The organism is Hyphomonas sp. UBA4494 (assembly GCF_002388935.1).
Lineage (GTDB): Bacteria > Pseudomonadota > Alphaproteobacteria > Caulobacterales > Hyphomonadaceae > Hyphomonas.
The window spans coordinates 25,525-83,195 of the sequence record NZ_DGNK01000024.1; the positions used below are offsets into that span (position 1 = coordinate 25,525).

Annotated in this window: 53 protein-coding genes and 1 tRNA gene (1 of these 54 running past the window's edge); 38 read left to right on the plus strand and 16 right to left on the minus strand. The window is 57.9% G+C overall.

Annotated features, from left to right (window positions below):
• Positions 1-808, minus strand: an 808-nt coding sequence (locus B2P82_RS09125; RefSeq protein ID WP_524537549.1) for an alpha-L-arabinofuranosidase family protein, incomplete at its 3' end; no start/stop codon positions are given.
• 136 nt (positions 809-944) lie between these two features.
• On the opposite strand from B2P82_RS09125, the gene crcB reads away from it, so the two are divergent.
• From crcB to B2P82_RS09160, 7 genes are all read left to right on the plus strand, one after another.
• Positions 945-1,328, plus strand: coding sequence for a fluoride efflux transporter CrcB (crcB, locus tag B2P82_RS09130; RefSeq protein WP_290496708.1), 384 nt, complete (start codon positions 945-947; stop codon positions 1,326-1,328).
• On the plus strand, positions 1,325-2,371 hold the full coding sequence (locus B2P82_RS09135) for an RluA family pseudouridine synthase (protein ID WP_290496712.1): 1,047 nt from the start codon (positions 1,325-1,327) through the stop codon (positions 2,369-2,371). The genes crcB and B2P82_RS09135 overlap by 4 nt, the downstream gene beginning before the upstream one ends.
• The gene (locus tag B2P82_RS09140; protein WP_290496714.1) at positions 2,371-3,045 is read left to right on the plus strand and encodes an HAD-IA family hydrolase; all 675 of its coding nucleotides are present in this window, start codon (positions 2,371-2,373) and stop codon (positions 3,043-3,045) included. Before B2P82_RS09135 ends, B2P82_RS09140 begins: the two co-directional genes overlap by 1 nt.
• 47 nt (positions 3,046-3,092) lie before the next feature.
• A complete protein-coding gene (locus tag B2P82_RS09145) occupies positions 3,093-3,821 on the plus strand; it encodes an ATP12 family chaperone protein (protein ID WP_290496716.1) in 729 nt (242 codons plus the stop codon).
• Positions 3,822-3,933: 112 nt separating this feature from the next.
• Complete coding sequence (locus tag B2P82_RS09150; RefSeq protein WP_206990807.1) at positions 3,934-4,449, plus strand: hypothetical protein; 516 nt, start codon at positions 3,934-3,936, stop codon at positions 4,447-4,449.
• Positions 4,450-4,620: 171 nt separating this feature from the next.
• Complete coding sequence (locus B2P82_RS09155) at positions 4,621-6,153, plus strand: acyl-CoA carboxylase subunit beta (protein ID WP_290496718.1); 1,533 nt, start codon at positions 4,621-4,623, stop codon at positions 6,151-6,153.
• 520 nt (positions 6,154-6,673) lie between these two features.
• A complete protein-coding gene (locus B2P82_RS09160) occupies positions 6,674-7,099 on the plus strand; it encodes a VOC family protein (RefSeq protein ID WP_290496720.1) in 426 nt (141 codons plus the stop codon).
• A gap of 72 nt (positions 7,100-7,171) precedes the next feature.
• Here B2P82_RS09160 and B2P82_RS09165 read toward each other — a convergent pair whose 3' ends face one another.
• A complete protein-coding gene (locus B2P82_RS09165) occupies positions 7,172-7,300 on the minus strand; it encodes a hypothetical protein (protein WP_255341991.1) in 129 nt (42 codons plus the stop codon).
• Between the two features lie 483 nt (positions 7,301-7,783).
• On the opposite strand from B2P82_RS09165, the gene B2P82_RS09170 reads away from it, so the two are divergent.
• The 3 genes from B2P82_RS09170 (at position 7,784) to B2P82_RS09180 (ending at position 10,660) form a co-directional block, all read left to right on the plus strand.
• Entirely contained in the window at positions 7,784-8,179 is a 396-nt protein-coding gene (locus tag B2P82_RS09170) for a hypothetical protein (protein ID WP_290496723.1), read from the plus strand.
• A 179-nt stretch (positions 8,180-8,358) separates the two neighbouring features.
• On the plus strand, positions 8,359-9,453 hold the full coding sequence (locus B2P82_RS09175) for a histidine kinase dimerization/phosphoacceptor domain -containing protein (RefSeq protein ID WP_290496725.1): 1,095 nt from the start codon (positions 8,359-8,361) through the stop codon (positions 9,451-9,453).
• A gap of 430 nt (positions 9,454-9,883) precedes the next feature.
• A complete protein-coding gene (locus B2P82_RS09180) occupies positions 9,884-10,660 on the plus strand; it encodes a PhyR family response regulator anti-anti-sigma factor (protein WP_206990802.1) in 777 nt (258 codons plus the stop codon).
• 33 nt (positions 10,661-10,693) lie between these two features.
• Here B2P82_RS09180 and B2P82_RS09185 read toward each other — a convergent pair whose 3' ends face one another.
• A complete protein-coding gene (locus B2P82_RS09185) occupies positions 10,694-12,832 on the minus strand; it encodes a TonB-dependent receptor (protein ID WP_290496727.1) in 2,139 nt (712 codons plus the stop codon).
• Positions 12,833-13,354: 522 nt separating this feature from the next.
• Between B2P82_RS09185 and B2P82_RS09190 the strand changes: the two genes are divergently transcribed.
• The 3 genes from B2P82_RS09190 to B2P82_RS09200 all read left to right on the plus strand — a co-directional run bounded on the left by B2P82_RS09190 (position 13,355) and on the right by B2P82_RS09200 (position 17,751).
• Positions 13,355-14,941: a hypothetical protein gene (locus tag B2P82_RS09190; protein WP_290496729.1), complete on the plus strand. Its 1,587-nt coding sequence runs from the start codon at positions 13,355-13,357 to the stop codon at positions 14,939-14,941.
• A 15-nt stretch (positions 14,942-14,956) separates the two neighbouring features.
• Positions 14,957-15,733: a hypothetical protein gene (locus tag B2P82_RS09195; protein ID WP_290496731.1), complete on the plus strand. Its 777-nt coding sequence runs from the start codon at positions 14,957-14,959 to the stop codon at positions 15,731-15,733.
• Between the two features lie 95 nt (positions 15,734-15,828).
• Positions 15,829-17,751: a glycoside hydrolase family 9 protein gene (locus B2P82_RS09200; RefSeq protein ID WP_290496734.1), complete on the plus strand. Its 1,923-nt coding sequence runs from the start codon at positions 15,829-15,831 to the stop codon at positions 17,749-17,751.
• A 3-nt stretch (positions 17,752-17,754) separates the two neighbouring features.
• Here the strand turns inward: B2P82_RS09200 and B2P82_RS09205 are convergent, their stop codons facing one another.
• Positions 17,755-18,531 carry an exodeoxyribonuclease III gene (locus tag B2P82_RS09205; protein ID WP_290496737.1) on the minus strand — a complete coding sequence of 259 codons (777 nt, stop codon included), beginning with the start codon at positions 18,529-18,531 and terminating at the stop codon, positions 17,755-17,757.
• An 80-nt stretch (positions 18,532-18,611) separates the two neighbouring features.
• On the opposite strand from B2P82_RS09205, the gene tatA reads away from it, so the two are divergent.
• From tatA to secF, 9 genes are all read left to right on the plus strand, one after another.
• On the plus strand, positions 18,612-18,827 hold the full coding sequence (gene tatA, locus B2P82_RS09210) for a twin-arginine translocase TatA/TatE family subunit (protein ID WP_034811537.1): 216 nt from the start codon (positions 18,612-18,614) through the stop codon (positions 18,825-18,827).
• A gap of 24 nt (positions 18,828-18,851) precedes the next feature.
• A complete protein-coding gene (gene tatB / locus B2P82_RS09215; RefSeq protein ID WP_290496739.1) occupies positions 18,852-19,250 on the plus strand; it encodes a Sec-independent protein translocase protein TatB in 399 nt (132 codons plus the stop codon).
• Positions 19,247-20,068 (plus strand): twin-arginine translocase subunit TatC, encoded by an 822-nt coding sequence (tatC, locus tag B2P82_RS09220; RefSeq protein ID WP_156947804.1) that lies wholly within the window; start codon positions 19,247-19,249, stop codon positions 20,066-20,068. The genes tatB and tatC overlap by 4 nt, the downstream gene beginning before the upstream one ends.
• Before the next feature lie 156 nt (positions 20,069-20,224).
• Positions 20,225-21,736: a serine--tRNA ligase gene (serS, locus tag B2P82_RS09225; RefSeq protein ID WP_290496742.1), complete on the plus strand. Its 1,512-nt coding sequence runs from the start codon at positions 20,225-20,227 to the stop codon at positions 21,734-21,736.
• Positions 21,733-22,494, plus strand: coding sequence for a 5'/3'-nucleotidase SurE (gene surE / locus B2P82_RS09230; RefSeq protein WP_290496744.1), 762 nt, complete (start codon positions 21,733-21,735; stop codon positions 22,492-22,494). Before serS ends, surE begins: the two co-directional genes overlap by 4 nt.
• Complete coding sequence (locus tag B2P82_RS09235) at positions 22,482-23,135, plus strand: class I SAM-dependent methyltransferase (RefSeq protein WP_290496746.1); 654 nt, start codon at positions 22,482-22,484, stop codon at positions 23,133-23,135. The genes surE and B2P82_RS09235 overlap by 13 nt, the downstream gene beginning before the upstream one ends.
• Before the next feature lie 94 nt (positions 23,136-23,229).
• Positions 23,230-23,601 (plus strand): preprotein translocase subunit YajC, encoded by a 372-nt coding sequence (yajC, locus tag B2P82_RS09240; RefSeq protein ID WP_051607524.1) that lies wholly within the window; start codon positions 23,230-23,232, stop codon positions 23,599-23,601.
• Between the two features lie 48 nt (positions 23,602-23,649).
• Positions 23,650-25,257, plus strand: coding sequence for a protein translocase subunit SecD (secD, locus tag B2P82_RS09245; RefSeq protein WP_290496748.1), 1,608 nt, complete (start codon positions 23,650-23,652; stop codon positions 25,255-25,257).
• Between the two features lie 18 nt (positions 25,258-25,275).
• Positions 25,276-26,259: a protein translocase subunit SecF gene (secF, locus tag B2P82_RS09250; protein WP_290496750.1), complete on the plus strand. Its 984-nt coding sequence runs from the start codon at positions 25,276-25,278 to the stop codon at positions 26,257-26,259.
• 15 nt (positions 26,260-26,274) lie between these two features.
• Here secF and B2P82_RS09255 read toward each other — a convergent pair whose 3' ends face one another.
• Entirely contained in the window at positions 26,275-26,838 is a 564-nt protein-coding gene (locus B2P82_RS09255; RefSeq protein WP_290496752.1) for an LOG family protein, read from the minus strand.
• Between the two features lie 154 nt (positions 26,839-26,992).
• Between B2P82_RS09255 and B2P82_RS09260 the strand changes: the two genes are divergently transcribed.
• The gene (locus B2P82_RS09260; protein WP_290496754.1) at positions 26,993-28,831 is read left to right on the plus strand and encodes an ABCB family ABC transporter ATP-binding protein/permease; all 1,839 of its coding nucleotides are present in this window, start codon (positions 26,993-26,995) and stop codon (positions 28,829-28,831) included.
• A 15-nt stretch (positions 28,832-28,846) separates the two neighbouring features.
• Positions 28,847-29,710, plus strand: coding sequence for a phosphatidylserine decarboxylase (locus tag B2P82_RS09265; protein WP_290496756.1), 864 nt, complete (start codon positions 28,847-28,849; stop codon positions 29,708-29,710).
• Here B2P82_RS09265 and B2P82_RS09270 read toward each other — a convergent pair.
• Positions 29,707-29,922 (minus strand): DUF2842 domain-containing protein, encoded by a 216-nt coding sequence (locus B2P82_RS09270; RefSeq protein ID WP_290496758.1) that lies wholly within the window; start codon positions 29,920-29,922, stop codon positions 29,707-29,709. The two genes, B2P82_RS09265 and B2P82_RS09270, sit on opposite strands and share 4 nt — an antisense overlap.
• Positions 29,923-29,995: 73 nt before the next feature.
• Between B2P82_RS09270 and B2P82_RS09275 the strand changes: the two genes are divergently transcribed.
• On the plus strand, positions 29,996-31,042 hold the full coding sequence (locus B2P82_RS09275) for a COX15/CtaA family protein (RefSeq protein WP_290496760.1): 1,047 nt from the start codon (positions 29,996-29,998) through the stop codon (positions 31,040-31,042).
• On the opposite strand, the gene B2P82_RS09280 is transcribed toward B2P82_RS09275, so the two are convergent.
• Positions 31,020-31,991 carry a hypothetical protein gene (locus B2P82_RS09280; protein ID WP_290496762.1) on the minus strand — a complete coding sequence of 324 codons (972 nt, stop codon included), beginning with the start codon at positions 31,989-31,991 and terminating at the stop codon, positions 31,020-31,022. The two genes, B2P82_RS09275 and B2P82_RS09280, sit on opposite strands and share 23 nt — an antisense overlap.
• A 38-nt stretch (positions 31,992-32,029) precedes the next feature.
• Between B2P82_RS09280 and rplM the strand changes: the two genes are divergently transcribed.
• The 3 genes from rplM to argC all read left to right on the plus strand — a co-directional run bounded on the left by rplM (position 32,030) and on the right by argC (position 34,020).
• Positions 32,030-32,494: a 50S ribosomal protein L13 gene (rplM, locus tag B2P82_RS09285; protein ID WP_034811561.1), complete on the plus strand. Its 465-nt coding sequence runs from the start codon at positions 32,030-32,032 to the stop codon at positions 32,492-32,494.
• Positions 32,495-32,538: 44 nt separating this feature from the next.
• Positions 32,539-32,985 (plus strand): 30S ribosomal protein S9, encoded by a 447-nt coding sequence (gene rpsI, locus B2P82_RS09290; protein WP_233347546.1) that lies wholly within the window; start codon positions 32,539-32,541, stop codon positions 32,983-32,985.
• Between the two features lie 87 nt (positions 32,986-33,072).
• Positions 33,073-34,020: an N-acetyl-gamma-glutamyl-phosphate reductase gene (gene argC, locus B2P82_RS09295; RefSeq protein WP_290496765.1), complete on the plus strand. Its 948-nt coding sequence runs from the start codon at positions 33,073-33,075 to the stop codon at positions 34,018-34,020.
• A gap of 2 nt (positions 34,021-34,022) precedes the next feature.
• Here argC and B2P82_RS09300 read toward each other — a convergent pair whose 3' ends face one another.
• Positions 34,023-35,852 (minus strand): PHA/PHB synthase family protein, encoded by a 1,830-nt coding sequence (locus tag B2P82_RS09300; protein WP_290496767.1) that lies wholly within the window; start codon positions 35,850-35,852, stop codon positions 34,023-34,025.
• 72 nt (positions 35,853-35,924) lie between these two features.
• On the opposite strand from B2P82_RS09300, the gene B2P82_RS09305 reads away from it, so the two are divergent.
• From B2P82_RS09305 to B2P82_RS09340, 8 genes are all read left to right on the plus strand, one after another.
• The gene (locus tag B2P82_RS09305; RefSeq protein ID WP_290496769.1) at positions 35,925-36,362 is read left to right on the plus strand and encodes a hypothetical protein; all 438 of its coding nucleotides are present in this window, start codon (positions 35,925-35,927) and stop codon (positions 36,360-36,362) included.
• Positions 36,359-37,567 (plus strand): LL-diaminopimelate aminotransferase, encoded by a 1,209-nt coding sequence (locus B2P82_RS09310; protein WP_290496771.1) that lies wholly within the window; start codon positions 36,359-36,361, stop codon positions 37,565-37,567. The genes B2P82_RS09305 and B2P82_RS09310 overlap by 4 nt, the downstream gene beginning before the upstream one ends.
• A gap of 110 nt (positions 37,568-37,677) precedes the next feature.
• A complete protein-coding gene (locus B2P82_RS09315) occupies positions 37,678-38,931 on the plus strand; it encodes a homoserine dehydrogenase (RefSeq protein WP_242517329.1) in 1,254 nt (417 codons plus the stop codon).
• 57 nt (positions 38,932-38,988) lie between these two features.
• On the plus strand, positions 38,989-39,942 hold the full coding sequence (gene glpX, locus B2P82_RS09320; RefSeq protein ID WP_256434926.1) for a class II fructose-bisphosphatase: 954 nt from the start codon (positions 38,989-38,991) through the stop codon (positions 39,940-39,942).
• Positions 39,943-40,007: 65 nt separating this feature from the next.
• Positions 40,008-41,801: a single-stranded-DNA-specific exonuclease RecJ gene (gene recJ, locus B2P82_RS09325; protein WP_290496773.1), complete on the plus strand. Its 1,794-nt coding sequence runs from the start codon at positions 40,008-40,010 to the stop codon at positions 41,799-41,801.
• Between the two features lie 78 nt (positions 41,802-41,879).
• Positions 41,880-41,954, plus strand: a tRNA-Glu gene (locus B2P82_RS09330).
• Positions 41,955-42,111: 157 nt separating this feature from the next.
• Positions 42,112-42,444 (plus strand): DUF6538 domain-containing protein, encoded by a 333-nt coding sequence (locus B2P82_RS09335; RefSeq protein WP_290482650.1) that lies wholly within the window; start codon positions 42,112-42,114, stop codon positions 42,442-42,444.
• Positions 42,445-42,528: 84 nt separating this feature from the next.
• Positions 42,529-43,092 (plus strand): hypothetical protein, encoded by a 564-nt coding sequence (locus B2P82_RS09340; protein ID WP_290496775.1) that lies wholly within the window; start codon positions 42,529-42,531, stop codon positions 43,090-43,092.
• 387 nt (positions 43,093-43,479) lie between these two features.
• Here B2P82_RS09340 and B2P82_RS09345 read toward each other — a convergent pair whose 3' ends face one another.
• The 6 genes from B2P82_RS09345 to B2P82_RS09370 form a co-directional block, all read right to left on the minus strand.
• Entirely contained in the window at positions 43,480-44,499 is a 1,020-nt protein-coding gene (locus B2P82_RS09345; protein WP_290496778.1) for a sugar kinase, read from the minus strand.
• Between the two features lie 98 nt (positions 44,500-44,597).
• Positions 44,598-45,479, minus strand: coding sequence for an NAD(P)-dependent oxidoreductase (locus tag B2P82_RS09350; protein ID WP_290478707.1), 882 nt, complete (start codon positions 45,477-45,479; stop codon positions 44,598-44,600).
• Positions 45,480-45,518: 39 nt separating this feature from the next.
• A complete protein-coding gene (locus B2P82_RS09355) occupies positions 45,519-46,877 on the minus strand; it encodes an MFS transporter (protein WP_290496788.1) in 1,359 nt (452 codons plus the stop codon).
• The gene (locus B2P82_RS09360; RefSeq protein ID WP_290496790.1) at positions 46,874-47,242 is read right to left on the minus strand and encodes a cupin domain-containing protein; all 369 of its coding nucleotides are present in this window, start codon (positions 47,240-47,242) and stop codon (positions 46,874-46,876) included. Before B2P82_RS09360 ends, B2P82_RS09355 begins: the two co-directional genes overlap by 4 nt.
• Positions 47,243-47,282: 40 nt before the next feature.
• A complete protein-coding gene (locus B2P82_RS09365; protein WP_290496792.1) occupies positions 47,283-49,457 on the minus strand; it encodes a heparinase II/III domain-containing protein in 2,175 nt (724 codons plus the stop codon).
• Between the two features lie 4 nt (positions 49,458-49,461).
• Positions 49,462-51,669, minus strand: coding sequence for a polysaccharide lyase 6 family protein (locus tag B2P82_RS09370; RefSeq protein ID WP_290496795.1), 2,208 nt, complete (start codon positions 51,667-51,669; stop codon positions 49,462-49,464).
• 292 nt (positions 51,670-51,961) lie between these two features.
• Here B2P82_RS09370 and B2P82_RS09375 point away from each other — a divergent pair, with 292 nt between their 5' ends.
• Both B2P82_RS09375 and B2P82_RS09380 read left to right on the plus strand, forming a co-directional pair.
• Complete coding sequence (locus tag B2P82_RS09375; RefSeq protein ID WP_290496797.1) at positions 51,962-54,976, plus strand: TonB-dependent receptor; 3,015 nt, start codon at positions 51,962-51,964, stop codon at positions 54,974-54,976.
• A gap of 230 nt (positions 54,977-55,206) precedes the next feature.
• Positions 55,207-55,953, plus strand: a complete 747-nt coding sequence (locus B2P82_RS09380) for a FadR/GntR family transcriptional regulator (RefSeq protein WP_206990770.1) — start codon at positions 55,207-55,209, stop codon at positions 55,951-55,953.
• A gap of 302 nt (positions 55,954-56,255) precedes the next feature.
• Here B2P82_RS09380 and B2P82_RS09385 read toward each other — a convergent pair whose 3' ends face one another.
• Both B2P82_RS09385 and B2P82_RS09390 read right to left on the minus strand, forming a co-directional pair.
• The gene (locus B2P82_RS09385; protein ID WP_290496803.1) at positions 56,256-56,609 is read right to left on the minus strand and encodes a helix-turn-helix domain-containing protein; all 354 of its coding nucleotides are present in this window, start codon (positions 56,607-56,609) and stop codon (positions 56,256-56,258) included.
• Between the two features lie 460 nt (positions 56,610-57,069).
• On the minus strand, positions 57,070-57,671 hold the 3' portion of the coding sequence (locus B2P82_RS09390) for an SDR family oxidoreductase (protein ID WP_290496805.1). Its footprint extends 352 nt past the window's final position; only the last 602 of its 954 coding nucleotides appear in the window; the start codon falls outside the window, past its right edge; its stop codon occupies positions 57,070-57,072.

Below are 57,671 nucleotides of genomic sequence, written 5' to 3' on the forward strand. Positions count from 1 at the left end.
TCTTGCCCCAGTCGCCGGTGGGCAGGGTGTAGACATGCAGGGAGATGCCTTCGGCCAGATCGGCGATATAGGGATGTTCCAGGATTGTGTCGGCATATTCCGGGTTTGCGTCATGCGCGCCGGAGATGATGCGCACCGGCTGGTTGCCGGCGGTTTTCGCAAAGCTCGCAAATTGCGCGTAGAGATCGGCATAAGCGCCCGGCGTGATGGCCCCGCCGCAGCCCCAAGTCTCGTTTCCGATGGACAGGTAGTCGACCGTCCAGGGTGTGTCGCGGCCATTTGTACGGCGCTCTTCGGCGCGGTCGCCCGTTTCGGCCGTGATATATTCCAGCCAGTCAGCGCCTTCCTTGGCTGTTCCCGTGCCGAGGTTCAGATTGAGATAGGTCTTCGCGCCCAGCCGCTCGGCGAAACTGAAGAATTCATGTGTGCCGAATTCATTGCTTTCCGGCGTGCCGCCCCAGACCATGTTGACCCGTGCCGGGCGGTCAGCCCGAGGGCCGATGCCATCGCGCCAATGATAGAGATCGGCGAAGCAGCCGCCGGGCCAGCGCACGACCGGCACGTTCAGCGCCTTCAGGGCGTCGAAGACATCATCGCGAATGCCATCGGTGTTGGGGATGTCACTGTCGGGGCCTACCCAGATCCCGCCATAGGGCTGGGTGCCGACATGTTCGAGGAACTGGCCGTAGATTTCCGGCGCGATTGTGTGGGTCGGGGCGTCGAGATCCACATCAAGTGTGGCCTGGGCGGCGGCTGATCCCATGCAGAACAAAAGGCCGGCAAGGCTCGCGGCGATACGGTTTTTCATGATTGGCTCCCTACGATACTTTTTATTTTAGCGCTAACATTCGGCGGGTCCGGGGCCCTTAGTCAAGCTGCAATCGTTTCCGCGCCAGAGTCATGCGGCACTGGCTAAGCGGGCCGGTTGAAGCTAGAAGGCCGCCATGAACGGATTTCTCGCAGTTGCAGCAGGCGGCGCCATTGGCGCGTCGCTCCGGCATGGGGTCGGCCTTATGGCCGTGCGCCACCTGCCGTCTGGCTGGCCGCATGGCACATTCGCCGTGAATCTGCTGGGCAGCCTGCTGATGGGCCTCTTGGTCGGTTGGCTGACGCTGAAGGCCGAAGGGCTGCACCAGACGACCCGGCTGTTCCTGGCGACAGGATTGCTCGGCGGCTTTACCACCTTCTCGGCATTCTCGCTGGAAGTGGCGGAATTCCTGCGCAAGGGCGAAACCCTGAAAGCAGGCACCTATGCGGGGCTCTCACTGGTACTGGGCGTGATCGCACTGTTCATAGGACTTTGGATTGCCCGAAAGGTATTCGCATGAGCGGCCAGATTGTTACTGAAACGGTTTCCGACAAGGAATCCGGCACCCGGCTTGATCGCTGGGTCAAGCGCCGCGTGCCGGTCACGCAGGGCCAGATCGAGAAGATGCTCCGCACGGGGCAGATCCGCGTCGATGGCTCGCGCGCCAAGGCCAATACGCGCCTTGAGACCGGCCAGCAGGTGCGCCTGCCGATCATGGACGCGGACGTGACCCGTCCAGCGCAGAAAAAGGCCGAGCGCGTTTCCGAGGAAGACCGCCAATTCATCCGCGACCTGATCCTCTACGAAGATGACGAGATGATCGCCATCAACAAGCCTGCCGGCATCGCCGTGCAGGGCGGATCAGGGCAGGGCCGCCATATTGATGGCATGCTGGCCGCGCTGGGCGATGGCGAGCATCGCCCGGTCCTTGTCCACCGGCTCGACAAGGATACGAGCGGTGTGCTGCTGCTGGCCAAATATCCGAAGGCCGCCGCGCAGCTGTCGGAGAAGTTCCGTAGCCGCGACATGAGCAAGGTCTATTGGGCCATTACCGTTGGTGTTCCCAACCCGCCCTTTGGCCAGATCCGCTGCTGGATGGTGAAGGGGATCGAAGACGAGAACGAAGAAGACGGTTACCGCGTCATCCATCCCAAGGCCCGTGGCCGCCGCGACGCGGACCGCGAACGCATGTTCCGTTCGGCGCAGGGCGTCGAGGGCGCACGTCATTCGATCACGGACTATGCGGTGATCTCCACGGCAGGGCAGAAGGCAGCGTGGGTGGCGCTGAAGCCGGAAACAGGCCGCATGCACCAGCTGCGCTTTCATATGCTGGAAATGAATACGTCCATTCTCGGTGACTTCAAATACCAGTCCCGGCGCGAAGTGCCGCAGGGCCTTGCGCCTGGCATGCACCTTCACGCGCGCAGCCTCATCATACCGCGCCAGACTGGCAAGCCGATCAAGATCGTCGCGCCGCTGCCGCCGCACATGAAGCAGACTTTTGAATCCCTCGGCTTCCTCGAACAGGAAGCTGGCAAAGACCCATTGGCACCGTTCATCTGATGTCGGGTTTGAAGCTTGCCATATGGGACGTGGACGGAACACTCGTCGACAGCCGAACCTCAATTCATGAAATCATGGTTGAGGCCTTCACCCTGTCGGCCCTGACGCCGCCGGAATATGATGCGACGCGCCGAATTGTCGGGCTCAGCCTGCATGAAGCCTGCGGCCAGCTTGCGCCAGACGCCAATGCCGCCGAGATCGACCGGCTGGTGAATGATTATCGCGAGTCCTGGGTTCGCGCCCGGGCCAGGCCAGATTTCACCCAGCCGCTTTATAATGGCGCGTTGGAAACGCTCGAAATGCTGCGCGAGGAAGGCTGGCTGATCGCGATGGCGACCGGCAAGACTCACAAGGGCATCGAAAGCCTTTTTGGGGCACACGATATCCAGCATTTCTTTGATACGGTCTGGTGCGCTGATGACGGCCCCGGCAAGCCGCATCCGCACATGGTGGAACAGGCGATGGGCGCGCTGGGCTGCGCGCCACATGAAAGCCTCATGATCGGCGATGCGATCCACGACATTTCCATGGGCCGCGCCGCCGGCGTCTATACCCACGGCGTCAGCTGGGGCTTTGGCGCGGCGCACGAACTCGAAGAAGTTGGCGCCCACGAAATCCACCATGAGTTCGAAACCCTCCGGAAAAGCCTGCTGGCGTTTGAGCCGGCCCTGTAGCACTTCCCCTCTTGGAAACCCGCCCTCATGAGCGTACATGCCCGGCCATGACTGACGAGACCGAACCCCAAGAACCCCCGAAGCCGAAACGCTTCTACGAGAGCGCCAAGCCGGAGCAGATTCCCGGCGGCTGGACCGTGGAACTGGATGGCCGCTCCATCAAGACGCCTGCGCGCGTCGCCTTGAAGCTGCCGACCGAAAAGCTGGCCAAGGCGGTTGCCGCTGAATGGAATGCCCAAGACGCAGAGATCGACCTGATGTCGATGCACCTCACGCGGCTTGCCAATGTCGCGATCGACCGTGTGCCGGAGACCCGTTACGAGATGGCGGATGAACTGGCCCGCTATTGCGAGACCGATCTGGTCTGCCACATCGCCGAGGAGCCTGAGGAACTGGCCGAGCTGGAAGAGGCCCATTGGGCCCCACTTCGCGCCTGGGCCGGGCAGGCGCTGGACGTGATCCTCGTGCCGGTCGAAGGCATCATTGCCTCGCCCCAGCCAGATGCCTCGCTGGAAGCGGCGCGCAACTATGCCCTCGGGCTCGACGATTTCGCCCTGACAGGCCTTCTGTTCGGATGCGGCCTTTACGGGTCTGCTGTGCTGGCCATGGCCGTGGTCGAGGGCGAACTGACGGCGACCGACGCGTTCGAGGTCGCCCGCATTGACGAGGCCTGGCAGGCCCAGCATTGGGGCGAAGACGATGAAGCCAAGGCCGCCACGGCGCTGCGCCGGATCGAGGCCAAGGCGCTGGAAACCTGGCTCGTCGGCCTCGGCTGATCGCCCTGCGCAACAGCGCGCACCCGCAGTTGAACGAAGATGAACCGCAGCGAAACCTGCGATGAACGCCGCGCTCAGGCCGTGTTCCTGTGGCGCGTGGTCTGCTCGGCACATGATGAAGAAAATCATGAATGTCCGAGTGGCTGCCGTTGCCCTTGCTGCGTCCGCCCTCATCGCCGCCCCCGCCATGGCCGACCCGGCCCGGGGCAGCATCGCCCAACTTGAGACCCGGCTTGGCGCGACAGGCCTGTCGATCCAAATCGGCCACAATGCCCCGACGGGGCGTCATGGCCGGTATCGCGCCAATCAATGGGGCCAGTCGCTCCGGCAGGAACGCCAGCTGCGTCGCAACGCCGTTCAGGCCTGCCGCGCCGCGATCAGTCGCACGGCATGGCGGGCCGGCTTCCACGATGTCGATTTCGATGATGACCGCAGAATCCAGCAGATCGGCCCGAATGGGTTCCGCATCCGCTTTGATGATGTGGAATTCGAGAACCGCCGCCGCGAGCGGGAACGCGACGTCACCTGTCTCGTTAGGCGGGGACAGGTCGCCCGGCTCGACGGTATTCCGCAAACGGGTCAGGCGCGCAATCGCGGCCAGAACGGCCACAGCCGCTACGGCTACTGACGCAACGGCACCCCTGGCGGCGGGCCGAGCAGAATGATCGCCCTGCCGCGGCGCCCCGGACCAGACATCCGGGGCGTTTGCGTTTTCAAGGGCCTAACGCCGCACTTGCCTTTGTTGCGCTGCCGTATAATCACGGGGGAGCAAACAGAAACAGAAGGCCGGGAGAGCCCCATGAAGGACGTGATCGAAGCGCTGGAAGCCAAACGCGAAGAGGCCCGTCAGGGCGGTGGCGCTGCAAGAATCGAACGCCAGCACGCCAAAGGCAAGCTCAGCGCGCGGGAGCGTATCGAAGTGCTGCTGGATGAAGGCAGCTTCGAAGAATACGACATGTTCGTTGAGCATCAGTGCTCCGATTTCGGCATGGATGAGCAGAAGATCCCCGGCGACGGCGTTGTCACCGGCCAGGGCACCATCAATGGCCGCCTCGTCTATGTCTTCTCGAAAGACTTCACCGTCTTCGGCGGCTCCCTGTCGAAAACCCATGCCGCCAAGATCGTGAAGGTCCAGAAGGCCGCCGTGATGAATGGCGCGCCAGTGGTCGGCATCTTCGATGCGGGTGGCGCGCGCATCCAGGAAGGCGTCGACAGCCTTGCCGGCTATGCCGACATCTTCATGGAAAACGTCCTCTCGTCCGGCGTGATCCCCCAAATCTCCGTCATCATGGGCCCGTGCGCCGGCGGCGATGTCTATTCGCCTGCGTTGACCGACTTCATCTTCATGGTGAAGGACACGTCCTACATGTACGTCACCGGCCCGGACGTGGTGAAGACCGTGACGAACGAGGAAGTCACCCACGAATCCCTCGGCGGGGCATCCGTCCATGCGGCCAAGTCCGGCGTGGTCGATGGCGCGTTCGAGAACGACATCGAGGCGCTGGTCCAGATGCGCCGCCTGATCGACTTCCTGCCCGGATCGAACCGCGAAGACCCGCCGGTCCGCACCGTCTATGATTCCGCCGAGCGCGTGGAAGACAGCCTCGACACGCTGATCCCGCCCAACCCGAACTCGCCCTACGACATGCGCGAGCTGATCGAGAAAGTGGCCGATGAAGGCGACTTCTTCGAGATCAGCCCGAAATTCGGCGCCAACATCCTCTGTGGCTTCGGCCGCATTGAGGGCTCCACGGTCGGCTTTGTCGCCAACCAGCCGATGACGCTGGCCGGCGTGCTGGACATTGACGCCTCCCGCAAGGCGTCGCGCTTTGTCCGCTTCTGCGACTGTTTCAACATTCCGGTTGTCACCTTCGTGGACGTGCCGGGCTTCATGCCGGGCACCAAGCAGGAATATGGCGGCCTCATCAAGCATGGCGCGAAACTTCTGTTCGCCTATGCCGAGGCGACTGTGCCCAAGGTCACCGTCATCACCCGCAAGGCCTATGGCGGCGCGTATGACGTGATGAGCTCCAAGCATCTGCGCGGCGATGTGAACTATGCCTGGCCGACGGCCGAGATCGCCGTGATGGGCGCCAAAGGCGCGGTCGAGATCATCTTCCGCAAAGACCTGGGCGACGAGGAAAAGATCGCCGCGCACACCAAGATGTATGAGGACAATTTCGCGAACCCCTACGTCGCCGCGCGCAAGGGCTATATCGACGACATCATCATGCCGCACTCAACCCGCCGCCGCATCGCCAAATCCCTCCGGGCCCTGCGGACCAAACAGCTCGAAAACCCGTGGAAGAAACACGACAATATTCCGCTTTAGAGGCGAGGGGCTGGGCTCTTGGACGACGATTTAGAAGCTATTTGGCGCTTGGCTACAAAGCTGCGAGGCGCAATTGAGGCGTCTCCTACATCAAGTCGACCTATCAGAGTCCGAGAGTTTCCAAACGGTTCATGCGGAGAGGCCTCATATATTCTTGGGGCCTTTTTGGCGGATAACGGAATCCGTGGATTTAAATATCAAAGTGGAAAAAATTTCACCGTCCCTAACCGCTTCTATTATCATGCATGGCTTGAGCGTAACGGCTTGGTAGTCGATATCACGGCAGATCAATTTGAGTTTGACTATCCCCCAGTGCTCATCTCTCGATCTGATAGATGGTATGAGGAATTCGAACTAGACGAGCCTGGGCCGTCAGACTTTCGAGAATTGCATGATGGCTTTCCCGAAGTAGCTCGCTACTATGCCGTATTGAGTAGTTCGTTGACTTAAGCAAAATTTCGATCCTTGACCTCACCCTAACTTGAGCAACTACAAGACAGGCCCCTCACGAACTTCGTGCATGAAAGGCCCGTCCATGATCCTCAACCAGATTACCATTCCCTGTCTCGATTATTCCGCCAGCGTCGCTTTTTATGAGGCGCTTGGCATGGTGCAGATTGTGGAGGCTCCGCCGCGCTATGCCCGGTTCGAGAGCGCGGATGGCAGCGGCGCGACCCTGTCGCTCCACACGGTCAGCCCGCCGGTCAGTGCGTCTGTGCGCTCCGGCACGGTGATCTATTTCGACCATCCGTCCGCCGATGCACTGGATGCACATGTTGAGGCGTTGAAAGCGCAGGGGCTTGTCTTTGACAGTCCACCGACTGACGTATCCTGGGGCTGGCGCGAGGCACGGCTGCGCGACCCGGCGGGCAATGAAGTCTGCCTGATGTTCGCCGGCAGGGCCCGGCGCTTCCCGGACTGGCGCGTGGATGGCCGCACCGGCTGAGCCGTTTGAGCGCACGCGGCCAGGCGTGGGGATACGCCCGGCCGTCGCGCATTCAAATCTGCGGTAAGGGCGTCAGCGTTTCTTCTTCTCGACGCCCAGCATGGAGTCAGCTTTCAGCGTCGGGTTCGACGCATTGGTCTTGGGCTTTTCCGCTTTCGGTTTGCGGATTTCCTTGTTCGACTTCTTCTGACCTTTGGCCATGAGGGTCTCCTTTGGCTTGCGCCATTTGGTGCGGCGCAGGAAACCGGGCGCCGGCGATCCGGGCAGAAACAGTCATTGCAGAGGGACTTGCCGGACAGGTGCACCCGGAATGGCGCAGCGGCATGCGAGTCAGATAGGCGCGCATTGCAGCGAATGTAAGGCGTGTCCACGCGGCGGGGTTTCGCACCTCCGGCTGAGCCGCGCCGATCCGCCCGCGCTGATGCTTCGACTTCGCTCAGCATGAGCGCTATAGGGTGGGCGATGCCTGATGGACTCATCCTGAGCGAAGTCGAAGGATGACTGGTTGCGGTCAAGCCCGCATCCGGATCCCGGATGAATCCTGCAGATTTTGCGGGATGACAAGATTGGTAGCTGACGGAGCGCAATCCTGTCCCCCCCTCAAATCAGCCCATCCTGCCGCAGGCATTGCCCCGAAAATAAACCTATCCTCCCCCTCTGTGGACGGATGTAGAATAGGCGGTGATGGACTGCTCGCTGTTCTCCCCCATTCAGAACCTGCCCTGGTATCTCTACCCGGTCTGGCCATTGATCTTCTGGCGCATCCAGCGCGTGAAGGCATGGTTCCGGCGCGCGGGCGGGCCGGGCTCGCAAATGCTGTGGGGCGTGGACGCGCGGGGCAGGGTGACCATCCTGGCCCTGTCGGACGATTTGTCAGGTCGCAAACGCGCGCCCTTGCCGGGGGCAGAGCCCTCGCGCGCCCTGCATGCCGCGCTGAGCGGGGAATTGCTGGATGCGAGCCCCGCCGCGTGCCGCGCGAAAGGGCCGGGACAATGGCGCGATGGATGCGTCCACTTATGGGCCGTTTATGGACCAGTTATGGACACGCGCGGCGCGATATTGCCCATGCCGGACACCTGACCCGGCCTTCTCCTCCCGACATTTCCATCCTGACTTCCAAGCGCCTTCACAGGCGTCGCCTCTGTTGGCGCATGGCCCCCGATCCGCCCGGTGCGGCGGGGCGCACTTAAGGCTGTTTTTTTTGAAGTTTCGGCTATAGTAGGTGCCAGTCCCGCAACGCGAACTGGAATATCTGCTGCATGGAAGCCGCCCCGCACCCACAACAAGCGCTCCGGCTGGAAACCCTCCGCAAGTATGAAATCCTCGATACGCCGCGCGAGACGGACTTCGATGAGATCGTGGAACTGGCCTCGAAAATCTGCAATGTGCCGATCTCGGTGGTCAATCTGATCGATGAAGAACGCCAATGGTTCAAGGCCGAAGTCGGCATCGGCGCGCGCGAAACCCCACTGGCCACCTCGATCTGCTCGCACGTCGTGCTCAGCTCCGACTTTGTCGAGATCAACGACACCCACAAGGATCCCCGCACGGCCGACAATGAACTCTGCATGCCCGCAGATGGCTTGCGCTTCTATGCCGGCGCGCTGCTCAAGGCAAAGAACGGCATGCCAATCGGAACGCTCTGCGTGCTGGACAACAAGCCCAATGCGCTGAATGATTTCCAGAAGTCTGCCCTTCACACACTTGCCCGCCAGGTGATGCGCGAACTGGATCTGCGCCTCGCGCTGAGGGAGCAGAAAGTTCTGCGCAACGAGATCGATCACCGCGTCAAGAACTCCCTCCAATCCGTCGCCTCGCTCGTGCGGGTCTACAAGGGCCGCGCGGAACGGGGCGAGGACATGGCTGACGCCTTTGACGCCATCGGCCGCCGCATCGAAGCCACCGCTGCGCTCCACCAGATGCTGCATGACTCGCCGCTGGATGACGCCGTCATGATGGATGACTTCCTCAAGGAGATTGCCAGCCTGCTGCAGGATTCCGCCCCTGACAATGTCAGCATTTCCTGCGACGCATCGCCGGTTGCCATCTCGACCTCGGTGGCCAGTTCCATCGCCGTTATCGTCAGCGAGTTCGTGGCCAATTCCATCAAGCACGCCTTTGTCGACGGCCAGTCCGGCCATGTCGCCATTTCCGGCAAGTCCCTGGCGGACGGCACGCTCGAAATCACCTGCGAGGACAATGGCGACGCGAGCCCGGAATCGACCGCCACCAAGACATCCGCCAATGGGCTCGGCAAGCGCATCATGAAAGCGTCAGCCAGCCAGATCGGCGCGACGTTCGAAAACGGTCCGGGCCCCAAAGGCTATCGAATGGTGTTGACCCTTCCAGGATAAGCCCGTTCGCACCTCTTGGTGGCTTACGCTTTGGGAGTGAACCGGCTCTCTCAGGCGCCTGAATGGCAGCTGGAACTGCTAAAACTTGCCCCTGCGCGACGCAGATGCAAGTGGGTGGGGCTCATCCTGTAGTAAATGCAGTAGAACGAGAGGCGCGGACGCCGCTGAGTGGGGGCCTGCTGCCTCGGAACAACAAGCTTGTGGAAGCGCCCACAACTCAATCGCTGTGATCCGGGTTGTGTTGAAAACACTGCAGAAATGGCGAGTGGATGACGGAAAAAACACGCGAGAGGGGAGCCGCCGGGAATTTGCGACATATATTGTTCTTAAGGCTCGGTTATGCATTTGTGCCGAACACGATGGTTAAGGCGGGTTGGCCAACCGTTGTGTCCAGTTTAGGACGCCATCGAACAAGGGGGACGAAAGCGCGATGCTCTCAGACTTGATATCATCTGAACTGCCTTATCTGCGGCGGTATGCGCGCGGACTGATGGGAGAACAGCAGAACGGCGACGAAGCTGTTGAGGATATGATCGAGTCGTTGATCTTCCGGATCTCGGTCGCTCCCGACCTCAAGTTCCAGAAGGCAGACCTGTTTGCCGAGCTCGACAAATCGATCAGCAAAAGCGTTTCTGAACTGTCCGACGAGACTGGTATTGCCAAGATCATGAATGCCATGACCACACTTCAGCGGCGCGCGCTGTTGTTGACGGTTGTGGAGGGGTTTTCCGTCCAGGAAGCCGCCCGAATTCTGGCCGTGACGATAACCGATATCGAAGACATGCTCAGGGAAGCGGAAACAAATATCGCCAATGAGGTCAGTACAACTGTCCTGATCATCGAAGACGAGTCGATGATTTCCTATCAATTGTCGCAGATCGTCAAAGAGGCTGGCCATGAAGTCGTCGGAATTGCCACGACACAGACCGAGGCGGTCGAATTGGCAGCAGAACAGACGTTTGGACTGATCCTGTCAGATTTGCGCCTCGCCGACGGATCCGTTGGAATTGACGCTGTGAAGGAAATCTTCGCGAACATGAATTCCGAAGTGCCGGTCATCTATATCACCGCCTATCCGGAAATGTTGCTGCAGGGGCAGGACAACGAGCCCTCTTATCTGATCCCGAAGCCGTTCGAGCCACTGCATGTGCGCACGGTGGTGGATCAGGCGATTCTTTCCGCGTTTCTTGGGCAGGAAACGGCCTGACTTGCGCTTGGGCAAATCAGGCCTGATCCGGTTTTAGAATGAGACCCTGATCCCCACGCGAATGTTGCGGCCCGGTGCCGGAACCGCATCCTTCAGAACTGACGTCGAATACCGCACTTCCTCGTCTGTCAGGTTGCGGCCTTCCACGAACAGCTGTGTGCCATCCTTGCCAAAGCCAGCTTCAGCCAGATCAATCGCCGCGCGCAGGCCCGTCGTGACATAGCCATCGGTAGGCAGAATACCTGCACCTGGATCATCCTGGTCGGCTGCCGCCGTCAGGGTCCAGCCTGCAGACCAGAGGCCCCAATCAGCGTCCAGGGCCGCATGGAGTGTGAGCGGCGGCAGATAAGGCACGTTGTTGCCATCATCCAGTTCGCCTTCAACAATATCCAGGCTGGCCGAGGTCACCCAGCTGGCACCGAGCAGACCCTCCGGGAACCGAGCTTCAGCCTCGATCTCTGCACCTGTGAACTTCGCGCCCTGTTGCTGGAACAGGAAGACCGGAAGTTCATCCAGCTCATCAACTTCCAGTCCATCTTCTATCGCGACGCCCGGCGTCAGATAGATGAAGCCGTCGAAGTCCGCATGAAAAACGTTGCCGCTGATGCTGAAGAGATCATTTTCCCAGCGGAGCGAGGCTTCGATATTCGTGCCTTTCTCCTTGTCGAGTGAGGAGTCACCGATTTGATACTGGCTCGTCGCAAGGTGTGGACCATCAGCGAACAGTTCGCTTTCATTTGGTGCGCGCTCAGTATAGCTGACCTGACCGCCGATCCACCAGCCTGATGCCACATGCCTGTGGCCACCAGCGGATGCGCTGAACAGATCGAAGCTCCGTTCGCCCTGAACATCATTGTCGAGCTCTGTACTGTCGAAGCGAAGCCCCCCTTCCAGAACTGAATAATCGTCCAATTGCAAGGTCTCGAACACGAAGGCACCGAACGTCTTCGTTGAAGTGGGAGTCAGGAAGGCTTCGTCCCCATCTGCGCTGAAGTCCTTATCGAGGAATTGGATACCGGCTGCACCCTCAATCTCACCAAATTGATGACCGAGCTCCAAGCGTCCTTCCGTCCCCTCCGTCGTGAACTTCGTTCCGGGTTCGCCTGGGCCTTCGAACTCGACATGCTCATAGTCAGCATAGGACAAATTCCCCGAGATACGGGTCAGAGGGCCCGCATCCAGCTTCGCGCCACCCCGAATATCATAACGGGTCTGTTCCAGATCGATAAACGGGGATTCTTCCTCGTGGCCTTCCTCCTCCTCATGGTCCTCATCGTCGTGCTCTTCTTCCTCATGCTCATCATGTTCGTGGCCTGAGATGCCATAGCTCGACATTTGCTGACGCAGCGCGAAGCCGAGGAATGCGTCGTCGCCAACCCACGAGATGCCGGCTGAGTAGGTTTCAGACTGAAGGAAGGAGTTTTCCATCGTGTCGCGGACTTCTTCATGCTCCTCGTGGTCTTCGTGTTCCTCTTCGCTCTCTTCTTCATGCTCGGCTTCTTCAGCTGCGCGTGCAGCAGAAGATTCGGCAAAGCCCGGAATATCGTAGTCGCCAAAGTCACGTGCAGAGGCTGATAGTGTCAGCACAAGCGGGCCCGTCGCAAAGCGTGCCTTTCCGCCCGCCTCTGTACCTTCATTCACACTATTGTTCGCGGCGAAGCCCTCAAATGATACCGGTTCATCCGGCAGGCTTTCAACAATCAGGCCGTCAATGACATTGACGACGCCGCCAATTGCCTGGCCGCCATAGGCCAAAGCCGCCGGACCGCGCAGGATTTCAATCTTCTCGGCGTCGATACCGTCAGTTGCGACCTGATGGTCCGGCGAGGCGGCAGAGGCATCGAGCGCGCCGATTCCATTCGTCAGAACCAAGACGCGCTCAGCGCCAAGCCCCCGCAGGACCGGACGGCTCGCGCCTTGTCCGAAAAAGGTCGTGGACACACCGGCTTCTCCAGCCAGTGTGTCGCCGAGTGTGCCGGAGAGCTTTTCGATGATTTCTCCGCGATTGATCGCGGTGACGTTGCCGACCATTTCGTCGGTGTCCCGTTGAGGGCCGACGCCGGTCACAATGACCGTATCAAGCGTCTCGGGGGCGTCCTGAGCGAAAGCAAGGGGGCTTGCGCCCAGCATAAGCGATGCCGCAACGACGCGGCGGGAGATATGGGATTTCATGTTCCGGGAAGTCCTTCAGACAATAGGGAATGCCACCCGAAGGCGGCAGAATTGGTCGCTATTGCTGAAGGGAAGGCGGACTTCGCGGCGGTGGAGCGCGGCCGGGTGGCCGAGTCCATGTTGGCTGCGAGAATTGCGGCTCGGTGACCTCGGTTTCGATTGCGTAAATATACGGACTGGCCGGCACATCCGGCAGTACGATTTGAATGCTCGCCACAGCAGTCAGGTCGCAAGTAACCCCATAGTGATTGTGCGGCTGGTCGGCATGCGCCGCGGCATGCCCCAGGGCGAGCGCCTGAACGAAAACGAACAGGGCTGCGAGGAATGCCAAACGGTGTGTATGAGACTGCCGGGCGCGCATGGTTATTCTGTTACATTTTCGTGAGCTGGGCCGCAAGCGCCAACGCACTTAAAAAACATTACGATCCGCACTTCCTGCTTCAGCTTTCACGCTTCAGTAACCAAGGCAGCCCATCCTCGCGAAAGTTAATGAAAAGCCTTGAGCTGTTAAGAGGATGTAGCATGTCGAAAAATGCTGTGCGCTGGGGCGCAGATGTTGGTTGCCAGAGCAAAGTCAAGCCGCTGGAAATCCGCAACGACCTTTCCGATCATGGGCTGAAGGGCAAGCGCGCCCAAGGGTATCTGGGGCTGAATCGCCAGTTCACGAAGGTTACGGCTAAGAAGGACGGCCGCGACGGCCTTCCGGCGTCGGATGCGTCGACCCCTGATCAGTGGAGTGAATGCGAGCAGCAGATCGCTGAACGCGCAGAAGATGTGCGCCGCGGTCTCGGGACATGGCTGACCACGACAGCGGCGTCGGTGCGCAATTATATCAGCGACTATACGCCGATAGATATTTATCCGGATCAGCTGCGCGAGGCGATCAAGTCCGAAGAGAATGAATACCGTCACTACGAGCTGGACGATGTGCATGATGCGAAGGAGACGCATTCGGCGGCAATCATCGAGCTTCAGCAATTCAAGCTGCGTCATGGAGACCGGATCGGGGATCGCACGCCGGACATCAAGAAGAACATCGAGCAAGCCGTTGCGATCCTGATCTTCATCATGATCCTTGAGGGCGGTTTCAACGCACTTCTGTTCAAGGACGCGCAGGCCAATGGCCTGATGGGCGGCCTGATGATTGCCTTTGGCGTGTCTTCGGTAAATGTCGTGTTCGGCGTGATCGCAGGCTTTTTTGGCCTGCGCTATCTGAACCATCCGGCGCTTCCGGCGAAGATCATGGGCGGTACCATCGCGATGGTCTTCGTCCTGGCCGGCATCTTCCTCAATTTCTTTGTCGCGCATTTTCGCGACGCGGTCGAAACGGGACTGCTTGCGGCGACAGAGGCGGGGACGCTCGGAACCTTCTCAATGTTCTCGATTGCGCCCGGCGACGTCGTCATGTCGATGTTCCCGAACATCTTTGGCCTGGAAAGCTTCCTCGCCCTTGGCCTGCTCTTCATGGGGCTCGCTGTGTTCGGGCTGGCTGTCTATGAAGGCTATGACCGTATTTCCGATCGCTACCCTGGCTATGGCCGCGTCTGGCGCAAGGAGCGCCGCGCCTATGAGCGTCGCCAGGAAGTTCGTAATGGCGTGCGGGACGATCTGTCCGATTATTTCTCTAGCTGCCGTCTGTGGTTTGAAACTCAGCAATCCCGCCACGTCTCAGCCAAGCGTGAGATCGAGAAGGCCATGAACCTGCTCGAAACCCGCCGCGATTATGCGTCTGCGATTGCAGCGCGCGCCGCCGATCAGGAGCGCAGCCTGAAAGTCGCCTATCGTCAGGCCCATCGCCGCGCGCGCAACGCCAATCGTGACCGTCTGGGTGATCAGGCCCCGTGCCCGGAATACTTTAGTGAAATCGTCACACCACAATTGCCGCCGTTTGACTATTCCAAGGAGCGGGATCAGGCGAACAAGGCGATTGCAGCGATTGACAACAATATCAAAGCGCTGAACCAGACCCGCGAATGGCTTGAACAGCACATCCAGCAGGTCCAGAAAGGCCTGTCCTCAATCGAGAAGAAAGTTGCTGACGAAATCGGCAAAGTCCGCGAGGCCAAGGGATCTACGCATGTTCCCGTGGACCAGGCTCGCCGGGCCTAGAAGGAGACATAAGGGATGCCACGTCGCAGAAGTGACAAAGGCCCATGGTTCTGGCGTGGAATGATTGCGCTGATGCTGGGTGTCGTATTTGCCTTGTTCGCCGTTGTGGCGTTCAACCAGCCGCCATCCCTGATGGCTGATTCCAGCTGCCGTATGGACCGCAAGGACCCGGCCCATACGATCATCCTGATCGACCAGTCAGACCCGTTCAATCCGAATGATCTGGATTGGGTCTATGAGTTCGTGGACGCTGAAGCCCGCGCCCTGCCCAAATACGGACGTTTGACGGTCATGACGCCGAACGCGGCAAGCCCTTATGATCCAAAGCTTGTTTACTATGCGTGTTCGTCGGGGAGCGCTGCAGAGGCCAACCCGATCTTCCAGAACCCGAAAATGATCGAGCAAACCTGGCAGACCCAGTTCTATGCGCCACTTCTGGAGAATGTTGAGTCAGCACTGACTGACACGCGCCAGCCGAGTTCTCCGCTCGTTGAAGCTGTGTACTCGATCGCCGACCGCGCCGATTTCCAGGCTGGTGAAACCAATCGCCGGATCGTGCTGGTCTCCGACCTGATGCAGCATTCGGAAGGGTTCAGCTTCTACCGCCTCGGTGCCGATTATGAGGCCTATCTGGACTCAGATCTGGCCAAGATGAGTCCGGCTCTGGAAAACGTCGATGTCGTTGCCCGTATCGTGCCACGTCAGATCTATGACCTGCCCATGGCCGACGTTAAGGCGTTCTGGCGTGCCTATTTCAGCGAGGCGGGCGCGGATTATGGCTCGGTGAACTGACTTCACCGACCCTATTTAGGTCTCGCGATCGAGGTTGTTTGGCCCTATTATTGCAAGCTGAAGCCCAAAGAAGGCGCAGTAAAGGGAAGAAACTTATGTTCAACCTCCGCAAAGCAAGTCTGGCCGCGATGGCATCGGCCGCACTGTTGGCCGGGTGTTCGTCGGTTCCCGTGCCTGAGGAAGCTGGCATGGCCAGCGGCGCCAGCGTGGTGACGCCGAAACAGCAGGAATATCTGGCAGCGTTCAACGCGCCGCGCGGGCCGGTTCGTGCGACCCAGACCGGCATTCGCCCCGGATATAATTTTGTCGGCGTCGCCGAAACCGATCTCACCGAAACCCTTGAATGGCAGATCGTTGCGCCGAATGGGGTTGTGGTCGAGCAGGGGCGCACAATTCCCTACGGATTTGACAGCGGCTCCGGCGCCAACGTCCAACTGGTTGTGACCAGCGGACTACGCACGCCAGCGACCAACCTCGTGCTGGTTGTGGAGGGTGTTGGAAAGAGCCATCCATTTGACGTTTCGGAAGATATCTTCCGCGACCTCAAATACGATACGTTGAGATACTTCTACCACAACCGTGCCGGCGTTCCGATTGAATCCGAGCATGCTGGCGGCGAGCAGTGGGCGCGTCCGGCCGGACACGAAAAAGAAGTGCTGACCTGTTTCCATGGCAAGGACATGTACAAGATCAGCTGGCCCCGCTGTGACTATACGCTGGATGTCTCCGGCGGGTGGTATGATGCCGGTGACCAGAGCAAATATGTGGTGAATAGCGGCATCAGCGTCTGGACGTTGCTGAATGCCTATGAGCGCGGCACATCCGGATTTGAGGATGGCGCGACGAACATTCCGGAATCCGGTAACGGCCTGAATGACCTGTTGGATGAGGCGCGCTACAATCTCGACTACATGCTCGCCATGCAGGCGCCTGACGGCGCAGAAGCCGCCATTGTCCAGGGCAACATGAAAGGCAAGTGGCAGACCAAGGCACCGAAGATGACGGATGTATCCGGTATGGTGCATCACAAATCAGGTAATACCGAGTGGCCATCGCTGCCGATGATGCCTCACAAAAACACTGGCCCCCGTGCCCTGTTCGCACCCTCCACGGCGGCGACCCTGCATGTGGCGGCCGTTGGCGCGCAGTGTGCCCGTGTGTTCCGCGGCGTCGATGATGCGTATGCCGACAAATGCCTCGCGGCAGCCAAGCGCGCCTATGCCGCGGCGCAGCGGATTCCAGATGCATATGCCTATGGAAATTTCCCCGGCACAGGGCCCTACGGCTCGACTGATATTCGAGGTGAGTTCTATTGGGCCGCCGCTGAAATGTACGTCACTACAGGCGAAACCGCCTATGCCGATGACCTGAAGACCTATCAGGGCGAGCTGGACGCATGGCCAGTCAGCGGCCTTCAGGAACCCAACTGGGGCGACACGATGGGCCTCGGTATTCTGTCGTTGGCGCGTGTTGCTCCGGACGAATTCCTGCGGGATGAAGCGGCTGAAGGTTTGCTGCAGACGGCAGATGCGTACCTCACTCAAATTCGGTTTGAAGGATACCAGATCCCCCTCAATCGCGGTGTCTGGCCGTGGGGATCGGTTGGAACTCTGGCCAATCGCGGTCTTATTCTTGGCACTGCCTACGACATGACCGGCAACGTTCAGTATCGCGATGGCGCGTTGGACCTGTTGGATTACATCCTTGGCCGGAACCCCCGCGATATCTCGTACATTTCCGGCCATGGGGAGAATGCCTTCAAGGCTCCGCATCACCGTCATTGGGCCGGCGCACAGTATCGGGGATTCCCGCTTCCGCCTCCGGGCGCTGTGTCGGGTGGACCGAACAACACCAATCCTGCTGGTCCGGTTTCCAGGGCCATTATTGACGAATGCCAGGCCCAGACCTGCTACGCCGACCACGTAGACGCGTATGAGCTGAACGAAGTGGCGATCAACTGGCAGGCTGCAACGTTCTGGCTGGCGGCCTGGGCCGACGACATTGACCGTGCGAAATAGGCGCTAGTCTTCGAAGACGCCGATGACCGGCACATGGTCTGATGGCTTCTCGAGCTCGCGGGCCTTGCGATAGATCTCTACCGATTGGAGCCTGTCGCAAGCCTGAGGCGAGCAGAGCAGATGGTCGATCCGGATGCCGTGATCCTTTTTGAAAGCGCCGCCCTGATAATCCCAGAACGTGTACTGGTGTGCACGATTATCGGTCAGTTCAAAAGAATCCGCCAGACCCAGATATTTCAGTTTTCGGAAGTCAGCGCGCGTCTGGGGCAGGGCGAGTGCGTCGTCCTGCCAGACGGTTTCGTCCCAGCAATCCTCGGGTGTGGGGATGCAATTATAGTCGCCGCAGAGGACAAAGGCTTCGTCCAACTTCAGCAGCTCACGCGCATGTTGCTCCAGCGCGTCCATCCATTCCATCTTGTAGTCATACTTCGGGCCGGGGGCAGGGTTTCCATTCGGCAGGTATAGACCGCCCACACGGATTGGGGTGTCGCTGAGGATCAGCGCCTCGATATAGCGCGCCTGTTCGTCTTCGATCGTTGGCAACCCTTTGGTCACGTCTTCAATCTCATGCTTGGAGAGCAGGGCGACCCCATTATAGCTTTTCTGCCCCAGCACGGCGCAGTTCCAGCCGCGTTCTTCCAGTTCGAGATAGGGAAACGCGTCGGTCTCGCACTTGATTTCCTGAAGGCAGACGACATCGCAATTGATGGCATCGAGCACTTCCAACACTGTGGGAAGGCGTGCCTTGATCGAGTTGACATTCCATGTGGCGATACGCATGGCTGTTCTTTAGCAGCTTCGTTCCATTGTTCCAGCGTGAGCTGCTGTATATATTCAGGGAATTCTTGAAGGAGAGAGGCATGTCGCCAAGCTGGATTCAATTGCTGATCGTCGTGGTCGTTGCCCTCCTTCTGTTCGGTGGTCGTGGTCGCATCTCCTCCATCATGGGCGATATGGCCAAGGGTATCGGGGCCTTTCGCAAGGGCCTGAAGGATGAGGAAGAGACCAAATCCGTCGACAATGACGACATGGTCAATGTTACCCCAAAGAAAGACGAGACGAAGGCCTCGTCATAAGCTGCCGAGTGGAGGGCGCTTAGCATGCTGCCCGGAATCGGGTTTTCCGAACTCCTGTTGTTGGGCCTTGCGGCGCTGATCATTGTCGGTCCCAAGGATCTGCCGATGATGATGCGCCGGGTTGGCCAGTTCGTCGGCAAGGGCCGCGCCATGGCACGTGAATTCCAGGCAGCCTTCGAAGATATTGCCCGCCAGAGCGAACTCGACGAACTCCGCAAGGAGATCGAAGATCTGAAGAAAGACAACACGATGCAGAAGGCGCAGGACGATTTGGCCGCCTTTGAGGCGGATGTGAATTCTGCGGTCATGGAAAAGAGCCCGCCGCCCAAACCCGCCGCGCCAGCAGTGGAAACAGTGTCTGAGCCGAATTCCGAGCCAGCAACACCACCGGCCTCGCCGAAAACCGGGGATGATGCTGCGTGACCCACGTGCCGCCGAAGGACGAACAGCCAGACTTCACCGATGATGAAGTCGAGGCGAGCCGGGCTCCGCTGCTGGAGCATCTGGTCGAGCTGCGCGCGCGCCTGATCAAGGCTTTGCTGGCGCTGTCGGTCGCCTCGATTGTCTGCTTCTTCTTCGCCGAGCCGATCTATGACTTCCTGCTGGCGCCATTTGCGCGCGTGGCCGAAGGCATTCGCGGGGCGCCGCTGGAGTTGATCTTTACTGGCCCGATGGAGTTCTTCTTTGCCAAGCTGAAACTCGCCGTATTCGCCGGCATTTTCCTGTCCTTCCCGTTTATCGCCTGGCAGGTCTACCAGTTCGTGGCACCGGGCCTTTACAAGAATGAGCGCGGGGCCTTCTGGCCGTATCTGGTCTTTGCACCCTTGCTGTTCACGCTCGGCGCGGCGTTTGTCTATTTCCTGATGCTGCCCATGCTGGCGCGGTTCTCGGTGTCGCAGGAGAATATCGACAGCACGGTCGCAACCATCAAATTATTGCCCCGCGTATCGGAGTATCTCTCGCTGGTAATGGCGTTGATGCTGGCCTTTGGCCTGTCGTTCCAGCTGCCGGTGATCCTCAGCCTGCTGGGGCGGATCGGGATCGTTTCTTCTGACGCGCTCGCCAAGGGTCGGAAATATGCCATTGTCGGCATTCTCTGCTTCGCGGCCTTTTTCACCCCGCCGGATGTGATTTCGCAGATCCTGCTGACCGTTCCAGTCCTGATGCTCTACGAAATCTCTATCTGGTGCGTGAAACTGATCGAGAAAAAGCAGGCCGAAGAGGATGCTGCGAGGGAGTAAGAAGTCGCCCTTCGATTTCCCCGAGCAGGCCCAAGCGCACGCGCAGGACGCGGCCCCAAGGTCTGATTCCCAAAATGACTAAGCATATCCCCCGGTTGCAGGCAGGCCCGGCGCGGATTAGAGCAATGACCGACTGACCACACAGGACCATCAGAAATGTTCGACATCCGCGCCATCCGCGAAAACCCCGAGGCTTTCCGCGCCGCCTGGAACCGGAAGAAGCCGGAGCTTGGCAATGTGGTGGACGATATTCACGCGCATGACGCGGCCCTGCGCACGGCTGTGACCGACAAGCAGGAAGCGGAAAAGCTGCGCAATGAGACCTCCAAGCTTATCGGCCGGGCCAAAGCCTCGGGTGATGAGGCGGAGTTCGAGCGCCTGCGCAAGATCGTCGCCGACGCCAAGGATACGATCGAGGCTGCCGGCGAGCAGGAAGAAGCCGCCCGCAAGCTGCTCGACGATTTGCTCTATGGCCTGCCGAACATTCCGCTGGCCGAGGTGCCCGAAGGCCAGGACGAGGATGGCAATGTCGAAAAGGCCCGCTGGGGCGAGCCGAAATCCTATGATTTCGAGGTGAAAGACCATGCCGATCTCGGCGAAGCCCTCGGCATGATGGATTTTGAGACGGCCGCCAAGATGAGCGGCGCGCGCTTTGTGCTGCTCAAGGGCAAGCTCGCGCGCTTCGAACGCGCACTCGCCGCCTTCATGCTGGACGTGCAGACCGAAGAGCATGGGTACACGGAATGCTCCCCGCCGGTGCTCGTGAAGGATCAGGCCTTGGTTGGAACTGGGCAGTTGCCTAAGTTCAAGGAAGACCTATTCAAAACTGAAAATCCCAACATTCGAGAAGAATTTGTTGAAGGCATGAAGTCTTCGATGATTGCATTCATGAATGCGCTCCAAGGTAACGCGAACACTCCGCTTGAAAAGCGCCTTGCTGAGCAGCTAGATGCGGCAGGTTACGAACAATCTACGAGATTGGAGCGCGCTGGCGAGCTTACTAAAGCCCTCCAAAGAGAGGATCTAGGGTTGAAGCCAGAGTGGGTTGATCGCGACACTTCTCACTACCTCATCCCCACCGCAGAAGTTCCACTTACAAACATTGTCCGTGAAAGCATCATTGAGCCGGGCGAGCTGCCAAAGCGCTTTACCGCCCACACGCCGTGCTTCCGCTCGGAAGCAGGCAGCGCAGGCCGCGACACGAAGGGCATGATCCGTTTGCACCAGTTCAACAAGGTCGAGATGGTCTCTGTCGTCGCGAATGAGGAAGAGGGACTGGCCGAACTTGAGCGCATGACCGAATGCGCCGAGGCGATCCTGAAAAAGCTCGACCTGCCATTCCGCCGGATGCTGCTCTGCGCAGGCGATATGGGGGCAGGGGCGCGCAAGACCTATGACCTCGAAGTCTGGTTGCCGAGCCAGGACACGTATCGCGAAATCAGTTCCTGCTCCTATTGCGGCGACTATCAGGCCCGCCGCATGAGCGCGCGCTACCGCCCGGAAGCGGGCGCGAAGCCTGAATTCGTCCACACGCTGAACGGCTCCGGCCTCGCGGTCGGCCGCACGCTGGTGGCCATCCTCGAGAACTACCAGAACGAAGACGGCTCCATCACCGTGCCGGAGGCGCTGCGCGGATACATGGGCGGGCTGAAGGTGATTTCGGCATGAGAATCCTCCTCACAAATGATGACGGCATCAACGCCCCAGGCCTTTCGGTGCTGGAAGACATTGCGCGGGAAATCTCTGACGATGTCTGGATCGCTGCGCCGGAAGAGGAACAGTCCGGCAAGGGCCGCGCCATTTCGCTGACCCATCCGGTCCGTACGCGCGAAGTGGGCGACAAGGCCTGGGCCGTGGCGGGCACGCCGTCCGACTGCGTCCTGCTGGCGACGCACAATTTGATGCCAGAGAAGCCGGACCTTGTGCTGTCCGGCGTCAATCGCGGCCAGAACATTGCCGAGGATACCAGCTTCTCCGGCACGATCGCGGCGGCGCTGTTCGGCATGCAGCTCGGCATTCCGTCCATCGCACTCAGCCAGTCGCAGAGCTTCCGGGAGCGCGGCTCCCTGCCTTGGGACACCGCCCGGGCCTGGGGCAGCAAGGCGATCAAGCCGCTGATCGAGCATGGCTGGCCCGGTGACGCGGTGATGAACGTGAACTTCCCGGATGTTGAGCCCGATGAGGTGAAGGGCATCCAGATCACCCGTCAGGGCTTCCGCGACGAATCGATCATCCATACCGACCGCCGCGAAGACCTGCGGGGCAATGATTATTACTGGATCGGGTACAAGGGCAAACTCTCCAAACCGGATGCTGGCACCGATTTGCGGGCGATCTATGACGGCTATGTCTCCATCTCCCCGCTTCATGTGGACTTGACGCATGAAGTATTCCTCCGGACCCTGCGGGAGCTATGGAAGACCTGATCACCGATCCATTCCGTGCCGCCCGACTTGTCCTGCGCTTGCGTCAGGAGGGGGTCACGGATGATGGCGTGCTGAGAGCGATGGAAACGGTCGACCGGGGAGCCTTTGTCGATGATCCCGCCCTGAAAGACCTTGCCTTTGCTGACTGCGTGGTGCCCATCCCGTGCGGCCAGACAATCCCGCGCCCGGCAGCGACCGGGCAATTGCTTCAGGCGCTGGGCCTCGGCAGCGAGCGCAAGGCGCGTCTTCTGGTGATTGGCATGGGGTCTGGATATATCGCCGCATTGGCCGGTCAGCTTGCCGCGGATGTGTTTGGCGTCGAGCGGTACAACAAGCTGACCGATCATGCGCGCCAACGGATTGTGAGCCTTGGCCTCGACAATCTTGCGGTGCGCTACGGCGATGGCCTGCTCGGCTGGGCTGAACGCGGGCCATATGACCGCGTCCTCATCACGGGGCAAGTGGATGCGATCCCTCAGGCTCTGTTCGACCAGCTCAAGCCTGGCGGATTGGTGATCACACCGATGCAACACGAAGGGCGCCAGCAGATTGCGCGCATGGCGCGCGACGGCACGACTGAATGGTTCAGCCTGTCGCATGAGTTGGCGCCTATAGTGCCGGGATGTTCCCAGGCGCTATAGTTGCAGTGGTTTCATCTGCAGGGCTTGTTTGCCAATGCAACTGCCCACAGCTATAGGAGCAACACATTTTCAGGGGTCTATGGGAGAGAACCAAATGCTGACCAGACTTGCCACGCTGACCGCAGGCGCCGCCATTGTAACACTGCCGGCCTTGGCGCAGGCCGCGCCAAGCGCGTCGGGTCCGAGCATCATGAGCCAGGTGCTCTTGTTCCTGCCGTTGATCCTGATCTTTTACTTCCTGCTGATCCGCCCGCAGCAACAGCGCGCGAAGAAGCACAAGGCCCTGATCGAGAATATCAAGAAGGGCGATACGATCGTCACGTCCGGCGGCATCGTCGGCAAGGTGACCAAGGCGGGCGACGAGGAAGTCACGGTCGAACTGGCCGAAGGCGTTCGCGTCCAGATCATCAAGCAGATGGTGATCGACGTTCGTGGCAAGAACCAGCCTGTTGCCGCCAACGATTAAGGGCCTGCAGGGCCCGCTTGCGGCCCTTCGCATGACAAGGAATTCCGCATGCTTCAGTTTCCACCTTGGAAGGTCGCGCTTGTTCTTCTGACACTGGCATGGGGTGTCGTCATGGCGCTGCCGAATGTCGTGAACATGGATGATGCGCCGGGTTTTATGCCCAAAAAGGGCGTTAATCTCGGCCTAGACCTTCAGGGCGGCGTCTACCTGATGATGGAAATCAATCCAGACGAGGTGATTGCCAACCGTCTGGAAGTGTTTGCCGGTGATGTGCGCAGCGCGTTTACCAATGTGACGCCGTCCGAGCGTATTGGCCATCTGCCAGACGTGAAGGGGCGCCAACTGGAGATCACGCTGACGCGTCCTGACACCGAAGGCAACTTCCCGATGGACGAGGCGCTCCGTCGTATGCGCAAGCTGAACGGCAATGTGGAAGGCGCGATTGGCGGCGCGAAGACGTACGAAATCGAACAGCTCGGCACAGACCGGATTCTCGTCACGGTTCCCGCCGCATCAGAAGAAGCATTGATGAAAGACGCGCTGGGCAAGACGATGACCATCGTTCGTCGCCGCGTCGATCCCGACGGTGTTTCCGAAATCTCGATCACGCCGCAGGGCAATGACCGGATCATTCTTGAGGCGCCAGGCGAGCCCGACCCGCAACGCTTGAAGGATTTGCTCAGCCGTGACGGCAAGATGACGTTCAATCTTGTTGATGACAGCCCATCCGCGATCACCTCGGCGCAGGCAGGCGTGGCGCGCGCGGGCTATCGCTTGCTGGAAGGGCCGACGACCGGGGCGCTGCTCGTGCGGAACATTCCGGAAGTGACCGGCGCAGATATTGCCAACGCAGCGCAAGGTTTTGACGAAGGTAACCGGCCACAGATTACGTTCCGCCTCAACAGCAATGGCGCCCGGAAATTCTACGACACGACCCGCAACAATTCCGGCAAGCTTTTTGCGATTGTTTTGGATGATGTGATCATGTCAGCGCCGCGCATCAATGAACCGATCCCTGGCGGCAACGTTCGCATCACGGGTGATTTCACGCAGGAAGAGGCCCAGGACCTTGCCGCGATCATCGAGGCTGGTGAAATGCCAGCCAAGGTCCAATTCCTGGATCAGCGCACGGTCAGCGCCACGCTGGGGCATGACTCCATTCGCGCCGGTACACGTGCATCCATGATCGGCCTCGCGCTTGTGGCGATCTTCATGATCATTGCTTATGGCCTGATGGGAGGTTTTGCCGTTGGCTCGCTTGCGGCGAACATCGTTCTGATTCTTGGGGCGCTCTCTGGGCTCGGCGCTACGCTGACCCTGCCGGGTATCGCAGGCATCATTCTGACCATCGGTATGGCGGTCGACGCCAACGTGCTCGTGTTTGAACGTATCCGCGAAGAACAACGCAATGGGCGCTCTCCCCTCACGGCCGTTCAGGCCGGGTATGAACGTGCCTTTTCGACCATTCTCGATGCGAACGTTACAACCCTGATCGCCGCCATCATTCTCTACCTGCTCGGTTCAGGACCGGTGAAAGGCTTCGCTGTGACGCTGGCCATCGGTATCGTCACGTCGGTGTTCACCGCCTTTGTCGTGACCCGCTGGTTCACGGTCATGTGGTTGAAGACCTTCCGTCCCAAGAAGCTCGCGGTCTAGGCCCGGAGGAGATACGATATGCTACTCAAATACTGGCCCCAAAAGACCAATCTGAGCTTCATGAACCTTCGCCTTATTGGCGCAGTTGTCTCAGCATTGCTGATTGCATCCTCCATCTTCTTCCTCGCGACGCGGGGGCTGAACTTCGGCGTCGACTTTGCAGGCGGTACAGTGATGGAGTTGGAGCAAACGGACACGATCACCGTGGAAGGTGTGCGTCAGGCAATGCCGCTCAACGCTGATGTGAACAGTGCGGTCGGTACCGATGCGCGCAGTATCGTGGTCGTGAAATACGGCGAAGCAGATGCGTCCATTCTCGGGGAAGAATTTCAGGCGCTCTCTGCCAGCGACCAGGCCGAACGCGCGACGGGTGCGACCAACGAACTGGTGACAGAAACGCTGAAAGAGGCGCTGGGCATAACTGACGAGCAGATACTCCGCAACGACTCGGTTGGCCCCAAGGTTTCGCAGGAATTGTTTAGGGACGGGATCACGGCGCTGATTGCAGCCCTTGCGCTGATGCTGGTCTATATCTGGTTCCGGTTCGAGTGGCAGTTCTCGGTCGGCGCCGTGGCGGCGCTCGCACATGACGTGATCATCACGCTCGGCGTGTTTGCGTTCCTTCAGATGGAATTCAACCTAACCACTATTGCGGCCCTGCTGACAATCATTGGTTACTCGATGAACGACACGGTCGTTGTGTTTGACCGGGTGCGTGAAGAGAAGCGCAAGTACAAGAAGATGGCCGACAAGGAGGTCATCGACCTTGCGCTGAATGGCACGCTATCACGGACCTTGCTCACCTCTGGCACGACCCTGTTGGCTTTGATGGCGATCTTCTTTCTGGGCGGTCCAGTCCTGCGCGGCATGAGCTTCGCGTTGATCTGGGGCGTATTTATCGGGACGTACTCGTCCATCTTCATCGCCTCGACCATCGTTCTGGCGTTGGGCATGGATCTCAACAAGAAACCGATTGAGGATGTTCCGGGCTTTCAGGGCTGAACGCCTGTCCCCGGCCTAATTGTCCAGGACGATAACCTTGTCCATCAGCGCGTCGATGGCTTGTTGTGGCGTATCGCTGTGAACCAGTGATGCACGGAAACCTTCCGGTGTGAACTTGCCGTCGATGATATGTTCCATCAGTTCGAAAAAGGGCGACCAGAAGCCGTCTTCGTCAAGGAAGGCCATTGGCTTGGCATGCAGGCCGAGGCGTGCCCAAGACAAGATTTCGACCGCCTCTTCCAGCGTTCCGATCCCGCCTGGCAAAACGATGAAGGCATCAGATTCATCAAACATCATTTGCTTGCGGGTGTGCATATCGTCGACGATACGGTGCTCAACATCCTCGTAGATCCGTTCCTTGTTGAGCAGGAAGCGCGGCATGATGCCCAGCACATCGCCTGCGGATTCGTGGGCTGATCGCGCGCACGCCCCCATCAGGCCAACGCCACCGCCGCCATAGACGAGGCGGATATCGCGTTTGGCCAGTTCGCGGCCCAATTCTTCGGCCAGCTTGATATAGCCCGGCTGAACATCGTCGGACGCGCCGCAATAAACGCAGATGGATTTGATATTCGTCATGCGGGGTTCGCCTTTCAAACTTGCCTCAGCGAGGCGTGCCGTTGCCCTATATGGGGCCTCGTATTCCTCGACCAGTAACAATTTCAGGACGTTTCGCTGTTCGGCGCAACATGCAGGGTTTGCTGATCTGTCATTTTGTTCCCATATGCGGGCGATGACGAATCCTCACGCTGCCGCCGCTGACCATGACAAGATCGAAAGCGCTGATGGCGGGATCGGCGTCTCCATTCTGCGAATCCTGAAGCTGCTCGCGCGTCCGGAACTGTCGAAATGGCGGCCAATCATGGTGATCGCAATCTTGATCACACTCGCCGCTTCGGTTTTGGAGGTGATTTCACCCCTGCTGCTAGGTCATGCAATCAACCGCGCGGTTCCGGAAGGTGGCGAAGCGGCAGCCTTCGGCGCGGCTGCATATTGGCTCGCGATCGGGATCGGCGTCCGTTTTCTTGCTGCGGCCATGCCACAGGTGCGTGACTGGCTGTTTTCTCCCGTTAGTCAGGACGCACAACGCGTCGCCAGCGTGGATGCGTTTGGCCATGCGCAATCTCTTTCGCTGAACTTCCATCAGACTCGGCGGACCGGCGCGCTCAATCGAGTCATTGAGCGCGGTGCGAGTGCCATCGATTATTTGATTCGCTTTCTCGCCTTCAATATAGGGCCGACCTTCGTGCGGCTGGTGCTCGCCTCTATCGCGCTCGGCGTCGCTTATGATTACCGCCTGTCACTGATCGCGGTCTTTACGATCATCATCTATGTCATCGCCACAGTAATCATCACCGAATGGCGCGTGCGTCAGCGCCGCCGGATGAATGAAGCCGACACCCATTTCCGGGCGACCTCCGTCGACATTCTGACCAATTTCGAAACCGTGAAGGCTTTCGCTGCTGAACGCCGCGAAACCGGCCGGTTCAACGACGCGATGCGCAATTACAATCATCGGTATGTCGATGCTGTCCGGTCCATGTACGTCCTGAACGCAACGCAAGCGGTGGTAATGAATGCAGGCTTGTTGGCGGTGCTCGTCCTGTCGGCCTGGAATGTCATTCAGGGAACCATGTTGGTCGGCGACCTGACGGCCGTCATGCTGATGCTGCTGTCACTATACGCGCCGCTGAATATTCTCGGCTGGGCCTGGCGCGAGATCAAGCAAGGCGCGGTGGACCTCGAAAAGCTCTACGGGCTGCTCGCCATGAAAACCGAAGTGGCGGATGCGCCAGATGCGATGCCATTGTCGAAGCCGACTGGGCATGTCGAATTTCGCAATGTGGGTTTCAATCATGAAGGCCGTGCAGTTGGCGTGCAGGATGTCAATTTTGACTTGCTGCCCGGCCGCAAGGTTGCGTTTGTCGGCACATCTGGGGCGGGAAAGTCGACGCTGCTTAAGCTCCTGTTCCGCTTCTACGATGTCGATCAGGGCAGCGTGTTGGTCGATGGGCATGATGTGAGATCGCTGACACAGGAATCCCTGCGCAAGGCGCTTGGGCTCGTGCCTCAGGACGTTGTTCTGTTCAATGACACGATCCGGTCCAACATCGCTTACGCTCGTCCCGATGCCAGCGACGAGGAGCTGCGGGATGCTGCGCGCCGGGCGCAATTACTCGATTTCATCGAATCGCTGCCCGATGGCTGGAAAACACGCGTTGGCGAGCGGGGCCTGAAACTGTCTGGGGGTGAGAAGCAGCGCGTGGGAATTGCCCGCGTGATTCTGGCCGATCCGTCCATCCTCGTGCTGGACGAGGCCACGTCAGCGCTGGACAGTGCGACGGAAGAGGCCGTGCAAGACGCGCTTGAGGATGCCGCCGAAGGGCGTACGACATTGATGGTCGCCCACCGCCTGTCTACCGTGAAATCTGCTGACGAGATCATCGTTCTCGATGCCGGGCGAGTGATTGAGCGCGGCACACATGCAGACCTGCTGGCAAAAGGCGGCAAATATGCTGATATGTGGGAAAGACAGGCCAAGAGCGCGGAGATCGCGCTCGCTGCGGAATAGAAAAGGCTGGCGGGCATGACCGAAGACCTCGAACGGAAGACGACGCCCTGGATGACCGGCGGGCTCGATTGGGAGGGCGTTGCGGCTGCGTTGGCCTCCCTTCTGGTCGGCCTGTTGCTAAGTTGGGTCTGGGATCCACTCTTCTGGGTTGGGTTTGCCGGGATGATCGCTGCCTTGATGGCGGCGCGCTGGGCCAAGCGAACCGCGCCAGATCTTGCCAGCGGCATTGTGGCGCCGTGCGATGGGGTGGTGGTATCAGTGACCCCAGCCGATCCGCCGGGCGAATTGCGCATGTCCGGCGCGGAAACCACACGCATCCGGATATCTTCGTCGCCGGCCACAACGAACCGACTCTACGCGCCGATTGCTGGCAGTCTGGAAAGCCTCATTACGGAAGACGGCGAACAAACTGTCCCATTTGCCATGCGCCCTGATGCAGACGGATTGGCGATTTCATACCTGTTGTTTGAAAGCCGTGCACAGCAGGTAGGTGTGCGCATCGCGACAGGCGGTCTTGGCCCACGTCAGGAATTGGAAGCTGAATCGGGCGATATCATGCGACTTGGACGCGTGTTCGGAAAACGACGGCTGGGCGGCTGGTGCGATGTGTATGTTCCGGCCAAAGCCGGCCAGTTGATTTGGCCTGGCCAGACATTGATCGGGGGGGAAACCGTGCTGGGCCGTCTGGAATCCGATCGCGACGAAGGCTCTTTCGAAACGATGTCGGGAGAGGCAGGTGAATTGCCATTAGGCGTGACGGAGGATGAATCGGTCGAGGAGGACGCTTATCCGGAGCCCGACGAGGCAGATACACCTGACGATCCGGCTGTTATGCTGGCGCGGTTGAAGGAAGCCACCAAGAACAAACCTGAAGACTAGTCTTCCTGATTTGGCGCATCGCGATTCATCCACGCGAAGATCGGCTTGTTCGGGATGATCCAACCGATTCCTGCGAATACGTAGAACAGCATTTCAGCCCATTTCGGCCAACCTGAGACAATCGGACCGACTGAGCCGACCATGATAATCCAGCAGACCATGAAGGCCAGCAGGATCAGGCTCGCGACGATTTTCCTGGTCGGATAGCTCATGGGTATGTCTCTCAACTGCACATGCGACTTTGCCGCCTCTTGCGCGGGCGTCTGGTTGGATCATGTATCTCGCATGAGCGAAACGTCAAAAGTCAGCCCCTCCGCAACCTGGATCCGCCGTTGGCTGATCCTTGTCGGTCTGATGGTCTATGCCATGATCCTGATTGGTGGGGCCACACGCCTTACGGATTCCGGCCTCTCCATCACCGAATGGAACCCGGTCAGTGGTGCGCTCCCACCGCTCTCCGACGGCGCGTGGCAAACCGAGTTCGCGAAGTACCAGCAAACCGCTGAATACCAGCTCGTGAATCAGGGCATGTCGATGGCGGAGTTCCAGAATATATTCTGGTGGGAGTGGGGGCATCGCTTCTTCGGGCGCATGATTGGCTTGGTGGCTGTTGTGGGTTTTGCGATCTTTGCCGTTCGCGGTTGGCTGACCAAACATCTTACTTGGCATCTGATCGCATTGATCGGACTCGGTGGTTTGCAGGGTGCCATAGGCTGGTGGATGGTGGCGAGCGGCATCGGCGAAACCACGCGCGTGGACGTCGCGCCCTATCGGTTGATGACCCATTTCACACTTGCGCTGTTAATTATCGCCTACATCACCTGGCTCTGGCACGATCTTGGCGAAAAGGGGCGACCGGCGGTCGCTGGGCTCACCCGAAGCGTCGCCCTAATACTTCTGGTCGCGATTTTCATCCAGATGGCTGCCGGCGCCTTGGTTGCCGGCCTTGATGCGGGCCGGTCCTACAATGATTGGCCGTTGATGGCGGGAGAGCTCGTTCCGTCACACTATGTGGAAGAAGGCCTCGGTGCGCGCAGCCTGTTTGAAGGCCGCGCTGCAACGCAATTCAATCACCGCATTCTGGCCTATGCCATCTGGGCCGGATCATTGGCATCCGCCTGGGCGTTCCGGAGCACGCCACTGCGACAGGAATTTCGTTGGCTGGCTGTGCTCGTGACCCTACAGGCAGTGTGGGGAATTCTCACGCTTGTACACGCCGCCCCGATGAACCTTGCTCTGGTTCATCAGGGTCTTGGCGTGATCGTTACGCTGATGGCAGTGCGTCTTATCTGGCAATCGCGTGGGACGTCTAGCGAGAATCGTCCATCGTAAGGGGGCTTGGATCAACGAATACGGCCTGATGCTGGTCCGGGGCGGTTTCGCCCGCGATGACAATCACACCGCCTGGATATCCACCACTCATCATCGTGCCCATGGCGGCCATCGCATCCGGTGCATCTGGCGCAATAACGGTAATGCCATCCCGAACGGTGATTTCGGTGTTGGTCATGCCCAAATCTGTTGAGACCTGAAGCCCACTGCCGTCTTCGATGGAGAGCAGGGCGTCAAAATCGCCACGTGTGAGCGACGCTGCGCTTTTGGCACGCGGGGAGGCAACCAATGTGTCGCTCGTATAGGCGCAGGACCTGATCCCAAAATCTGTGAAGGTCGATTCGCTGGCATCCCAGGAAAACTCGCCATTCTCTTCCCGCACGATGCCGGTCTGAAGTACGCGATCATTGGTCGAGGTCCAGTAAGCCACTCGCATGATACCGGCTGCCCGCATCGGACCGGAGCAAACGCCGGCAATGGAGCTCGTGTTTGGAACGGGCAGGTCGACCTGAGCCGGGGCGAGGAGGCCTTCGCCGTAAAGATATGCTTTCAGCTGGCCCTCGCGGGTGATTCCCGGGAATATGGTCACTGTGCTGCCGCCAAGCGTGGCGCTTTGGCCGCTGGCGAGGTCAGTGAGCCTGAAGTTGGCAGGTTCCCCCAGAATTTCGCCATTCATATTGAACAATTGCAGGCCGCCGCGCTCATAGGCGACTGCCAGCAGGCCTCCGAGGCCTCCGGAGAGCGCCACAGCGTTCACTTTGCCTTCCAATGGGCGCGTGGACCATACAGCGGGAAGCTCCACACCAGCAGCGATTTCAGAGGCAGAAGCCGGTACTTCGGGGGCTTCGGCTTTCTTCGAGCATCCAACTGCTGTAAAAAGCAGGGCGAGGCCAAGCCCTGCGTTGACAACCGGGGAAGTGGCGCTTAAACGCCAGCGCTTGAATTGCATTCCATGAACTCCGAAAGCGAGAGGCTCTTAGTAGAGCGATGAAAACCTATAACGCACCAGCCAACGTAGAGCACAACTGGGTCGTGATCGACGCGACCGATGTCGTCGTCGGACGCCTTGCTTCATATGTCGCCAAGCGCCTGCGCGGCAAGCACCGTGCTGACTTTACACCTCACATCGATACGGGCGATCACGTCGTCATTATCAATGCTGACAAGGTGAAATTCACCGGTCGCAAGATGACGGACAAAGTGTACTACCGCCACACCGGTTATCCGGGCGGCATCAAGTCCACGACGCCGGAAAAAATTCTCAATGGTCGTTTCCCTGAGCGCGCGCTTGAACTCGCCGTGAAGCGGATGATGCCAAAAGAAAGCCCGCTGGCCCGCAAGCAGTTCTCGAAACTGCACGTGTATGGCGGCGCGGAGCACCCACACGAGGCCCAGAAGCCCGACACTGTCGACTTCAAAGCCATGAACCGCAAGAACATCAAGGCGGCCTGATCAACATGACTGACACTGCAAACTCCCTCCAGGATCTTGGCGCCATGTCCGGCGCAACCGAAGCTGAAGCTCCGGCTGCTCCAATCGAGCCGAAGATCGACGCTCAGGGCCGTGCTTACGGCACCGGTCGCCGCAAAGAGGCCGTCGCCCGCGTCTGGATCAAGCCCGGCACTGGCAAGATCACGATCAATGGTCGCGATCAGGAACAGTACTTCGCGCGCCCTGTGCTGCGCATGGTAATTGCTCAGCCACTGGTCGAAGCTGGCCGCGAAGGCGAGTTTGACATCATTGCAACTGTGAAGGGCTCCGGCCTTTCCGGTCAGGCAGGCGCTGTGCGTCACGGCCTGTCGCGTGCCCTCGTCAACTACGAGCCAGGCCTGCGCGCCGTGCTGAAGCCATTCGGATTCATGACCCGCGACCCACGCGTTGTCGAACGCAAGAAGTATGGTCGTGCGAAAGCACGCCGCAGCTTCCAGTTCTCGAAGCGCTAGGCCGCACACCGAATATTATTATTCAGGCGGGCGCTTCGGAAACGGAGCGCCCGTTTTGTTTTGTCCGGAATCGGAAACACACAGATTATGCTGCCCAGAGTATTCATTGATGGCGAAGCCGGAACGACCGGCCTTCAGATTGCCGAGCGACTGCGGGCTCGCAAGGACCTTGAGCTGATTTCCATTGATCCGGACAAGCGCAAGAACAATGTCGAGCGTGCGCGCCTGATGAATGCATCCGACGCGGTCATCCTTTGTTTGCCCGATGATGCAGCGCGTCTTGGGGTGTCCCTCGTGAACAGTCCGAACACGGTGATCATCGATGCATCTACCGCGCACCGGGTCGCGAGTGGCTGGACCTACGGATTTCCGGAAATGGACAAAGGTCAGCGCGCCGCAATTCAAGCATCCCGGCGGATCTCTAATCCAGGCTGCTATCCCACGGGTGTGATTGCGCTCCTGCGTCCGCTCGTCTCGAAATGGCTGGTGCCAACCTCTTGGCCCATCGTGGTCTCTGCTGTGTCGGGCTATACCGGCGGCGGCAAGGCCATGATCACGGAATTCGAAGACAAGGCGTCCGAAACGTATTCTGAAGATAATCACCGCATCTATGCGATGGGACAGAAGCACAAGCATCCCCCTGAGATGAAGAAATATTCCCGGCTCGAGCACGCTCCCGTCTTCATGCCGTCAGTGGGGCGTTATGCGCAGGGTATGATCGTTGAAATCGGTCTGCCGCTCTGGGCCATTCCGGGTAAGCCACGCCGTGCGCAAATTCACGCGGCACTGACCGCAGCCTATCAAGGCGAGCGATTTGTAAGTGTGGCCTCCCTCGCAGACTGCGATGCCTTGAAGGGTGTTGAGCCAGAGGCCTGCAACGGAACCAATCGGATCGATCTGTTTGTCTTCGGCACGGATGACGAGGCGCGACTTGTGGCGCGTTTTGACAATCTCGGTAAGGGCGCTTCTGGCGCGGCGGTGCAGAACCTCAATATTGCGTTGGGGCTGGACGAAGACGCTGGCTTGACGGCTTGAGCTTACTTAAGCCTGATATCTTCAAGACGGACTCTGGCATAAGTGCCCGGTGCGGCGCCGAGGCCCATGTCTTTCGGTTGCTTCGCAATGACTTTGCGACCGGACTTCGGCCGTAGCCAGTCCCACCAGGTCGGCCACCAGGAGCCTGCATGCTCCTCCGCACCTTCGAGCCATTCCGCGCCAGTTTCTGGCAGCGCGCCATTATTGGTCCAATGGCAATACTTTCCGGAATCCGGATGGTTCACCACGCCGGCAATGTGGCCTGAGGCGGCGAGGATGAAATTGGTCTTGCCGCCAAATACCTTGGCGGTGCGGTAGACACTTTCCATGGGGCAGATGTGATCGTCGCGGCTGGCCTGCACCATGATCGGAATGTCGACCTTTTTCAGGTCCACTGTTTCGCCGAGCACCTTGAACTTGCCGCGCGCGAGCTTGTTTTCGGCGTAACAGTCCTTGAGATATCTGCGGTGTACCTTGCCCGGAATATTGGTCTGGTCAGCATTCCAATACAGCAAATCAAACGGCCGCGGTTCCTTGCCCAGCATATACTGGTCGATGACGTAGCGCCAGACCAGATCAATCGGGCGTAGCCAGTTGAAGGTTTCGTACATCATCGTTCCAGGCATGATGCAGTCATGTTCTTCGATGATGGAGTCGATATAGGCGCGGCCATTATCGTCGGTGAAGACTTTCAGGTCTCCGGCTAGGCTGAAATCGGACTGGGATGCAAAGAAGGTGGCTGACTTGATACGCTCGTCGCCGCTGGCGGCCATGTGGCCGAGGGCGGAAGAGAGTAGGGTGCCCCCGATACAATACCCGACTGTATTGAGGCCCTTCTGCCCAGTCGCCTGAAGCGTGGCTTCGACGGCGGCATAGATGCCATTCTTCACATAGTCGTTCCACGTGTAGTCGCGGGTCACTTCGTCGGCCGAGCGCCACGAGACGACAAAGACTGACAGGCCCTTGTCTAGCAGCCAGCGGATCATCGAGTTTTCTTCGCGCAAATCGAGGATGTAGAATTTGTTGATCCAGGGCGGGAAGATCAGCAACGGACGCGCATAGGTCTGCTCGCCAATTGGTTTGTACTGGATCAGTTCGATCAAATCATTCCTGAAAACAACTTCACCGGGCGCCGTCGCGATGTTCTCGCCGAGTTTGAACGGCGTCTCGTCAGTCTGGGTGATGTAGAGTTTGCCATTGCCCCTTTTTACATCGTCGCGAGCCATCCGGATGCCTGCCAGCACGCTCTCACCGCCACTTTCGAAGAAGGTGCGCAGGGCCTGCGGATTGCTGCCGAGATGATTGGTCGGCGCGAGACTGTCGGCCAATTGCTGGCTGAAGAATTTTGCGCGCAAGTGAATATTGTCCGGCAGGTCGTCCTTCACATGGTCGGCCAGGCCCATCAGCCATTTAGCATTGAGGTCATAGGCTTTGCGGATAAATTTGAAGCCGGGATTGCGATCCCATTCAGGGTCGGAAAAACGTTTGTCCCGGACCGCATTGGCGGCGCCGGTCACGCCTTCCAGTGCCATTTCCTGCCACAGCTCCATCCAACCCTGCATGAGTTGCATGTTGGCGTTCATCAATGCAACGGGGTTCTTCGCGAAGCCTTGGCCCACGGCTTGGAAAGCTTCGCCCACACCCATAGGGTCGCCATTCGTCACAGTGCCGAGTGGCCCGGATCCTGACAGGACATCTAGCAACAGGGCGTGAGATTCTGTATTGGCCAGCGCCAGCGTGGTCAGCAGGGACTGCATTTGCACGGGGTTTTGCTGGGCGAGAATCTCGGCGAGCAGTGGCTGGCTGTCTTTATTGTTCTTGCGGTCGACCATTCGTCCCAATATCGCCTTGTTTAGCCGCCTCTAACTATTCTACGGAATAATTGTGATTTAATGAGTTTAACCATGAAAAACACGGCGATTCCCCTGACAAGTGTATGTTGCCTGCTATTGGCAGCGTGTACGGGGTCGTTTTCGAAGGTTCGGACCGCCATCGACCAGGCACCGGACTGGTATGATGCGCGCCGTGTGGAAATTCGTGGCGAAGGCTATCCCGAGATTGTCGATATTCCGACAATTGAAAGGGGGAATACGCCGGGGCAAACACTCGAAACATCGAAAGCGCGCGGCGCTGAGTTGCGCGCAGTATTTGCGGAAAACGCGCGAGCGGTCGCGCCCGCAAATGCCGCCGCCGAGATCGAAGACCTCAGGGAATCGGTTCGGCGCGGATTTGCGGGCTTTGAGGCCAACTCCAACTTCCTGACGGATGAGGAGATTGAGGCCATACGATCCGCTTTTGATGTTCCACGAGTTACGAGGGGCCTACGGGCCGCCAACAGATGAATACAGATTTCCACAAGATCCGCCGACTTCCCCCATACGTTTTCGAACAAGTGAACCGCACCAAGGCGGCGCTGCGCGCGCAAGGTGCGGATATTATCGATCTGGGTATGGGCAATCCCGATATGCCAACGCCAGAACACATCGTCGATAAGCTGTGCGAGACGGCCCGTCGCCCTGACGTGAATGGCTACTCTGCTTCGCGCGGTATCAAGGGCCTGCGCCGCGCTGTGACCAATTACTACCAGCGTCGCTTCGATGTGTCCCTCGACATGGATCGGGAAGTCATCGTGACGCTCGGATCCAAGGAGGGGTTTGCGAACCTCGCTCAGGCCATCTCGGCGCCGGGCGATGTCATTCTTTCTCCCGACCCGTCCTATCCGCTGCATTCGTTCGGATTCATAATCGCCGGGGCATCCATTCGCAGCGTTCCTGCGCACACGCCGGAAGAGTACCTGTCCAATCTCAGCAAGGCCGTAAAATATTGTGTGCCACCGCCGACGGCGATGGTTCTGTGTTTTCCTTCCAACCCCACGGCTGAAGTATGCGATCTCGACTTCTACAAGGAAGCCGTGAAGTTTGCGCGCAAGCACGATTTGATCGTCTTGTCCGATCTTGCTTACAACGAAATCTATTTTGACGAGCCAACCCCGTCGATCCTTCAGGTGGATGGTGCAAAGGACATCGCCGTTGAATTCACCACCATGTCGAAGACCTATTCCATGGCTGGATGGCGGATCGGGTTTGTGGCCGGCAACGAGAAGCTTGTTGGCGCACTGGGGCGCGTGAAATCCTATCTCGACTACGGTGCATACACGCCGATCCAGGTCGCGGCGACAGCTGCGCTGGACGGCCCTCAGGATTGTGTCGACGAATTTCGCCAGATCTATCGGTCACGCCGCGACGTGCTGGTGGAGAGCTTCACGCGGGCCGGCTGGCCAATCCCGTCGCCGAAAGCCTCGATGTTTGCCTGGGCTCCGATCCCTGAGCCGCTCAAGGAAATGGGCAGTCTCGAATTCTCGCTACAGCTGATCAATGACGCACACGTGGCCGTCGCACCGGGTGCCGGATTTGGAGAGCAAGGCGATGGGCATGTCCGGATTGCGCTGGTCGAGAATGAGCAGCGTATCCGGCAGGCAGCGCGCAATATTCGCAAATTCCTGCAGTCCCGCGGGATCAAGGATATCCAGCCCGCCGCGGCAGAGTAGCGCGCGCCCTCGACGCATTCGACCAAACCCGCTATGCGCTGCCCCTGAAAGTCAGACACTCAAACTGAAAGGGTGACCAATTGGGGCCGTTGAGAATAGGTATTGCGGGTTTGGGCCACGTCGGATGTGGTCTCATCGAACTGGTTGAGCGGCAGGAGCGCCTGCGCATTCCGGGTAAGATCGAGATTGCAGGTGTGAGCGCGCGTAGCCAGTCTCGCAACCGGCCCGTTGATACAAGCAAGTATCGCTGGTTCGATGACGCTGCGACCCTGGCTGAAGACCCGGAAGTCGACGTATTCGTTGAATTGATCGGAGGATCTGACGGCCCGGCGAAGTTTGCGGTCGAAGAGGCCCTTAAGGCGGGTAAGCCGGTGGTCACCGCCAACAAGGCCCTGATGGCCAAGCATGGCATGGCGCTGGCCAAGCTGGCTGAAGAAAAGCAGGTCGATCTGTTGTTCGAGGCCGCTGTCGCTGGGGGTATTCCAGTCGTGCGCGTGTTGCGCGACAGTCTGGCAGGGGTCGAAATCAAACGCGTCGCGGGTATCCTGAACGGTACCTGCAACTTCCTGACAACAGAAATGCTGGCAACGGGCCGCGCTTATGACGAAGTGCTCGCCGAAGCCCAGAAGCTTGGATATGCCGAAGCTGATCCTACGCTGGATGTTTCTGGCATGGATGCCGCGCACAAGGCAGCGATTCTCTCTGCCATTGCGTTCTCTGCTGACCTCGACTTCTCCAAGGTGGAAGTCTCTGGAGTAGATGGGGTCGAACTGCTCGATTTGCGCCTTGCCGATCGCCTGGGGTTACGGATCAAGTTGATAGCAGAGGGTGTTTTGACCGATGAAGGCGTTGTGTGCCGGGTTGAGCCAATGGCCTTGCCTGTGTCGCATCCGCTTGCCCGCATTGATGGCTCCCTGAACACGGTGCGTATCGAAGGTGATCCTGTGGGTGCCGTCACCTTGACGGGCCCTGGCGCGGGCGCTGGTCCCACCGCGAGCGCCGTGATGGGAGATGTCGCAAAGCTGTTCCGCCCGGCGATCCGACCGGCCTTTGGACGCGCAGAACACCACATGGCGCGGCCCTTCACAACTGGGCGCAAGGATGAGGTGGCCCAGTTCTTCCTGCGGGTACGACTGGCTGACAAGCCGGGCGCGCTGGCGGCACTTTCGGAGTCTTTGGCCGCTGAAGGCGTATCCGTCGACAAGCTGCTTCAAGATTCAGCAGATGATACTGGTGCAAGCCCGATTGCGATTGTCACACACCGATGCGAACGATCAAATATGGACGCGGCCTTGGCGCGATTGGAAAAATTTGCAATTGCTGTTGATCCGCCGCGCCTGATCAGGATCGAGTCGGCAAGCTAATTGCTTTAGATAGGCGCAGAGCCTTTATGTTTTGCGCGTTCGGAGAATTGAGAATTCATGAAAAATAGCGTTCTGACGCCCAGCCTTGCCGATTCCATGGTCCGTGTTACGGAATCTGCTGCCATAGCCGCCGCCAAACTGGTTGGCCGTGGAGATGAGAAGAAAGCCGATGCAGCCGCTGTGGATGCGATGCGCACGGCATTCAACGAGGTTGATTTCCAGGGTCGCGTGGTCATCGGCGAAGGTGAACGCGACGAAGCGCCCATGCTGTACATCGGGGAAGAAGTCGGCACTGGTAAAGGAGCCGAGATCGACATCGCCCTTGATCCGCTGGAAGGCACCACACTAACCGCAAAAGCCATGGCCAATGCGCTGGCCGTGCTGGCCATCGCGCCGCGTGGCGGCCTGCTGTATGCGCCAGACACCTATATGGACAAGATTGCCGTAGGCCCTGGCTATCCGGAAGGCATTATCAGTCTGGATGCGACACCTGCCGAGAACATTCAGGCGCTGGCCAAGCACAAGGGCATGGATGTCACCGACATGACCGCTTGTGTGCTGGACCGCCCGCGTCATGAAGGCATCATTGAGAGCCTGCGTTCGGTTGGCGCGCGTGTGGCCCTGATCACGGATGGCGATGTGGCCGGCGTAATCGCGACGACCAACCCACACACCGGAATTGATCTCTATGTCGGTCAAGGTGGCGCGCCCGAAGGCGTACTTGCAGCAGCGGCCCTCAAATGTGTTGGCGGCCAGATGCTGGGACGCCTCGTGTTCCGCAATGATGATGAGCGCAAACGTGCTGAACGCACGGGCATTACCGACTTCGACCGCACTTACTCCCTGAATGAACTCGCCTCGGGTGACACAGTATTCTGCGCGACAGGCGTGACCGATGGATCGATGCTCAGCGGCGTCAAATCCGCAGACGGTCGTGTGCACACTCACACGCTCGTCATGACGTCACTTGACGGCATGGTGCGCTATGTGCGCTCCGATCATAAGGTCTGAGCCGGGCGTTTCCCGTGACAGCCTAGATGCGTTAGAATCTCCGGGAAGCGATTCCCGGAGAACCCATGGCTGACCCAGCCCTAAAGCAAGATACGACGCTATTCGATGTGCAGAGATCGGCCACGGGCCGGTTCTGGACGCTTGCGTCTGTGGATGAGGCATTGGTGCGGCGGCTCCAGCCGAGCGTCGGTGGATCCGATTTGTTGGCCAGGTTGCTCGCCACCAGAGATGTGACGCCAGACGAAGCGGCGACTTATCTGTCCCCGACCTTAAGGGAGACATTTCCTGATCCGTCGAGTTTCTCAGACATGGACAAGGCGGCCGAGATTGTGCTCGACGCGATTCTCGCAAAGAAGCGCGTCACGGTCTTTGCTGACTATGACGTCGATGGCGGTACCAGCTCAGCAATTCTCGCGCGATATTTCCGGGCATGGGGCGAAGACCTCGGGCTTTACGTGCCGGATCGCCTGGAAGAGGGGTATGGTCCTTCGCCCGAAGCTTTTCGACACTTGAAGGAAAAAGGCGCGGAACTCGTCATTACCGTCGATTGCGGCGCAGCTGCGGTCAATGCGCTGGAAGAGGCGGAGTCTATCGGTCTGCCCATTGTCGTCATCGATCACCATTTGATGGCCGGGCATAACCCTCCAGCGGCTGCACTGGTCAATCCGAACCGGCCCGACTGCAACTCTGGTTGTGGTCATCTCGCTGCGGCGGGCGTCGTTTTTGTTTTTGCTGCCGCATTGAACCGATTGGCGCGGGAACGAGGCATTGCGCCTCCGGAAGGTCTACCGGACATCATGTCGTTTCTTGACCTCGCAGCACTTGGGACGCTTTGCGACATGTCACCCCTACGCGGTGTAAACCGAGCCTTCGTGCGACAAGGGCTCAGCATTCTGTCCCGCGGTCAAAATGAAGGCCTGCGCGCGCTGGCCGAAGTATCCGGGATCAGCAAAGTGGACAGTGTGTACCACGCTACATTCATGCTGGGGCCACGGCTTAACGCAGGCGGTCGTGTGGGTGATCCGTGGATCGCCGCGAAACTTCTGGCTACGGATGACCGGTCAGAGGCAATTGCGCTGGCCGAGCGGCTGCACGCACTCAATGACGAACGCAAGGCCGTCGAGGCGGCGATTCTCGATCAGGCCACCGCACAGGCTGAGCAGGCGTTACAGCGTAATCCAGACCGGGGTATCCTGGTCGCCGGTGGCGAAGGCTGGCATCCCGGCGTGATCGGCATCGTGGCCGGACGCCTGAAGGAACGGTTCCACCTTCCCTGCATAGTCATTGGCTGGGGACAAGGGCTGGGGCCCGTCGCTAAGGGATCCGGCCGCTCGGTGACAGGGGTGAATATTGGCGACGCGATTGCCGCCGCCGCGCGCGAAGGAATCATTCTCTCCGGTGGTGGTCATGCCATGGCGGGCGGACTGAGTCTCGAACCCGAACAGATCCCGGCGTTCGACGAGTGGATGGTCAGCCATATGGCGAAGTTTACGGCAGAGCGTGCTGCGGCACTGGAACTGCCCGTGGATGCGATCCTGTCTCCGGGCGCAGCATCTCCTGCGCTGGTTGATCAGATCGCCGGTATTGGCCCGTTTGGTGTCGGATCCCCCGAGCCTGTTTTCGCGCTGCAATCGGTACATGTCACGGGCGTGCGACAGGTTGGCGTAAATCATCTGAAGTTCACCGCCGAAGACTCCAGTGGGCGTCTTGATTGCATCGCTTGGCGTAGCGCTGACCAGCCTTTGGGGGAAGTAATTTGTCCGAATGCGCGGCTCCATGTTGTTGGAAAATTGAAGGCGGATGAGTGGAATGGCCGTCGGCGGGTACAGCTGGATGTCAGTGATGCAGCTGAGGCATGATTTATCTGCAGAAACCCGCCTCAAAGCGCTTTACGAGTCAGAAATGAGCAGCTATATCGCCTGTCTTCGAGCCGGTGCGGTCCCTTCGTCTATCGGTTAGGACGCCAGGTTTTCAACCTGGAAAGAGGGGTTCGATTCCCCTAGGGACTGCCACGGCTTGAATTCCATTGAAAAACAATGTGTTACGCGATGCAAAATCGCTGATTTTCAACACACTTTTCAACACGATTCAGTGTCGCTAGAACGCATTTCCCCGGGGGTCACTTGATCGTCGGAAGGGTTCATTATGCGTGCTAGAAGGTATCGATCTATGAGTTATGTTTATGAGAGATCCAATGGACTCTTTGAGATCAGGTATCCGATCCCTTCAGATGTCGTGAGCTACTTTCCAAAACCAAATAGCAAGCGGTTCAGAACTCATATTATCAAGTCACTTTCGACGCGGGATCAGAACGATGCCAACAAAGCAGCCATTGATTGCATCAAGGAGTTTGAAGGTGCGTTTTCCGTTCTGAGAGAAGGCGTCGCTTCCAATGATTTCAAAGCTTTTTGCCGAGTGGCTTATGAACAGGAAACTGCAATCATCACGGAAAGCTTCCTGAGCACGGAGACAGGCAAGAGCGGTCGCCTCGATCAACGCTGAGGGGATCTTCGGAGCGCCCTGACAACTACCGATACCGAGCAACTTGAAGCGCTAGTTGGGTGGCTCGTCGATCACTATTTGGATGTGACCACCAGCAAAAGTGCGTCCGTTCCAAGGGATACACCCATTCGCAATGCGATGCTCAAAGCTGCAGCCGGTGTGCTGTCGGATGCGTACACCCACGGTTTGGCTGAAATTCGCGGCTTAGCAAGACCTCCTCAACCAAAGTCTCCATTTTTGAAGGCTGAGCCAACAGTATTGCCCGCACTTGGAGATAATACACCTTTAACGCCGGAGGGGCGTAAATCTCTGGAGCAATATTGGGAGGTCTACGAACAGGTCAAACAGGATTCGACGACACCTGTGAAAGCAAAGACTTTGGAGCGTAGACGGGTTGCGTGGACTGAGTTTCATGAACTCACCGGTTCGTCTCTTCCGATATTTAAGGTGCAAAGATCTCACATCTGGGCGTATCGAGATGCCCTGAAAAGAGCACCAGCCAGGTCGGGTTCCATATCTGAGCTCAGACGGTTAAGTTTTCCGGAGAAGCTCGAAAAAGCCCGCAATGGCAGTAATTATGCCAAGTTGACCCAGGAACCATTAAAGACCGGCTCAGGCAAATCCAAGTTGTTCTTCAGCTGGCCGTAATTCGAGGACACTTAGTGAGCAATCCTGCGGTGGGGGTCACCGAATCCAGCTCAGTTACCAGACCGAGCAGAAGAGCCTACACCACCAAAGAGCTAAATGTAATATTCACGTCGGACCCGTTCGACAGGGTGTGGCCGTTGGAAGATGACAACACGATCGACCTTCCAACGTACTGGTTCACCGCCATTCGATCGGGTTCGCGGTACGGGTATTTCTCGACGGTTTGAGCCGAAGATATTGGATGCATCCGGGTGGAGGAGGGCGGCGATCCCTAAGACTTCTCTACTTTGCTTCGACTGCGCTCCCAGGAGTCCGTGGAGCAGCCTAGGTCCTGCTCGTTCGCGAATGACGGAGACTGGTTCGCATTAAACTGACAACACCACCCCATCAGCGACGCAATTGCCCGAAGCGTGTCGTGGAGACGAGAGCATCGACTTCACTGACAGAGACTGCGTTGCTGTCTCCGTGTATCGAGTGTTTTAGGCAGTTGGCGGCGGCGCCAAACTCCAGTGCTTCACTGGGCTTTCGGGCGTCGACCAGTCCATAAATCAGCCCGGCACAAAAAGCGTCGCCGGTTCCGACGCGGTCTAGGATGGCTGTCATTTCGTACGTGCGCGAAAAATAGGAGCCAGCCTGCGTGCGCAGATGCGCGCTCCAACTATGATTTTCTGCCGACTTTGAATTTCTTAGCGTGATCGACGCATTTGTTAACTGGCTGTACCGTCTGAACAGCTGCTCGGTCAGGGATTCCGCCCACACCTGACTGCCATTCTCACCTTCGCCGTCCACACCGAGACAATGGGTGCAGTCGCCTCTTCCGGCGATCAATGTATCGGCCAGCGAAGCAAGAGCTGGCATCACCTCAATGGCCGATCGACCATATTCCCACAACCGTTCGCGATAGTTCAGGTCGAGCGAAACATGTATATTCCGTCTCCGGGCTTCCTCCATGGCAAAAGTCGCAAGTTGGCGGGTCTCATCTGAAAGCGCGGGCGTAATGCCGCTGATATGAAACCAATCTGCTCCGTCAAAGGCTGCGTTCCAGTCAATATCATCGGGGGATAACTCGGAAAACACACTGCCGGCCCGGTCATACACCACGCACCCGGAGCGAAAATCGGCACCTTCTTCCATAAAGTAAAGTCCCAGCCGGCCAGGACGCCGAATGACCTGACTCGTATCGACATCGTGGGCCCGGAGGAACCGGAGCGCTTGCGCTCCGAGTTCACCTTCCGGAAGCCCCGTGACCAAGCGAGAGGCGAGACCAAACTCTGCAAGCGATACGGCGACATTGGCCTCGGCGCCCCCGTGGCAGACCTCGAAGGCCTGCGCCTGGCGCAGACGCAACTTGCCGGGGGGCTTCAAGCGCATCATGAGTTCGCCAAGTGTGACGATGGTCTTTGACATGGTCGATGCCTTTCGATGCGCGGTTCTGCCGAAAATCGGCTTGTGTGGTGTAGATGTAAACAAAAAACAATCCTGGAACGGACAGAACTCGTAATCGCTTACCTTTTCAAATCAACGAAGTAGTCGAAGATTTCCGGCACATTACCTGAGCCCATTCCGGCTTCGACGGCTGCTGAGAGATTACTTGAGGTGCCTTCGGCAATCAGGGAGCGAGAACCGAGATCCGAGACCATCTGGTTAAAGTAACGCAGATCCTTGTTTGCATTGTTGATGGAGAACCCAAGGTCGCTCACACCGTCGACCGCGTAGTTCTTGCAGAACTTCATGAACGGCGAATTGGACGGACCAGATGACATTATGTCGTAGAGCTGACCGCGGTCTACGCCGGCCAGTTTTGCCGCAGCGAAAGCCTGCGACATGGCGCAGACGGTTGTCATGCCCATGAAGTTGTTGATCAGCTTTGTCGTGTGGCCGGCACCGAGCGGGCCGAGATAAAAGACGTTTTCGCCCTGTTCCTTGAGGACCGGCTCGTACTTGTCGAACGTCGCCTTGTCACCGCCAGCCATGATATTCAGCAGCCCGTCCTTGGCGTGCGCAGGCGTACGACCGAGGGGCGCATCAATCATGCCCACGCCTTTCTTGCCGAGGTCCGCGCCGATTTTCTGGGAGGATGCTGGAATGGACGTGCCGAAATCGATGAGCACAGAGCCATCCTTGATGCCTTCTAGGATACCATCGGCACCGTAGACGAGTTTCTCGACCACTTCGGACGTCGTCACGCAGAGCTCAACGATGTCGCTTTTTTCAGCCAGTTCCTTGGGCGAGCTGGCTTCGGTCGCATTTCCTCTCGCCAGAACAGCAGCGACGGCATCCTTGTTGAGATCCATCACGATGACTTCGAAACCCCGCTTCTGCAGGTTTTCGACCATATTGCCGCCCATCAGCCCAAGACCGATGAAACCAATGACGGGTTTTGACATATTCATGACTCCTAATTCCAGAAATATTTAGATAATAAGTTAGCGCGTTAGCGCGCCGCGTGGCTTGAGCGGCTCAATCCGTCCACAGAGAATCCACACTGCGAACAACGCCAGCAAAGCGAGTCCGGCGCCGATGATGAAGACGGGCGCGTAATTGTCGCCCTGCGTGATAACAGGAACCAGGAAGGTCAGCCCGGCAGCGCCGAGCTTTGCAGCCATGCCTGCAAAGCCGGAGAGCGTGCCTACAGATTTACCGCTGTAGAAGTCACTCGGCAGTGTTTGAACGTTGCCGATCGCAGTCTGGAAGCCGAACAGAATGGTCGCCATGATGATGACAGCGATGGTTGCAAGCGTGGTCATCGCAGGATCGGCCATCCCAAACACTGAGGCTATCAGCGTCGGATCAGCGAGTAGCAGAAGGGAGGGAAGCATGATCAGGCAGCCAAGAGAAATGACCATTTTACGCGTGGCGTCTACGGTCCAGCCCGCCTTGATGCGGTTCTGGGCCAGAAGCCCTCCAAACCAGGCACCTAGCATGGCACCGAAATATGGGACCCACGCATAGAGCGCGAGTTCCTTGACCTCCATGTCATAGACACGGTTCAGGTAGAGCGGAATCCAGACAATAAAGAGCCACCAGATCGGATCAATCGCGGCAGACGCGATGATCACGCCCCAGCTCTGTTTCCGGCTCAGGATTTCTCCGGTGCCCGGTGCATAACCGTCATCCGGCTCGCCATCCTGGTCGATATCCTGATTGAGTTGACCGGTCAGGATGTATTCGCGTTCGTTTTCATTCAGCCAAGGGTGGTTCTTGGGGGGAGACTTGACGAGCACCCACCAAGGGATGAGCCAAAGGAAGCCCAGCACGCCGACAAGAACAAAGATGATGTGCCAGCTGAAGTGGATCGAAAGGAAGCCAATAATTGGGATTGAAATCAACCCGCCGATCGCCGCTCCGGAGTTGAAAATGCCTTGGGCTAAAGCCCTTTCCCTGGTTGGAAACCATTCTGCATTGGCTTTGGCCGCGCCAGGCCAGTTGCCTGCCTCAGCGATACCGAGAATGGAGCGGAAAATGCTGAACGAAACCACACCGCGCGCAAAAGCGTGCATCACTGTCGCAACAGACCAGACGCCGATTGACAAAGCAAAACCGAGACGCGTGCCGATCCAGTCAAAAATCTTGCCGAAGATCGCCTGGCCGAAGGCATAGGAGAATATGAAAACCACGGAGATGAAGCCGTAAATCTGGTCAACTTGTGCTGTCGATTTCTCCGGATACAGCTCCGCTGCGATGTCTGGCCAAAGAACACTCAATGTCTGCCGGTCAATATAGTTGATAACAGTCGCCAACGCGACGAGACCAACAACCCACCATCTTAGGCCCGAAAGTTTCATGACGAGTATCCCTCGCCATTGAGGAAGTCTTCCCGAGCGGGGCTGAAGATGTCGAGCAGAATGCCGGCCTCCAGGCACACAGCACCATGTCCAGCGCCCGACGGGACGAAAAAGCAGCCTCCTGCTTCCAATACCTGTGTCTCGCCATCGACGAAGACTTCGAACTTCCCTTCCACGACATACGCCGTCTGCGTGTGAGGGTGAGCGTGGACAGGACCGACAGCGCCCTTCTCGAACCACACCTTCACCAGCATCAGGCTGTTGTCATAGCCGAGAATCTTTCGGCGCATGCCGTTCCCGATATCTTCAGCATCGCTGGCGGGGCTGTTCATGAACAAATCCGACTGATTTGGCGTAGCAGGCATTTCTGGTCCTCCCGGTGCGATCGACGCACCTGTCTTGTCACTAAGTACTGGATTGGATGTATGCGTAGACTGGCCCGGTCCACTCAACGGAGATGCCGTCGATATCGATCACGTGTTTCAGTTCCGCAGAAGTGTCTTCCGCGAAGGCGAAAACGATGTTGTCACCTGTTTTCGTAGTCACCATATACACTGATACGCCGTTGTCGGACGTCTGGTAGATGTTCCCTACGGAGCTACCGGGAAAAACAGTAACTTCTTCGTCATTGTCGTACCGCCCATGACGTTCGTAGACGGAGAAGAAATCTATGCTGTCTGCCTCTGACCTCAGGACGAGCGCCTGCTCGCGGCGAAGATTATTGTTCGGGTCATTCGCCCCGAGTTCTGTGAGGAATGCAGTCGTCGGCGTGCTTGCAGCGAAGCTCAATGTATAGAACTGATCTTCGATCAGCCATGACAAGTCCGAGAGTGTAGTCAGTGGTTGTGAGACAGCCTTCTGCCAAAGATGCTGATAGCCATTGGCGGTGCCAAACGGAGTTAGCTGGCTCGTCGCGTGGTCCAGTTTGAAGCCAGTCTCGATCAATTGGCCTTTGAAGTGGACCGGCAGGTCATAGGTGTGCTGCGTATCGCTACGTGCGCGCACGATATCAACGATGTATTGGCCGCCATCAGGTTGTGGAACCAAGGCGAGGAGACGCTGCAGACTTACACCCTCATATGCAGTATCGAGTTCTGCCGCAGTGAGCTGAATTCCATTAACCGTTTCATAGGCAATGACGTGGGGCGCGTAGTTTTGACCCGTCTCCCAATCCCCGCCGAACTGGCTCTCCTGGTCAACAACAAGCGTGTTGTGAGCGATAGTTTGCTTGGCCCAAGTCTCGTTTTCGGGAAGGTAGCGTCCGCCGTTCTTGGGCTCGACATTCAGGAAGCGCGCCGCGCCATAGTCCGCAACGACTTCGTGACCATCGTCGTAGTACAGAAATCCGAGGCGATCGAAATGGCCGTGGCCCAAGCCTTGGGAGGTTGGTTTGAAGACGACGGCTACACCGCGGGCGTCCCCCGCGCGCAGTATCGCTAGTGCCCCTTGATCGCCATTTGACCCGTCGCGAAGCAGGGAGGATTTGAATGGAAATGGGGTCGTCAACCCCAATGACAGATCCCGCGCGAGAGCTTCTCCTTCGTGCGTCGGAACGACGCCATCCTGCATAGACACCACATCCAGCAGTGATGAGTCGCCAGTTAGGTCGTAGACGATGGCCAGAGCATACTTCAGCTCAACCGTGTTAAGTCCTTTTTCCCGGATTGCGTCATTGATCGGAAAGAAGCGCCCGGCATAACTTTGCTGAACGGTGGCGTACACGGCTTTCAGCAAAACGCCGTCCCGATACCCGAAGATATCCCGTTCCGGATCGTTCTCCTGAATTGCTTGCGCAAACAGGACGAAAGGCATCAGGGCGTAGCGCTGGTAGTAAGGCCCTTCAGCGTAGTACCCATCGGGCGAAAACAGTTCGTCCAGCTGCCGCAGGAACCCGGCATCACCAGACTGATCAAGGCCAAGAAGCGCTTGGTTCACCCAGGTATCTTCTTCGAGCACATATCCGGTCATGCCGACTGCTGCTGCTGCCCACGTGCCGTGATTGTGAATACGGTCGAAAGTTTGTGGCTGGCCCTCTGACAGGAAATCGGCCATCGGTCGAATGACGCCGGACTCGATTTCAGCTCGTGTACCTGTGTCCAGGTCTGCCCTGATGGCCTCGTAGCCCTGAATTGCGTAGACGAGCCAGACAGCTTCATTCAGGCTTTGCCAGAAGAGTTTGCCGGGCGTTTGTTCCTTTCGCTGGGGGTGCAATCCCAGTTCCGGATAGAGAGCCGAATAGTCCCGTAGAATGGATGTCGCCAACTCTCTGTAACGCTCATCACTCGTGAGCTCGTAGAGCATGCCGGCTTCGTAGATCGTCTTGGCGTTTTGCTTATGTTGCTCATGAGTATAGCCGCCCCCCGCGTCGACCGGAACCGGCACGGGCACGCCGGCCTTCATGCGCGCTTCCAGATCCAGTGTTATCTTGTCGACGGACTGTTCAAAGAGGGGGGCGCTGGACGTTTCGACTGCTGAGAAAGTACCGGGACTACCAGAGCGTGCGCAGCCAGATAGTGTCGGCGCCATCGCCAACAACGCCGCGCTTGCGACAGTGGTACGAAGGGAACAGACGAGTTTCATCACTTTACCTCAGGTCCACAGTGGTCAACACAGCCGCGGCGCTTTGATCGACGAGCGTATTGCCGGACAATGCCACTTCCGGATTGCCGGTGGTAATGGTCAGTTGCGCCGGTTTCGCGTTGGCAATTTGGTTTCCACTGATTTTGAGATTCTGAACACCGTGTAGCTCTATGAGAGGGCCACCTCGCAGGCCAACATCGTCGAACTTCGAGTCGCTGACCCAGACGTGAGGGCCAAACGTGCTTTCATCCCGACCGCCACGATAAACGGCGGCAACAGGTCCGCCGATACGCTCAAACGAGCTGTCCTCTATGATGACATATTCGGCATTGTATATTCCGTAGTCATCCGTTTCGGTATCCAGTTTGATGACGGTGCCAGAAATATCGCTGAAGTCGGATCCGGAAATCTTGATCCGGTCGTAAAACGTACCCTTGGCTGCAGATACGATCGAGAATCCCTTATTCACGTCGAAGCCGGTAAATGACATGTCTGCCAACTCGACCGTGTGGTTTCCGCTGCCACCCATCGAAGTGGTAAAAATGAAGCTGTTACCGCTGGCATCGGGGGAGGCTGCGCCCGAAACACTCACGCCTTGCATCCGAAGGCTTCCCTTACCAGAAAGCTGTACGAAATTTGGCCGCTCAAATGTGATGACTGGTGGATTATCTGGGTCTGCGGCTTCCACCGTGACCGGGACCTGCAAGTTGACCAGCTTGGATTCGCGGTACTGACCCGATGTAAGTACCAGTGTGTCGCCCGCCTTGGCGCGGGCGAGGGCTGTTCCCAACGCATCGGGACCTGCGACGACCTCGATCCGCTCCCCTCCGTCGAACGGCGATGACACAGATGGCTTGGGATACCAGTCAGCACCGGTCTCAGTGCGTTGGACACCAAGGGAATGCCCGTCGGGTAGTCGTGTTTTGGCTGTGACGGCTGGCAACACTTCGAACCCGTAGGCTATTTCCGACGGCGGAGCAGCCGTCGTCACATTGTCTTCAAAAGTAATTCCGCTTAGGTCGTCCTGTATTCGAAATGGCGCGTCGCTACCTTCTCCAATCACAATGTTGCTTCGGAAAATGGAATTGACAGGTACGGCCGTGCGTTCAGCGTCGGATCCTTCGGCCAGCTCAATGCGGCGGACAGTATCGAAAACATTATTCTCTATAATTGCGCCATCAACCTGATGATAGCGGTTGATCGGCGAGTTCGGTACCCCATTCATTACGACCAGCGCACCAGAAAATCTCTCTCCGGTCAGATCCTTGAAATAGTTGTTCCGCACGGTCTGGCGCGCATTGATAACGCGGACACCTCCCGTATAAGGAGCGCCATCTCCATCAAAGAGGTTGTTCTCAACCAAGGTATCATTGCCGTGGCGCAAGGTGAGTGTACCACGCGACCGGAAGAACGTGTTCCCACGGTACGTATTACCGCCTGATTTGTTCGAAATGATTTCGACCTCGCCGCTGCAGCGGTCGAAGTAGTTGTTCTCCACGAGTGTGCCCGAGTGCGTGAGCGAATAATGACTGGTTCCAATACGAAGCGTCTCGCCCCCATTTGACCCGAACACTGGGCGAGGCCCGAAATAGTTGTTTCGAATGACATGGTTGTTGTTCTGGCTGTCTTCCGTATTGAGGCGGACTGCCATTGTAGGACCGGAATTGAGCTTGCCCGACAAGTGATTGTGATCGAACATATTGTTCTGGCCATACATCGCAACCCAGATGTCACGCTGCGCCCTGGTTGGGTTGGAGTAGTTTTCGATAACTGTTTCGGTGACACGTGAATTATAGGCGAGATTGTCATTGTCTCGCCGGAAGCTGATAACTTCAGTGCGCGGCGTATAACCTTCCCGAAAAACAAGACCGGATATGACAAGGTGTTTGCCGGCCAGTCTCAGGCTCGACTGTCCGGACAAGATAACCTTGCCAGGTGTTTCAGCCGATACGGTAATGGGAGTTTCGATTGTCCCTTCAGCGTCGAGAAGCATATCAAAGTCGCGCCAAACACCGTTCTGGAGAACGATCTGGTCTCCTGGCTGGGCATTGGTCGCTGCATTGAAATAGTCTTCCTGGTTGGAGACGGGGATGACACGACGGCTATGAGGGCGTTGGGGTGTGGTTTCAGAAACTTCAGGCAGTGCGGGGACAGCCTGACAAGCGCCCAAAGCAAAACAAATTACCGTCGCATTGATGAGCCCTAAACGCATGCTTTTCTCCCGAGGCCGTGTAATCCGGCTTTTCTGCAGTGCTAAATTGTCGGACCAATTTGTCAACCAATTAATTCTTGCGCTGTTGAAAATGTTCTTTTTGATACCCGCCGCTTTGGGAGGGTGTCGCAAATTTACAATACTAGCTTGGAAAACTGATTAGAGGTCATACCAATATAGACAAATATGCATACCAAAGTGGTTGACATACCATCAGCGGAGGGTGTTGGTAGTCTTCGAAGTGCCTTGCGTTGAGACGAGGCCTCAAAAATATAAATGGGAGGAATTCAGTATGCGCACGTTTAAACAGGATGAGTCTGTCAGTCTGAGGAGGCAGCGGGTTTGGCGGTCGGCACTGCTTGCCGGTGTCGCGCTGCCGTTGGGTGCCGCAGCATGGGCGCAGGAAGAACCGGTCACCGTGTCAGCACCGGCCGCTGAAGGTGAAGCGCGCCAGGATACGGTTGTGGTGACGGGAATCCGCTCATCGCTCGCAAGCGCACTTAGTGAAAAGCGTGCTGCCGATAATCTGATTGAAGTCATCCAAGCAGAAGACATTGGTAAGCTGCCGGACCAAAACCTTGCTGAAGTTCTGGAGAATATCACGGGTGTTCAGATTACTCGCGAAGCTGGTGTGGGCACCGGGGTTCAGATCCGCGGTACAAATGCAAACCGCACCGAGATAAACGGTGTGTCCACCGTGGGGTCTGGTTCTGGTCGGGGTGGCATTAGTTTTGAAGATGTTTCTGCTGCCATGATCGCGGCTGTTGAGGTAACCAAAGCTCCTGAGGCAAAGACGATTGAAGGTTCTGTGGGCGGGACAATCAATCTCAGAACGATTCGTCCGCTTGACCTTACTGAGCGTTTGACGACGATACGAATTCAGGGCGAGGACAGCAGCCTCACAACCGATGGTATCACTCCCAGGCTCGCTGGGACCTATGGCAATAAATGGTCAACGGACATGGGTGAGATCGGGACCGTCATCAGCGTCAGCTACGCTGAGCAGGACGTTACCGCGTTTCGTCCTCGTGCAGACCGCGATAACCTGATTGCGTCAGATAGTGGTGCCGACAGTGCGCAGTCTTTTGATTTTCTGCCAATACAGTTCCTGAATCAAGACTACGACAACTTTGAGTACGAGACGACCAATATAGCCGGTACGGTAGAGTGGGCGCCGAATGATGGCGTGAAGCTGTACTTTGATGCTGTTCTGAACGATCAGGAGCGCCGGCAAGAAAGCTCCAGGGTGCAGGCCTCGGGGGTCAGCAGCCTAAATAACATCTCCATTCCGTCTGCCTTCGAAACAGTGAATTTTGGCACGTTGAGCGGCGAAGACGGCGCGCAATTCCTCGGTAGCATTGAGGCGGCGCTCAGAGGTGTCATACCGGTCGACTTGGCTGATGATGATGACGATCCGAACCTTCGTTTTTCATCCGATACAAACTCCCGCCTGACAGATAGCAGAATCTACCGGTTGGGGGCCGACTGGCAGCACGGCAATCTTTCGGGCCGTGTCGAGCTCTCAACGTCGACATCGGATTCCACGACGCCGAGCTTCAATACCACGCTCAATTTCATCAATCCCAACGCTCCGCTGGATGCTGGTGGCGGAAACGACAACGCCGTCCCATTCGTCTACGATCTGAGTGGGGGGGCGCTGACCTTTGCCGTTGCGCAGGATGCCGCATTTGGTCCGACAACCGCACAGTTGCTTGATCCGGCAAACGTTGTTTTGCGTGATGTCAATATCGGCGAGGACAGGTCCGACAACAGTGAAGACGCGTTTCGTGCCGACTTCACCTATGATCTGACAGACAGCTCCGTAAGCGAATTCATCACATCTATTGATGCGGGGTATCGTTACAACAAGACCTCCAGCACCCGCGACCAAATTCGCTCAAACGTCGGATTGCGTTCAATGGCTGATAGTCCGCGGGGGGATCTTTTTGCGGATCTCCTTGTTGCCGGTCCGGACAACTTCAATGCAGCCGATGGCCGGGCGCTGTACGTTTCAGATTTTCTGCTGATCAATCCAGAACTCGCCGCGTCCAATCCCGATGGTGTGCTTGCTGCCCTTAATGCGGCCATCTCTGCACATGGTGGATCAAGATCAATTGACTCGCCCACCTCGAGTCAAAGCGCCTTTTTCGACATCGAGGAAGAAACCCATGCCCTTTATGCGCAAGCCAACTTTGAATACGGTATGTTCCGCGGTAATGCAGGCCTGCGTTATCTGGAAACGGACATTACTTCAGTCGGGAATTCTATACTCAATGGCACCGCGATGCGGGTCTCGACGGAAGGCAGCTATGATTTCTTGCTGCCGCGTTTCAACCTTGTGGCCAACCCGACCGAAGATGTGATTTTGCGTTTTGGCTTAAGCAGGGACATCAGGCGCCCGAACTTTGATGACCTGTCAACGTCGCGGACGTTCAGCACCAGTCCGAACCCGCCGGTCCAGATCGGCAATCCTGGCTTGGCGCCCGAGCAGGTAGACTCCTTCGACATCGCAGCTGAGTGGTATTTCGCGCCCTCCGCTGTGGTAAGCATCGGCTATTTCAACAAGAAGCGTACCGACCTGTTCGTTACTCAGCAGGAAGACCCATTCGAAGATCCGGTCACAGGTTTCCGTGATCTTACCGATCCGTGCGAGGCGGGGGGTATTTTCAACCCAATTGCCGATCCGAACGTGTTTGCGGCCAGCGGCACGCCAGTCGGTATCTGTGTGCCAGTTTCGACGACGGTCAACGATCCCGGTGAGACTACACAGGAAGGTTTCGAGTTTGCGTTCCAGTATGATCTTTCTGAGTTTGAGGATCGGCTCGGCTGGGCGTCTGGCTTCGGTGTACTTGCAAACTATACCAATCAGAAATTTTCTGGCGGTGAAACGGTGAACACTGCGACGAGTCGCGCCAATCAGGTGTTTGCCGCCCTGGGTGCGACAACACCTGTGACGTTCCAGCAGCCACTGATTGATCTGTCGGAGAATGCGTATAACGCCACACTCTACTACGAGAAATATGGCCTTTCTGCCCGTGCCCGCTACACGTGGCGTGACGCGTACCGATCAACAGATTTCGGCAGTACGTCCAGCTTCCCTTGGGGATTCCCCGTTGTTCAGGAGGCTCGGGGACAGCTCAATGCGAGCATCAATTATGATGTGACCGAGAGCCTGAGTGTGGGAATTGAAGGCGTGAACCTCACCGAATCTGAGGTTCAGCAATCCTGCGTCAACGAAGGGGCGCTCTTGTGTTTCCAGGGATTGACTGATCGGAGGATTTCATTCGGCGCCAGCTACAGCTTCTAGAAGACAGTAGTGAGCCGATTCACGACAGGAAGCGCCCCACGTGTGTGGGGCGTTTTCGTGCATGATCACTGGATTTAGCGGTTTAGAGGCTTATTCGGAGATTCGCGCGAATTTTTTTACAAATTGGTCCAACCAATTTGTAAACCTTTTAAAATTACGTATAATGTCGTCGCAATCGGGATTTTGTTGTCTACCCTTAGACCTGACATGCTGCTTGAAGGAACCATTTGATGTCAGAGAAGCGCCTTTACCACACCGTTGCCAGAGCTATTCTGGATATGATCGAGTCCGGATCTTATCCGCCGGGCACGCGGTTGCCTGGAGAGCGCGAACTGGCAGAGAGATTTGGCGTGAGCCGCGTCGTGGTGCGAGAGGCCGAAATCTCTTTGGAGGCCATTGGGCGACTCGACATCAGGGTCGGGTCCGGCGTCTATGTACGCGATGCCGACGAATCGAGCGGACTTATACTGCCGCGTGTTACACCTTTCGAGCTAACTCAGACCCGCCTGATCTTTGAATCCGAGTGCGCCGCTCTCGCTGCCACGCAGATCACCGACGCGCAAATTGAAGGACTGCGGGAAACGATAGAAAAGATGGCGTCATCGACGCACGATACTCCTGACGGCGACGAAGCTGATCGCGACTTCCATCTTCAAATTGCGAAGGCCACGGGCAATGCGGCCAACGTGTTCTTCCTGCAAAACCTCTGGCGTATGCGCAATGAAATTGACGCAGTCCGGAAAGTCTATTCAGCCGTGTGTCTCGATGACACGTCACATCGCGTGAATGAGCATTCGAATATCCTCGATGCTCTGGAAGCCAGAGATCCACAAGCCGCTCGTGAAGCAATGCAGGGCCATTTCGAGCGCCTGCTGGAAGCGCTTCTGGACGCGTCGGAACGACAGGCCATCGAGGAGGCGCGGCAGAAGTCGAGCGCCAATCGGGAGAGGTATCTCAAATTGGCGGCTGCGCGTTAGGAGAGCTGGAGGCAATTGTCAGGGGAAGTGGTCGTTGTCTATTTACGCCTGACATCATGATCTACCTTCCAACGCACAAGTTCGCCGCCATTCAATCGGGTTCGCGGTACGGGTATTTCTCGACGGTTTGAGCGGAAGATATTGGTCGCACCCGAGCGGAGGAGGTTGGTGATCCCTGAGACTTCTTCCATTCGCATGGACTGCGCTCTCAGGAGTCCGTAGAGCGCGTTTCACCCTTCAGTACTGGTTGGCTTCTGAAGTCGTCAAACGCGCTCTGGTGACTCTCTCAGAGCTTTCTGAAGCTACTCGTCGTAGTAGTTTTGTATGTCACGTGCCACGTAGACCAGTTGCCACTCCCAAATGGTAATCACCCGGTCTGCAACCGACACGATCTGGTGGTCGTCCGGGCGTTCTTGAGCGAGCCAGGCGGAGAGCACATGGGCGATGTCATGAGTGAAGAAGTCGGCGATCGTTGAAAGATGTCGGAGCGGGACCTTGGCAGAGCCGCGCATCCATTGAACGACGGTTGTGTCTCTCTTGTATCCAAGCTTTTCGGCAAGCTGGGCTGGAGTTGATTTCCGGTACTCGAATGAGAGTTCGAGAAACCGGGACATCCGGCGGTTTGGAGGTGTTTCTTCAAGTTCTGGGAACAGCATTGGTCTTCCTTTCGGTTGGTTGTCGATAGGAAGAATCTAGCGGTTCTCGTCGGTGATTGCGGGTGGCAAACTCTTGTTTGTGTAAGGCGAAGTGTACTTGTTGGGTTGAACCTACGGCATATACGAAATGTCTCGTTTCAACGTATCCGAAGGCTTTGGGAAAAAGCTTCAATCGGTTCGTTGGTGCACAATCACTTCAATCATCAAAGGAATATCGAGAGTAGGGCCGGATTCAAATTGCTACGTGACGCTGCTCTTCTCGAATGGCGCGCGTTGATCGCCGCCTGAGACCTGTACATCCGCGAAAAGCGGAGACTGGTTCGAAGCCGTCTGACAGCGCCCACCTTGGCGGGACATGCAAGGACCCGTTGCGATGGCGTATTTCCTGCGCGCGTCCAAGCAGATGGCAACAGTCCGTCAGGTTGACTCGACCCGCGCGGGGCCGGGGACCTTCAGGGAATTAAAGTGACCATTCGAATCCGACGGCCTTTTCGGACACGTCCCAAAGCCGCGCCATCACCGCCTTGTCATAGGCATGGGCGTTCAGGGTTCCCTTGCCGACCGGTCCTACGAATTCGCGGGTGCCGGTGGGGCCGTAGAGGGCGCGCTGTTCGGTCAGGGCCTTTTCGGTGGCGCACATGACTTCCGGGTAAGACCCTTGCTCAGCGGTTTGGACCATCGGTGTCTTGGTCATCAACCACCAGATAAACCGCATGGTGCGGCTGCCGCTGGTAGAGATCAACGAGGTGGCAGACGAACCAGGGTGGCAGACGAAAACCTCGACATCGTTGCGCCCAGCAGCGGCCAGCCTGTCTTGCAGCTCATAGCCGAACATCATCTGCGCCAGTTTGCTTTGTGAATAAGCTGTGTTCGCGCCGTATCCTTCTTCCCAGTTCATGTCGTCAAAGTTGATGGTTCTCAGACCCATATTGTAGCCAAGGCTGGCCACGATAACGATCCGGCCTTTGCTTTCCGCGATCCGCTCGAACAGAAGGCCGTTCAGCAGGAAGTGACCGAAATGGTTGGTGCCAAGTTGGCTCTCGAACCCATCCACTGTCAGCT

Bases quoted from the DNA above. Each gene is read 5' to 3' on its own strand.
- B2P82_RS09150 (WP_206990807.1), top strand. From the start codon at position 3,934: ATGATGAAGAAAATCATGAATGTCCGAGTGGCTGCCGTTGCCCTTGCT.
- B2P82_RS09335 (WP_290482650.1), top strand. From the start codon at position 42,112: ATGAGTTATGTTTATGAGAGATCCAATGGACTCTTTGAGATCAGGTAT.
- B2P82_RS09275 (WP_290496760.1), top strand. From the start codon at position 29,996: ATGAGCGAAACGTCAAAAGTCAGCCCCTCCGCAACCTGGATCCGCCGT.
- B2P82_RS09310 (WP_290496771.1), top strand. From the start codon at position 36,359: ATGAATACAGATTTCCACAAGATCCGCCGACTTCCCCCATACGTTTTC.
- B2P82_RS09140 (WP_290496714.1), top strand. From the start codon at position 2,371: ATGTCGGGTTTGAAGCTTGCCATATGGGACGTGGACGGAACACTCGTC.
- B2P82_RS09300 (WP_290496767.1), bottom strand. From the start codon at position 35,852: ATGGTCGACCGCAAGAACAATAAAGACAGCCAGCCACTGCTCGCCGAG.
- B2P82_RS09350 (WP_290478707.1), bottom strand. From the start codon at position 45,479: ATGTCAAAACCCGTCATTGGTTTCATCGGTCTTGGGCTGATGGGCGGC.
- surE (WP_290496744.1), top strand. From the start codon at position 21,733: ATGAGAATCCTCCTCACAAATGATGACGGCATCAACGCCCCAGGCCTT.
- B2P82_RS09190 (WP_290496729.1), top strand. From the start codon at position 13,355: ATGTCGAAAAATGCTGTGCGCTGGGGCGCAGATGTTGGTTGCCAGAGC.
- B2P82_RS09380 (WP_206990770.1), top strand. From the start codon at position 55,207: ATGTCAGAGAAGCGCCTTTACCACACCGTTGCCAGAGCTATTCTGGAT.
- tatB (WP_290496739.1), top strand. From the start codon at position 18,852: ATGCTGCCCGGAATCGGGTTTTCCGAACTCCTGTTGTTGGGCCTTGCG.
- B2P82_RS09270 (WP_290496758.1), bottom strand. From the start codon at position 29,922: ATGAGCTATCCGACCAGGAAAATCGTCGCGAGCCTGATCCTGCTGGCC.
- B2P82_RS09235 (WP_290496746.1), top strand. From the start codon at position 22,482: ATGGAAGACCTGATCACCGATCCATTCCGTGCCGCCCGACTTGTCCTG.
- B2P82_RS09135 (WP_290496712.1), top strand. From the start codon at position 1,325: ATGAGCGGCCAGATTGTTACTGAAACGGTTTCCGACAAGGAATCCGGC.
- argC (WP_290496765.1), top strand. From the start codon at position 33,073: ATGCTGCCCAGAGTATTCATTGATGGCGAAGCCGGAACGACCGGCCTT.
- B2P82_RS09265 (WP_290496756.1), top strand. From the start codon at position 28,847: ATGACCGAAGACCTCGAACGGAAGACGACGCCCTGGATGACCGGCGGG.
- B2P82_RS09360 (WP_290496790.1), bottom strand. From the start codon at position 47,242: ATGCCTGCTACGCCAAATCAGTCGGATTTGTTCATGAACAGCCCCGCC.
- B2P82_RS09365 (WP_290496792.1), bottom strand. From the start codon at position 49,457: ATGAAACTCGTCTGTTCCCTTCGTACCACTGTCGCAAGCGCGGCGTTG.
- B2P82_RS09180 (WP_206990802.1), top strand. From the start codon at position 9,884: ATGCTCTCAGACTTGATATCATCTGAACTGCCTTATCTGCGGCGGTAT.
- tatA (WP_034811537.1), top strand. From the start codon at position 18,612: ATGTCGCCAAGCTGGATTCAATTGCTGATCGTCGTGGTCGTTGCCCTC.
- rpsI (WP_233347546.1), top strand. From the start codon at position 32,539: ATGTCCGGCGCAACCGAAGCTGAAGCTCCGGCTGCTCCAATCGAGCCG.
- B2P82_RS09205 (WP_290496737.1), bottom strand. From the start codon at position 18,531: ATGCGTATCGCCACATGGAATGTCAACTCGATCAAGGCACGCCTTCCC.
- B2P82_RS09200 (WP_290496734.1), top strand. From the start codon at position 15,829: ATGTTCAACCTCCGCAAAGCAAGTCTGGCCGCGATGGCATCGGCCGCA.
- B2P82_RS09255 (WP_290496752.1), bottom strand. From the start codon at position 26,838: ATGACGAATATCAAATCCATCTGCGTTTATTGCGGCGCGTCCGACGAT.
- glpX (WP_256434926.1), top strand. From the start codon at position 38,989: ATGAAAAATAGCGTTCTGACGCCCAGCCTTGCCGATTCCATGGTCCGT.
- B2P82_RS09155 (WP_290496718.1), top strand. From the start codon at position 4,621: ATGAAGGACGTGATCGAAGCGCTGGAAGCCAAACGCGAAGAGGCCCGT.
- recJ (WP_290496773.1), top strand. From the start codon at position 40,008: ATGGCTGACCCAGCCCTAAAGCAAGATACGACGCTATTCGATGTGCAG.
- B2P82_RS09385 (WP_290496803.1), bottom strand. From the start codon at position 56,609: ATGCTGTTCCCAGAACTTGAAGAAACACCTCCAAACCGCCGGATGTCC.
- crcB (WP_290496708.1), top strand. From the start codon at position 945: ATGAACGGATTTCTCGCAGTTGCAGCAGGCGGCGCCATTGGCGCGTCG.
- B2P82_RS09195 (WP_290496731.1), top strand. From the start codon at position 14,957: ATGCCACGTCGCAGAAGTGACAAAGGCCCATGGTTCTGGCGTGGAATG.
- B2P82_RS09305 (WP_290496769.1), top strand. From the start codon at position 35,925: ATGAAAAACACGGCGATTCCCCTGACAAGTGTATGTTGCCTGCTATTG.
- serS (WP_290496742.1), top strand. From the start codon at position 20,225: ATGTTCGACATCCGCGCCATCCGCGAAAACCCCGAGGCTTTCCGCGCC.
- B2P82_RS09160 (WP_290496720.1), top strand. From the start codon at position 6,674: ATGAAAGGCCCGTCCATGATCCTCAACCAGATTACCATTCCCTGTCTC.
- B2P82_RS09355 (WP_290496788.1), bottom strand. From the start codon at position 46,877: ATGAAACTTTCGGGCCTAAGATGGTGGGTTGTTGGTCTCGTCGCGTTG.
- B2P82_RS09260 (WP_290496754.1), top strand. From the start codon at position 26,993: ATGACGAATCCTCACGCTGCCGCCGCTGACCATGACAAGATCGAAAGC.
- B2P82_RS09165 (WP_255341991.1), bottom strand. From the start codon at position 7,300: ATGGCCAAAGGTCAGAAGAAGTCGAACAAGGAAATCCGCAAACCGAAA.
- B2P82_RS09345 (WP_290496778.1), bottom strand. From the start codon at position 44,499: ATGTCAAAGACCATCGTCACACTTGGCGAACTCATGATGCGCTTGAAG.
- secF (WP_290496750.1), top strand. From the start codon at position 25,276: ATGCTACTCAAATACTGGCCCCAAAAGACCAATCTGAGCTTCATGAAC.
- B2P82_RS09370 (WP_290496795.1), bottom strand. From the start codon at position 51,669: ATGCGTTTAGGGCTCATCAATGCGACGGTAATTTGTTTTGCTTTGGGC.
- B2P82_RS09280 (WP_290496762.1), bottom strand. From the start codon at position 31,991: ATGCAATTCAAGCGCTGGCGTTTAAGCGCCACTTCCCCGGTTGTCAAC.
- B2P82_RS09145 (WP_290496716.1), top strand. From the start codon at position 3,093: ATGACTGACGAGACCGAACCCCAAGAACCCCCGAAGCCGAAACGCTTC.
- B2P82_RS09375 (WP_290496797.1), top strand. From the start codon at position 51,962: ATGCGCACGTTTAAACAGGATGAGTCTGTCAGTCTGAGGAGGCAGCGG.
- B2P82_RS09175 (WP_290496725.1), top strand. From the start codon at position 8,359: ATGGAAGCCGCCCCGCACCCACAACAAGCGCTCCGGCTGGAAACCCTC.
- B2P82_RS09185 (WP_290496727.1), bottom strand. From the start codon at position 12,832: ATGAAATCCCATATCTCCCGCCGCGTCGTTGCGGCATCGCTTATGCTG.
- rplM (WP_034811561.1), top strand. From the start codon at position 32,030: ATGAAAACCTATAACGCACCAGCCAACGTAGAGCACAACTGGGTCGTG.
- secD (WP_290496748.1), top strand. From the start codon at position 23,650: ATGCTTCAGTTTCCACCTTGGAAGGTCGCGCTTGTTCTTCTGACACTG.
- yajC (WP_051607524.1), top strand. From the start codon at position 23,230: ATGCTGACCAGACTTGCCACGCTGACCGCAGGCGCCGCCATTGTAACA.
- B2P82_RS09170 (WP_290496723.1), top strand. From the start codon at position 7,784: ATGGACTGCTCGCTGTTCTCCCCCATTCAGAACCTGCCCTGGTATCTC.